Here is a 41,333-nt window from a genome sequence, read left to right as displayed (position 1 = left end):
CTATTTATTTAGCGGATGAGTCTAATGACAATCAAATTACTAATAATGTTTTTAAGGTATTCTCCGGTTCGCCGATCAGGGTGCGAAATGCATCTCACAACACAGTGGTAGAGAATAATTCTTTTTCAACGCCTGCGAATTATAATGTGAATCAAGGTGCCGTTTCACAATGGTTTTGTGATCCATTGGCTAAAATACCTTGCAAAAACAAAGCCGAATCCCCGTCAGATAATATTATTATGAGAAATAATAAAATCGATAATAAACTGGAGCTATATAGAAATTTACCGGAAAGGTAAAAGTTAAATGGTATGCTGCATGGGGTTCTTGCCTAGCAAGCTACTGCCCAATAACCGAAGGACGGCGACTGTTGTATTATCGCTCTGATCGATTGGATGAACTTCGGATCAACGTTGCCGCTTTTTTCTCGCTTGTAACGCACTGTCTGGATACGCTTAAGCGGTGGTATAGTTCGCTCGTCGAGACATCGAATCGGTCTTCTTCCGATCCTTGGCGAATCGACTCGATCATTTGTTATTCTCGTCCAGCAGGGGCTATTGTTTGGTCAGTAATTGTTTTCTGCAACTTCGTCGGTTCGTTCGAGTCCAGGAACTGATATTTCGAATTTCTCGCCTTTCGTGTCATTTCGTAATGTAATAGAAATTGGCCAGCATTATGCGTGAGCTATATTTTATCGAAGTGACAGCTTAACCCGCTCGCTTTTGTGCTTCAGGCATACGCTTCCAATTCGCTCGTTTTAGCAGCTTCGCACGGATCGCCTCAACAACAGGACCCTTACGTACCACAGTAATGCCCAACACCTCAGGACGGCCTTCTGCCGGCCCAAAGTCAGGGTTCATTGCCACCTCATGCGCATTCTGGAACATGTTGCGGTTACCAGTATCAACGTAGGACTCGGCCGGCGCACCTTCGGCCAGGAGAATATCGAATTGCTCGAGCTCCACATGGAAATACTTGAAAGATTGCATTTCGAATTGCTGCACAATTGTCTTGCCATTAACCAGAGCCATTGCTGGCACAAGATTCCCATCGAAGAAAACGTGGTGGCCTGGGGACATGATCAAATCACGATGAGGGACGTTGTCGGCAATGCAGCCCTTTTTGAACAGAATCGGGAAGGCGCGCTTGGCGTCTTTTTCTGGAATGCGCTTTTTGAAGAGGGTTCGATATCCCAGCCATTTAACGGTCGCTATGCCGCCACTAGCAGTCAATACTTTATCACCAGCTTTCAGATCTTCGACTTTAACTTCGCCTTCGGGCGTCGCGATGTGTGTGCCTTTGAGGTAGCATGCGTAACTTATATTACCGCTATCATCCACGCGTATACTCGACATATCGGTCTCAGGGTCAAAAACGATTTTCGACGAACTAGAGGGACCGCTTCCATATTGGAGTTCGTGATCGTTGCCAGTCCTCCACCACATCTTGTCTCGGGAAGTACTGTTCATATGAATCGTATCACCTGCTTTCATACCAGATATTGTTACGATTCGTGAATGGCCTGAGTCTTGTAAACGATCAGCCTGAAGAATAAGATGATGTGGTCCATCTCCTTCCATGGTGATATCCACGGTCCCCGCGTTCCCGTCGCTGTAAGAATCACCAACAAGCTCCCTCGAATACTCAAATGTCGAATTCGGTTTTAGCGTTACAGAAAGGTTAACGGCATCATGATTATAGTAGTAGTAATCTCCAAGTTCAGGGTCGCGTTCCCCAGCATAATCCGGATGAAGTTGTGCGTTCACACCCTCAGAAATTACTAAATCCACATTTGTTATATTTATATAACCCTCCGATTTACCTACTATCCGAAAGTCAAATACGTCGTCAGTTTGGAACTCATTGGTTATTGTTATATGACTTGGCTTATCCTTATAACCACTATTATCGATGACTAATTGGTCGTCCCCTTTATGTTCAGATTGGTCGATAATTAAATTGCCGTCTTCGTCGGGTTTTACAATGCTATCCAAAGGAGACGGGTTGTATGTGTCATCGTCATAACTAACGGTGCCGCGATCATCGACGGTGAATTTTGACATGTCTGTGTCCTGATCAAAGTGCACAGTCATCACACGACCACCATCGGGCTCAATAAAGGTCATTGCATGAGATTCATAACCGATAATCGTACCAAACGCGCCGTATACCTTTAACGTATCCCCATCACCCATTCCCGCCACATTAACTTCTCTGACCAGGTCGCCACCTTGCAATATTAAGTGATGTGGCCCGTCACCCTCCATGATTACGTTGAGCGTATCAACATTTGCCTGGCTAGTGTTATCGTAAGTGTTCCAGGAATAATTAAAGGTTGAACCGGTCTTTAGCGTTGCGTTAACATCGATCACTTGCGGAGTCGAATAGTAAGGCTGTACATTTTCGTCATCCCATCCAAATCCCTGCTCGCCACCTGTTGGAATTAATCGGGCACTGGCTCCTTCTAATATTGTGATATCTATATTAGATTTCAGCTCACCCATACCCTTTGCCACAACGTACATATCTAAGACGTCCGAGCTTTGCGACTCGTTGCCTACCGTGAGATGACTAAAGCTGTTGGTATAGTCAGTATTGTCGATTAGTAACCGCTGGTCACCCGTAAAATCACTTTGATCAACGGTAAGCATCCGGGCAACACACATTGACAAGGCCGCGTTAGCGGCCCTTATCTTTTAGTTCGTTGCCTGGGCAGTCCAGTTTTGTGGCAGCAGTTCTTCAATTCTGCTGTTCGGATGTGTGGGCAGGCGCGTCAGCACATCCTTCAGATACGCATACGGATCATGCCCATTCATTTTGGCAGACTGTATCAGGCTCATCACAGCCGCAGCTCTGCGGCCCGCTCGCTGCGAGCCAGCGAATAGCCAGTTCTTTCTCCCCAGAGCAATGGGGCGGATCTGATTTTCAATCCAATTATTATCAATCGGCAATCTCCCATCACTTAGGTATCGAGTCAGCGCGACCCAACGCTTCAGGCTGTAGTCCAGCGCTTTAGTGATGCCCATGCCTTCTGGCACTTTAAGTCGATTGGTCTGCAGCCACGCATGCAGCGTTTGAGCAATGGGTCTAGCCTGTTGTGCCCGCAACTGTTGACGCGCTTCTGGTGTCATATTCTGACCCTTAGCCTCGATATCGTACAACTGGCCGATCATCTCAAGCGCCTGCTGGGCAATCAGGCTTTTACCCGATTTGTGCAGTTCGAAGAACTTGCGCCGAGCATGCGCCATACAGCCTACCTCGGCAATCCCTTGCTCGAAGCACGCTTTGTAACCACCGTAGCCATCACAGACCAGTTCGCCTTGCCAGTTTCCAAGGAAGGCGCGCGCATAAACACCGGCGCGGCCTTCAGTAAAATCATAGACCACGGCACGCAGATCCTGGAAGGCACCTGGCGCATACGCCCACAGATAGGCACGATGTGTCGTTTTACTACCCGGTTGCAGTACCTGTACGGGTGTCTCATCTGCGTGGATCACGGGCTGGGCCAGGATCGTCTCGCGCAGCGCATCAACCAGCGGCTGCAAACGTACGCCACAGACGCCGACCCAATCGGCCAGTGTTGAACTGGCCAACTTGACGCCAGCGCGCTCAAATATCTGCTGTTGACGATACAACGGAAGGTGGTCCGCATACTTGGCTACCAACACCTGAGCGAGCAACCCTGAGGTGGCCTGACCCTTGTCAATGACTTGCGCCGGCACCGGTGCCTGGATCAAGGTGTCGCATTGGCGGCATATCCACTTGCCGCGGATATGGCGTTCAACGCGGAACACGCCGGGTATAAAGTCCAGCTTCTCGGACTTATCCTCACCGATGCGCTGCATCTGGCAGCCGCATCCACAGGTCGTCGATTCGGGCTCATGGTGCACGTCAATACGAGGCAGTTCAGGCGCCAGGATCTGACGTCTTGGAGCCGCAGTGCCAGCGGCACTTGGCTTGCCGCCCAGATTAATCAGCTCCTGCTCGATAGCTGCAATGTCGGCATCGACCGCATCCTCCAGCAACAATCCCTGCACACCAGCCAATTGTTCGCTCTTCTTGCCGAAGCGATAGCGACGCAAGAGCGCAATCTCATGGTTCAGTTGCTGGATATGGGTTTGTTTAAAGTGGATCTCATGCGCTTGCTGGGCAATCTGCTGATCCTTGGCATGCAGTACCTGATCCTGTTGATTCAGCTTCCCCATCAATTGGCGCGCCAGTACCCGCAGGGCATTGGCATCGAGCTCATCAATATTGGTAACGGGGGATCGTGACATGGTTGATATCATGCCATACAAATGCGCGGCTGCACCATGCGTACACGCCCCGATTGCCGAACTGTGTTTTATGGGTTTGGATGATTATTACAGAAGATCAATCGTATCCATCTGGCTCAGACGCTGCCATGGCAGGCCGATGACCAGGGCGCGAGCCTGCTCTGAGGTCAGTTGTGCATGTTGGTCGCCTGCATCGGGCCAATGCAAGCTGCCCTGGTGTAGCCGGCGCACGGCCAGCCATACACCGAAGCTGTCGCACACCAGCACCTTTAATCGCGTCCCCCGACGATTGGCGAACAGATAGGCATGATAAGGGTGAGAAGCACCGAACACCTCAATCACCCGGGCCATCAGCCGGTCCATGCCGCAGCGCATGTCTACCGGCTCGACTGCTAACCAGATCTGATCAATTCGAATCATCGCAGTATAGATTGCAACAGATTCACGCATCGATCCAGTGCATCCACTGGCAGCGTCAATGTGGCCGAGACCGTCTTGCCCTGTAATTGCAATTGACATGTCTGTGCTGGTGTATCGTTCATCGGCACGGGCACAAACGATGGTCCGCACGATATCGTCGGTCTATCACTGGAGGAGTTCGCGCCATCAACATGCTCTCGGATCCAGCGCCGCAACATGTTGGCATTCAGTCCGTTGGCCAGCGCCAGGCCTGCCACCGAAACGCCCGGCTGCTGGCTTGCAGCAACCATCTCAGCCTTGAAGGCTGCTGAGTAGGCGCGCCGAGTGCGCTTAATAAGGATTAATTCGTTTGTCATCGCGTCCACTTATATTTAGTGGACGCTATCCTGGCATTCTTAATAAGGCCGTGCAAGGTGGTTTTACCGGATGCTTACGATCAACGTTTAAAATTCCCTCTCCATCGGGAGCTAATACTATATCGTTCTCGTCCACGACCCTCTCCAAATACAAATTCTTTATTATTTATGCTCATAAATTGGATAACAGTCGATCATTACCCGACTGTTAAGTCGGATAGTATCAGAAATTTTACACAAAGATAAATTTATTACAAATATTGTGAACTCATTGAGAGTCCTTACGCTTCTTTCTCAGCCCAGTATTTCGCCTTCTCGGCCCAGTATTTCTCACTAGGCACTGAGCTTCAAGTTATCAATTTAGGGGCTGGAATATGACTATTACCGGCACATCTGGCGTGACATAGGGTGCACCGAATGGAATTACGTTGCCGCAATATGGGAGAGCCACGATTATCAAGGTAGATGCATCAACTTGGGTATTGAGTCAATAATCTGTGGAAAATTACCTGCGTTTATCGATACGCTTCAGAAGCCGCTTGCTGTTAGCTCCTCATGTGGCTTTTTTTATAAGGGAAAAATGGTAATTAAATCAATACATCCACGGCTGGTAGTCGACCTCTGCCCCCCTTAAAGCACGTTTGACGGGGGCTGCTATCTGGGCTGGTGAACGAAGTGGCCGATGCGACATGGATTAAATTATGGATTCTTCGGCCGGTGTAGACGCGACCACGTCACCAATAAAAAGAGAATCCTTGATCTCGGATTTCTTGGTCGTCAGATTGAGTGATTGGCGATTTATATCCGTGGTGTGTGCACCACTATCTCATGTGAATGCCCATTCACCGTACCGACCTGTCCTACTCTTCAATATGGCCAGCGCATCGGTATTTACCAGCAAACCGTCTTGCCTGGCCGGGCTTTGCTTTATCCGCCCCGAAGCCGCGCAATGTTTCTGGATAGAATCCACGTTGCGCCATTCATGATTGAGGAGGATGTCTTTCATCCGAGGCTACTTTAAACATCCATTTGATAATTTGGCAAATTTGTGTTTAATCAGCACATTCATTTGAAACAATATACATTATTTGTCATATTTTTATGGATAAATGTTAAATTATTGATACGTTTATCGAGAGTACTATTTCAAACTGACAGCTTCAGCCATGGCTGGCACCAGTTGTGAATGCATGATGATAATCAACTTATATATGGATAGACGGAATGCCTTCGCATTGTGCCAACGCTGGCAAGCAGACAGTTGTATTAGATAAGAGTGGGCTGACTAAAAAAGTCTATATAGTTAAAGATGCAGATCTACCGCTATCCTCTGGATCGTATCTGGAAACCAACCCAGCCCAAGTCGGATTGACTTCTGTTATTCATACGTCTAAATATAGCGATCGAAAAGGTATCTGGAACTACGAGGGCTATAAATGGAACTATCAAGCCAGCACTAAAACTGCCATATTAGTCTACCGAAGCGGCAACGAACTACGACGGATTGACATCGGCCCAAAAGGTGTAAATGGTATTCCTGATCTGAAAGCTGTTTTCCGGGCACCTCTAGGAGATCCAGAAAACGCAGATTGGATCGCTATCATAGACGCTTCAACTGGGGGCGATATAGCAACGCCTCCCATATGCAACTTTGCGTTGGCTAATGAAAATGGGTCTACCGCGTTAACCTACACGGGCGGCAACCATGCAGACTCAGGTGGTGCTTGGGGCAACCCCACAGCCCGAAATATTTCATTTTCTTTTCTTCCCGACGGAAAACAGGTTACCTCTGATGGATCGGGAGTAGCAACCAAAGTCTACTTTTCTTTCTTCAATAGAGTTCAGGCGGCTAATACCACAACTCTTAATAGAGAAACTATGGAACAGCGTGGCCTGTATCAGTTCGAGTCTGGCGTTTTCCTAACACATATCATATGGATCGCCCTTGAGCTCGTGAGAGTGGTAACCGACAACGGTCCTCAGGTTATTACAACGGGTTTTCGTCATGGCACATTCAAGTATTTGGGCAAGAAGAATACGCGTTCGGCGTTTACCAGCGAGACAAATTCAGGGGCGAAGATTTTATTTCCTGATGTATGGGGTATGTCTTTTAAGGACGCCACAAATGGAGAATTAATCGTCTGGATGGACAGAGACTATGAAGCCGGGGACGGTAGATATGTCGGCACGATGCGCCCGATGATCAAAGGTGGCGGAGCATTTAATACGAAATTTTACAATGCTGCTGTATCAATCCCTGATGCCGAGTTAATCCTTCATGCTGGAGACTCCTACGAGTGGCGAGGTGGATATATATATCGATCTGAGCAGCAAGAAGTTACAGGGTTCGATAACGTAGTGCCAAACAGTTGCCTACAATCGGCTCTTCGTTTTTTAAAGTTTGAAGGGGCTGACAACCTCCTAGTAAGGAAGAAAAGTTTAGTTAGCCAAATAGATGACCCGCCTGCGCCTGATCTTTTCCAGCACATATCATCCATTCAATTTTTTAAAAATATTTCAATGAAGTGGACCAATTTACTACATTTCATTGGTTTTGACCCTTCGGTACGGAAAGCAAGCAACTTAAAAGATGCGAAGTTGTTAGAACCAACATATCTAAGCGGCAAAGAAATTGTCCGTGAATGTGCCGACCCATTATTGGTTTCAGGTTGGGGATCCTCATCTATGTGGTTGGCACGACAAAAATTTGCCGACATGTTCGCTGAAATGATTCCAGGGTCAATTTTTTTTAAAGGTGGGAGTTCGGGTGCTTTCACGGACGAAATTGCGGGAAGACTTGGCTCTATTCCATTACTAGTAAAGGTGGAGCGCAGTAAAATTGTCAAATCAGGGGCAACCCGTATATTTGTTTCAAATTGCCAGCCGCGAGCTAGCTTCAAGCCTTTTACTGGCACGTTGAATGGCATACAAGGGACCATTTCTTGCACCACTTCGGGCTTTATATTTACTCGTGAAACGTCAGGAAATACTGTGTTCTCACCTGATGAATACCCCTTTATCTCGGAATTAGGTAATTTCTTCAAAAACGGCATTATGTTGTTATGGATGGGGAAAAATGATATCACTCAGGGATGGCCAGTTGAAGAAATTATTGCCCGAACAGACGCCTCTTTTGACTTTCATAACCTCCGCCATGCACGGTGCTTGGTAATGGGACATTTTATTGACAGTAATACTCCAGATATTGATCGCCGTCGCGACGCTATATATCAAGTCAACGCCGCTCATGAATCGAGATACGCGCAATTGTTCGTTGATATTCAGAGGTTTCTTACTTCCCCAGAATGGTGGGCATACACGGGATTAACGCCGACACAAGAGGATTTAGAGCTCCAGGCAAGGGGGAATAAGCCGTATAGTGGTTCTCAAGATGCAGGACATTTAAATGATATTGGAAGTGCCGCGGTTACTTCCTTCCTAAAAGACCACATCCAGTCACTGGGCTGGTTTGATGATGTACAAACGCGCAGAAAAGATCATTGATGGAGCGGTAGGCCACCCGGGCTCTCTTCACACTAAAAGCTTCGTACCCCTTCAAATTAGCGCTTTGGGCTCGAGGCGGTTAATTTAATAATAGTCAATACAATAAAACGTCTCGCGAATACTGACAGCGGTGCACTGGCAAGAAACAGGGATGGCGCACAAATTAATAATAAACAAAATCGCCTCGCAGGAGCTCGGCTCCACGGGGTGCCAATTGGTTGTATACCATCTGAACTCTATGCAAGCAATTGCGGCTTAATTATATACACAAGCAATGGCTTCGGCTGGGGGGTTCCTTTTGGCCCGCGAGTGGATAACCTGATAAAAATTTGGCCAATCTGAGTGCCGGTGGCATCACTGCCACGGTCGTTTACTTTGAATGCAAATTCGTTTTACCAGATCTATGAGAAGTATCGGAGAAGTTACTTAATGCGATTAACATTAGGACGAGTAACGGGCACATGACAACAAATCTATGTTCCGTAATTTTTTTGCTAAAATCTAGGATTTGGCGGTATGAAACGATCAATTCGTTCAATCGGGCTATATTAGTTCTTTTAAACTCATAAATTCCGCATGAAAGATACAACCGACACAATAAATTTGTACGATGCTTTCCAATGGAATGTCAAAGTGATCGACCATCATGTCGACGAAGTAACGCCAAGCTCTTCCTGGGATCAGGATGGCGTTCATCGAATATTAGTTTCGGATGGAAATTCTATTGATCTGCGCCTGCAGAATCACAGTTTACTCCGTGAGCGTAGCTCTCTAAGGGAGCGTGTGTTGCTGGTTGAGTTTATCGGAAATCTAGAGCGTCGAGATGAACAAAAAGATCCTTTTTCCTTTGGGCTTGATGTTGCGGAACGATTGCAATTACCCGTTTTGGCAGTTGCCGAACCGACAATTTCAAAATCAAAAGGGCTTTGTGTTGGGTGGTACACGGGGAACGAGAATATGCCAAAGACGATCGAAATTATTGGCACTTGGCTCAACAAGCTTGCTCGACACTATAGCGCACGGTTAGTATTATTTGGCGGATCTGCTGGAGGTTTCGGCGCATTATCTGTTTTACCGTATATGACTGAGCACACGAGCTGCTTGGTCTGGAATCCCCAAACTTGTATAGCCAAGTGTGAAAAGAAATTTGTCATTAGCTATTTGAAAAATGCATTTCCTACACGTAATTCGGAATTAAATATAAACCAAGAAATTTCACAAGAGGAGTTAGCCACCCGCCTCGTGTGCGAGGGCATTTATTACGACTTACAACGCAATTTTCAGATTCCGAGTTTTGTAAAGCTTCTCTTTCTTCAAAATGACACAGACCGGCAATTCGCGTCACATGCTAAACCATTCTTGGAGAATCTAGGGTTTACAATACACGCCGATAATCTCGTCAATGACAGAGTTGATGATTTGTTCGTTAAATTTGGGACGTTTGGCGACAAGCATAATGCGCCGGACAAGGAAATTATCGAGGCCTCCTTGACGTGGTTGATAGACGATCTCGGAACATCGACCGACTTGGCCTTTTCGGAAAAACAACGCAACACATCAGTTGACTTAACCTTTGCTGAAAAACAAAGTACCAATGTTACACAAGAAGAAACATTCGAAGTAACCGCAACACTGGAAAATTCGACATTACTCGCGTCTATCCATGCAGCTCCTGCGGTTTTTATAAACCCCGTTTTCGCGTTCTATTTGTTTATAGATGGCAAACGAACATCTATCAAACAGTATTCCTCTGAAAACAGCACTTTGTTTGAAGTCAATGGGCATCCTAAGAAAATCGAAATCGTTGGCTACGTACTTGATAATGGGAAGCGTAAAAGCAAGAAGATTAACGTTGATATTTCTGCTGAATAGTTATGCCATATGGCGACGACTTTAGAACTGTGATGTGGTCGTCCAGGTTATGAATTCGTCGTGATGTATGACTTCGTGATCAAACAGTGATAAAAATCTGATCACTTCGATCAACGTTTAAAATCTCATCCCCATTGGCAGCTAATACGATATCGTTCTCATCCATGACTCTCTCCACATGCAAACATCATTAGTATTCAAGATTTAATTATTTGGTGTAGATTAATTGTGGCCTACGCCTTAGTTGATAAGATCAGGAATCCAAGAGATTCCGACATCGTAGCAAAATACAAAGCGCAACTCATAATTTCCTAAGCCGATAATTTCATTTGATGCCTAGAGTGGACAGAGCACGCCACTTTTGACCTTTTATAACGGGATGTTTCCGTAAGTGTTGCGTTTTGGGCCGCTCGTAGTAGCCAACATGACTTTCACCGTCATAGACACCGGTACAGAATAGCCGTCTAAACGCAAGGTTGGCTGCATCGTTTAGCCAAATTTTTACACAATTGTAGTTTTTATTGCCAATATAGCAAATGCTATTTGTCTATGCTAGTCGCAGGCGTGACGCCCATCCAATCCAGAAACCTCGGCGGGGGATTAACGAAATCGATTACCTTCGTCACTTGCACATTGGCACCGTAGCAGCAAACTATACCAGTGAGTGATTCGATGTCGCGGCGTGGCCGCACAAACTCGGCTTACCGTTCTTAGAAAATTTTTATAACTCAAATTCCTGCTGCTCATGGCCGACGAGGTCTAGCTCGTGCTCAACCAGTCCGCAAAATTCCAGGTCGCGGCATTGGGTTCCGCAACCGGCTGTGAGGACTACGACGAAATCCAGGACGTACCCCAACCATCCACGCTGCTGCTCCTGCCTGGCCTATTGCAAGTCGGCGACGTGGATTATGACTGGTTCAGCTTGTCCGATCACAATACGGTCTTGCTTGGCAAAAGCGTTAATGTCCGGAGATAGCTGGTATGCACCTACTAAAGGTCAGGATGGCACGAATTGTGAATCGCGCTATCGTTGGCCAAGATACAGCGATTGTACTTCATCGGCCGCATCGTTGGCGGCGCCAGATAGTGAAAACCCCCATCGAGTACGCTTTAAGGGGGTAAAGGATGGCCGCCGAATGCGGCAGTTGCCTGTCTTTTTGGGCTGTCATTTAGCTTTCCTATTTGGTGGCTTTTGTCAGAGCTTCAGACAAAATATTTTCAGTTTTGAGTTCGTATCCATTGGGACCTGAATTGAACCAAATCACCCGTGCGAGCGTATTTCCTGAATCATAAGTTTTGACCTCAACAACAGTCATGTCCGGACCACCACTTTTCAATCGTACGGTATCACCGGTCTTGAACGTTTGCGCAACGTCACCTAATCGTGCTGCCATAAATGCCTCCAGTTTGAATAATTTCTTGTACAGCAGGAGGTATTATGCATCAATTTCGTGAAGGAAAGGGGAGCTAATTCGTTTCAGTACCAACGCGGTTTCGTGTTTGGTTGCCCAAGGTTTGACCTGGTTTTCCATGATCATACTCATTTGTACGTTTTTCCTCTTTTAACGTGGCCTAGTTTTTCACTGGGTCATTACATCTTGTATTTACTGCTGCGTTCGACATATTCTTTATTGTCGATTGCTGTATAGCGACATTCCGTTCTCGGATCTTGTAGTTTGCGGACGGAGCTTCAGTATAGCGGTGATTTCGTTTGCATTTGGTAACGCTGAGCGTGTTTTCTTCTTTTACTATTCTATGTATTGTGTGAGTTTTTTCGTATTACTTTTGTTTCGGCAATTTTTCATAATGCGGTCGTAGCTATTCTGAGGAATAGTGCGCCTCTTATGAGCGATTAAGCGTGCAAGTTTCATCATCCTTGAGTGGTGGAGTTTTCACAAAAAATTGATTAATTATTGAATGAGTGAGAATGCAATGAGCGTTGATGCAGAAACTACAATCCTTTCAAACCATGGTGTGAACACTTGGCTGGAGCAGCTTCAGGTCGCTTTAGATTGTGCCGTTCCTTCTGCTTACGACATTTGGTGTTGTGCCCAGGTATATCTGAAGGCTGGAGATAAAAAAAATGCTATGCGATGTCAAAAATTAAATTATGTGCTACATAATTCTTCAATTCCCAATTCAGTAAAGATGGGCGACGACGTTCATTTTGGTTCGGGGGGGATGGGTGTGACCCTCCATGCGTTGAGCGAAATTGGAAATGGCGTTGTGATCGGCACTCAAGTTACCGTGGGCGGGAGGGGGAGGGGTAAACGTGTAGGCGCAACGGGAAAATCGGCTTCTGTCCCGCTTATTGGGGACCATGTTGTAATTTCTACCGGTAGTAAGGTGTTGGGAGGTATTGAGATTGGTACTTTTAGCGTTATCGGAGCTAATAGTCTCGTTACTACTAATATTCCACCTCTATCTGTTGTTGTTGGCACTCCAGGGCGTGTAGTCAAGGAGATTACGCTGGAGAATTGCATGGCATACAAAAATATGTATTTGGCCCTGCGAGGGCTTGACAAGCAGGATTACGCAAAGTTGATTAAGGCCGCAATTTTGAAAAAAAAGGCTTTGGCTAACAAATCTTCCCTACGGTAGAACGAGTTATGTTTTACAAATAGTAATTTCCGCTCGTAGCAGTGTTAGTAAGAAAGGACTGAACGACAAAAATAATGTACATTTGACCGCAATTAACTGCCGTAGTCTTGGTAGCAATTTGGAAGGTGATTTCCAATTTTATCTTTGACTGCTCAGTTAGATTAATACGGTGTCCGCTTAAAATGCATCCCTATCTCTAGGACCAATCAGTATTGATTTTATCTTTCGGGGAAAATGGTCTCCTGGCAGCTTAGTCGCGCATGTAAACAGCAAAGCTATAGTATTTTTATAATAAACCTCAGTCATCTAACATACGCTGACCAAGTATGTGATTTTATGGCACTGTACATTCAAAAAGTGCGAAATTCACGTAAGTAACAGACTTAATATGTAATTACTACTGCCTTAGTTTTGGACGAAGTAGAAATTGAGATAAACAATAAATAGTCTATCTTGGCTTTATCGTTACTTTCTAGATACGTAGCAGCCTATTTTGGGGATGTTTGAGCATCCTTAGACCGCGCCGAATAAAACCGGGTAAAATCCGTTTTGGTATTAAGTTGCTGTAATTTCGGTAAAAAATAAAATAGGGGGCATTTTCGATGACAACGAATCAGAATCAGTTATGCGACGATAGAGTTCAAATTCTATTCGAACTCACTGACGACAAATTGACTATTAAAATTGATGATTCGTTGTCGACAGAAGCAAAAGTATTCGCATGCTATCTGATGTTTAACCAAACGACAATAGACAAACAAGGTTACCGCAAGGAAAGGGAATTTTATTTCCAGATTAGAAAACCTGGATTGTATCGTGTAAAAGTATTCACGCTCGACCGCAGTACATCGAAAAAAACGAGCCAAATAATTGATCTTGGATTTCTATTTGTCTTATCTCAATACTATAAGTCTAACCGGCCTCGTTTCATAAATGAGAGCTTTACGCAGAGAGGTAGGGAATTTATTAATGAGTCCAAGATCAGGCTTGGTGATTTTTCAGAGTACAAGTTTGACATACATGAATTTTGGGCTGCTGACCCATTTTCAAATCGAACGTGGAGATGGCATCTGCATCAGTTGACGCTATTGAGCCAGCTTGTTAGTGCTCATAGCGCCGATTCGAAGGACGTTTTTCTCGAGGAGGCCTATCGGCTGCTAGTCGATTGGCATGAGTACGCAAGCATAGCTGTATCTGACAAAATGCTGTGGCACGACCAAGGTAGTGCATTGCGTTTAAAGCATATCTGTATGTTTCTTATGTATACGCTTAGTGTAGGGTTTGTCGTGTACGGAGATACCAGATTTGTGTTTATTTTAAACTTAATCAAGATTCATTTGGCTAAACTGAAGGATGACAGTTTTTACAGTCAGTTTACAAACCACGGTTTTGATCAATCGCTTGTTTTGTTCCAAGTTGCTCTTGAATTGGAGTATATATTGGATTTGAAAGAAGAAATCACGCTAGCTGCTGAACGTATACAAGAAGAAGTGAATTTTGTCTTCTGTTCAGATGGTGGACACAAAGAAAATAGTCCCGGATACTTATCGCATGGGATTAAACAGTGCATCACTGCTCTCAATATTGAGAGAAGTTACAACGAGAGGATATCACTCTTTAAGTCGTTGGAAACAGTAATTGCTAAAGCAACTCAAGCGCTATGCCATACTATGAAGCCGGATGGATATTTGCCCTTAATAGGGGATACCACATATATTAAGCAAAAGAATATATTTCACAGCTATAAGCCGATTAATTTTCCCCAATTTCAATACGCTTTAACTGGAGGAAAAAGTGGGATTAGCCCGAGAGAAAGGTTTTTTGTTTTGCCAGATACCGGATACGCATTCTTTCGAAGCCATTGGAATAAGGCAAACTATATAGATGCAGTCCATTTGAGTTTAAAGGCGGGCTGTTTGAGTCGTGGTCACAGACAAGATGATGATCTGACATTTACGCTGTATGGTTACGGAGAAGATTGGTTGGTAGATGGCGGGACTTATAAATACGATGATACTGACCCACATCGGAAATACATTCAATCCCACTTGTCGCATAATCTAACAGCTCCTCTTGACAATCCAATTGCGAAAAAAATGGGAAGTAAACCTAAATTTGTCAAATATACAAAAATAGAGGAAGCGGGAGGCACCATTTTTTATCTTCATGCGACTACGGAGATGTTTAGGCGCCATTCTTATTCAAGAAAGATCGAGTTTCGAGTGCCGTCTGAAAAAATATCAATAGAGGACGAAATTAGCCATAACGAATCAGCTGAGGTGCGCTATGTTTCGAGGCTTTTTTTTGCCAAGGAGAAGGAGGTTCAGTGTGGAACAGATTTTATTCTTGTTAAAGGTAAGCGCAAATCTCTAATGGTTCGAGTTGCTTCGAGTGAAAAATTTTCGATAGAGCTGGTCAAAGTGCCTCAGGAAGAAATCATTGGTTGGCTCTCTGATACCAAATTTTTACTATATCAGAGTAATTTAGTCCAAATTCTGTTTGATCACACGGCTAAACCAATGAATGTAAAGTTCTCGTTGGAGTTTATTTAGCAATATCGTTCAGATCTGCCGTAAAAATGGCTATCTGATTGTCTTCCCGGTATTGAATGCTTGCGTTGTGAATATGTTGGTGTCGAAGCGCTTTCTGTTTGGTCGCAAGGTAATATCAGATTACCTTTGCTGACTACGGCATTTCACGACCCAGTATCTGCAGCCAAGTGTACCTTCTCACAAATAGCTTGGCTGTTCCACTTTTTAGGTGCTCTTATGTCCGCGCTTATCTTTCTTGTGAGCCAGCAAATTTTTTTTCAGATTCCTGCCCATTGGAATATAGTACGGTAACCCAGTACCAGCAAGGCTTCTTGTGTCTGTTGTGAGTGTATAAACCTTCAGATTCGCTATTTGAAGTTATATTAGCGATAACGATCGCCGTTTCTGGGTCGTTGGTTACGCGGGCGTAAATTTTGACCGAATCAATTCCTTCGGCAACTGGGCATTTCCATTTTATGAGGGTTTTTCCATCATCGTCAAAAGTGCGTGCTTGCAGTACTGGTAACGGATCTATATCGGATTCTACTCGCAGCGGCTCATCGGCAGAGTCATTTGGAAGATACGGGGAGTTCGTGTTTAACTGTTCATACGTGTTTTTTTGTAGTTTCATGCTAATTTTAACGATTAGTATGACATACAGTACAAAAATTACACTTAGCGCAAGCAAAAAATTGTTCATTATTTCCCTTCAATTGAAACAAGATCTTCAATATTTCTATTTAAAAAAAGTTCCGGCCAGTCGTAAGGTGATTGGGTTAGAGATTTCAATAGTGTTACTAGATACCCAAAAGGGGGCGCTATATGGCCACGACCATTGTCCAGAATTTTTAGAAATTGAGTGTCACCGAAAAAACCTCCATTTGCAATTAATTTCTTCGAGTCGCGGATGTTAAGGTTGGCTAGAAATGGCTTTAAATGGGACTCAATGTGATGGTAGTCAGATGCATTTTGCAAATAAAGTAGATAATTTGCAACTCCAGACGCTTGGTATCTTTTAAATAAATCGGTATCAACAGTTCCTTTTAATAACGTTCTTGCGTCTTCCATCGTACCTTCGAACCCCCAAGCGCTATATAGGTAAGCAGAGACTGACTCGGGGATAAAGTTGAATATATCAGTTTGAGGATTCCATGGAAGGGCAAGTGAACCTGGAAAAAAAGAAGCGTAATACATTGCTGCAAAACCACCTCCCGATCCTCCCACAAAAATGACGCGGCTGGGGTTTTCCTGGCTTATTATTTTCTGCAGCGTTCGAACAATAATTGACTGAACAGGCAGCTCCTTGGAGCCCAAATACCATGCGAGATTCAGAGATTCTGATAAATATAAGGTTGGGTCATTGACGCAAATGTAAGATGCGTCAATTTGCTCCACCAAATTATAGCCACTAAAAGAGGGCAACCTCGAATCCAATGACCTCCCGGGTTGGGAATCTGATGTTTCTAGTTGTAAGGGGATGATTTTCCGGTAAGCGGTGTTAAAAAAAGAAACTAGGGGCTTGACATGTTTAAGCTTTAAAAAAAAATTAAGCCTCTTTCGTTGGTTAGATTCGATTTTTTGCGGTTTTGAATATGCGGCGTTAAAAAAAATTATTAACGGTTTTTGTGGCTTTATTTTTAAGAGAAAATCAAATCTTACGTCATTGTGCGGAAAGCTAATGAGTGCTGAATGTAAAGATGATCTCTCAAACTCTTCAATTGAACTATATTCGGAAAGGCTTGTTTGCCATTTCTCAGCTAGCCGTTGATATGGAGCCTTAATTTTTTGCATTTAGGATAGGACGAAAATAGGATTCATAAAAGGCATATATTATGCTATTTTAGCAATTTTTGGCCTTCTAATATAAGCTCGAAATTGAGCGTAACCCTTAAATAGTGGCCATTCTTATTCATGGGTGACCTCTTGCTGGTGGGGTAGGTCGCTAAAGCCTTGAGCAGTAGTTAACTCATTAAACTGCTTTGGACGGGTATGCTACTGTAATTATATTAAACTCACCCACTCCACAATATTTTATTCGAATAGAGCTTTTATGGAAATTAACATTGAATATACTCGGGGTATATCTAAGATAACAGCTACCGTGAATGATCCAGCCGGTCAGGATCTGGATGAGTATGCTTTTTATCTTATGCGTAAGTCTGGGGAGTTGCAACCTGTTAAGGTAGCTGTTGGGTGGTACAGCACACAGCGGTCATATTGTTTTAAGCTTCCTATTATTAAAGGCCATTACTACACAATTTGTTTCAAAAAAGCAAGTGCTAATAGCGAACAGAGTCGGGTTATTTCTGATCATATCTACGTAGACGATTTTCCAGATTATAAGATACCTTCAAAAGTTTATGTGTATGCAAATGAAAGGGAATTTTTTAATACCCGTGAATTTCATGATGGAACGCATTATGTAACTTTGGACTCGGCGACATTGTCTTTTAAAATCGTAAATAAAAAAACTGAAACCTGTTTCGTCTCGCTTGCAGCTGCAGCGAAGCGAGACGGGACTTCCGACCCGATATTTACTGGAGTGGGACTATCAAAACAAATAGAGTCAAGTTCGATTTTAGTTAGTGATCCGTCTGTTCACGCAGACCCTGCATTAACTCTGGGCTGGTATGCAGGCAATAAGAATTGTGAGTTGCAATTAGATCTACCTAGGTATATTAACCATATTCTGTGTGCCCTCAATGCGGTACGAACTATTTTGTTTGGATCATCCGGCGGCGGATTTGCAACTCTTTTTTACTCCACCAGAATAACAAACGCTATTGCGTTGGCTGTTAATCCGCAAACAAGTATTGCTCGATTTCATGCCCATTTAGTGTGGGATTATATGAAATCATGCTTTAACGTTAACAAATCTAAAGAGCCTTTAGACTCTGTGTTAAGCAAATATCGAGTGCAATATTCTCTGGTGCCGGTTTTTGAACGGCTGGGCTTCATGCCCAAGGTTGTTTATCTTCAAAATAGAAGTGATTGGCACTATGAAGAACACCTTATGTACTTCCTAAAGTCTATTGGTGTAAATATTCAAAGCGAACCTCAAAATGTTGAGCTGTATTCCGATAGCTTATATACAATCGTAGGGAGGACTTGGGGTGATGGTCATGTCCCACCTCCTAAAGAGTTAATTGTTGATCTGATTCGTGAACTGGAGGGAGATCCTACCTATTGGGCGGGGCAAGGATTCGTACAGAACAAAGAGCAAATAATCAAGGTGGTTTCTGGTTGTAAGATAGAAGTTGAAAATGACCGATAGGAAGTGTCTACGATCGCGTGATGATAGGAGTTTGCATTGTATTGATAGCTGTCGCTGGCATTACAATTACTAGAGAATGCGAATCATTTGGCAATATTAAATGAGCAGGGGAAACTGGCAGAAATGGAAGTTAAATTAATAAATAATAATTTGGTTTTGGATGTAATAGTCGATAATCCATCAGAGGTTAATGATGATGAGTATGCTTTCTATCTAATGCACTACAAAGAAAAGGTGGATGAGCAATGGTATTCAAAAAACAAGCATATTCAGTTTCCTTTGCCAGACAAAAAGGGGGAGTACTATGTAATATGCTTTCAGCGGAATTTGAAAAAAAATACGAAGTCGAAGTCAAATTCGAATCGGCTATTACTCTCTCCTGCTATTCGTCTGAATTTATCGACAGGGTCGTCTAAAGGGCACTATAAGCAGTTAAAGTATTTTAGGAGAGTAATTCACGGCGATTATGTGTCATTGAAAAGAACAGGATATATTCCCAGAGTTGGGGCGACACCGATCCCTTTGCGCATACCTGTAAATTATGGCCCACGCAACGATAGAAACATTGAGTTTGCATTAAATTCATGGAAATTCCTTGCCCCTGTATGGAAACGTTATTTTGAAACTAAAAAACTCAGATTTCTAAAGGAAATTTATGCTTTCATGCTTGATTGGAGCCAATCATTATCCATAAAAAGCGGAGAAAATACGTTCGCTTGGTATGATATGGCTGTCGGAACACGAGCGATCCATTTGGGACTATTTTTGTATGTCTTGAGCGAGGAAGCAATTGAGTTTTCGCCTCGTGACAGTAGGATTTTAAATAGCATAGTTGAAAATCATATTGTTTATTTAGAGAATGAGAAAAATCTGAAATTCAATAATCACGGAGTATGGCAAATTTTAGGATTAAGATTGCTATATTGGTCAAAAAATGAATCAGATAAAAGCAAAATTAAATTTTGCGAACAACAACTTGATAAGTTGATTGAGTTGAACTTCACCGAGGAAAATGTCAGCTCGGAAAACTCGCCTTTTTATCACAAATATACAGCGGACCTAATATGCCAACTACCAACCCAATTATTTAAAAAAACCCAAGCTCGGATAACTGCCATCCAAGATCAAAAAGACGAAGTATCGGGTTGGCTGACTAGCCCAAGTGGGTTCTTTTTTCTAATAGGGGATTCCGATGACAAAGGTATGGAGCTCAAGACGAAACTTGAGTGCGATTTTGTAAAAGATGGTAAGTGTTTTGTCTCAAAGTATTATCCAGGCTCCGGGTATGCAATTGTTAGAACTCATCCGAATGTTGATATTCAAGACAGCTCTGCTTTAATCTTTCACGCAACTTCGTCTTCCTACTCGCATGCTCACGCCGATAAATTAAGTTTTATACTTTTTCAGAAAGGACTCGAACTAATTACCGATTCCGGAAAATACAGCTATGAGAACGACCAGTGGAGGCGATACTTTGTCAGTGACCGGGCTCATAATACAGTCGGATTTTCGCAGAGAGTGGTTATGCCAAACGAGATCGAGTTGGGAGACTCAAGCATTTCCGAATGCACGGAATTGAATGGGGAGTATATTTTATCCGGATTGACGCAAGTCAGGTCTCTGGGTTTTAAACATAATCGGAAAATAATTTATCGGCCTAACACCTATATGCAGATTGTGGATACCGTTAGTCATAGCGCCGGTAAGGGCGGTGGATTGGAGGTTAGGCTTCATTTCGGTCTCAATATTTCATTGCAAGAAATTAATAATAGAATAGTGGCACTCCATGAAAATAAAATTATTGCATCCATTGAAATGGATGCAAGGCTGCAGAAGTATGAGGTGTATTGCGGATCAGAGAAGCCTATTTTGGGTTGGACCAGTCGAGTTTATAAAAAGAAAAAACCTATCAATACACTTATAATGACGTTCGCGGCAAATACCAAGGAAATTACGACTAAAGTGTATTTGTGTAACTACCCCGTAAAATAATACAGATTACTCGTAGAATTTCTTTTAAGCTAAACGAAAGGAGTTTGACGATGAGCAAACGAAAGACTGAAAGCCAAATTGTGGCGATTTTGAAAGAAGCTGAAGTTGGTATGCCGATCAAAGACTGCGCCATAGATGGCGTCGATCACGCCGCTGCCATTGGGTATTCGCTGTGCAATGATCAAATCAACCAGCGCAGTCAGGATCGCAGCCGCAGTCAAATCGCCTGCCTGCTCACGGGCCGCTCTTTCTACTTTCTGCGCCTGTACATGATCCTGGTATAGACGGAACAGAAAATCATCTTTCTCACGCAAGGCCAAATCTCGCAGCTCGCGGGTGCGCACATATCCGAGTCTTCGCTGATAAGGCCGGATGTCTGGCCCGAACAGCCGGGGCAGTCGTGTCGCCAACAGATACCAAATGTGCGCACCAATCTGACGCAGCACAGGCAGAACGACCGGAATCACGATGGCAACGGAGAAGCTGAAGGCTACGACAACGAGTGAAAGTCAGCCCACATCGCCCAGCAGTTCCATATCGCCAGCGGACCACTGCCAGAGCCCGCGTCCGACACGGAGCATCATGGCCATATCCAAGAACAGTACGGCGCAGGCTAGCCGTAATGCCCATTGAGAAGCCCATGCCCGATCCAGCAGCCCGACGCCTTTCTGAGCCAAGCTAGTGCCAACCGCTTTATCTGCGTCTTCTTTTGGCATCTGTGTTTCCTCGGACTGAGTGATCCGGATATCACCCGCTCGCAGCGGTTTCACCGGTTTGGTGGTTAATCAAGACCTAAAGACGTGGGCGAACAGCTGTTCGCCCAAACCACCGCCTCCGCGTTGGATTAGACATGACGAGAAAAACTGCAGCTATGCCCTACTGCCAACAGCCTTAGCAGGTCTATGCGGCTAGTTCTGAAGGTCGACTTGAGCATAGCCTGCCTATCCCCGAATACGGTGGGGAAGCACGCTCGCGCAGTGATGTTCACCGTTTAACCGTCAGTAGCGCTTCAATAGTAGCACCCATGGCCCGAGCATTAAGCACCAGGCCTAGCGGCTCGTAGACATGTTCCTTCAGCCAACCTAACGCGCCGGCCACATCGGCGAAAGTGGCGGCTGGCACACCAAATAACTTTTCGGCGTTCATTTTGCGCAGACGCTCATAGCCGCTGGGCGGCACCACGGTGGCCATGCCCATCACTAGCTGGCGGATTGCCTCGCCCTGTTGGTTTAACCATTGCTTAGCTAGCGGGGCCGACCCGGGCGGGTGCACCAGCGCCTCGGCATCGGCGAACACGCGCAGTGTGACGAACGATTCCCCACGCGCGAGCCAGCGCCTCCATTCCTCGATATACGCTTGCATATCGGTCAGCGAGGCAGGCCCCTGCTCCACGGTGATGACCAGCGGCCAACGGGACAAATCATGACGAATCATGTGGCAACTCCTTGAAAGCACGATATCTGAACGCTCAGGTTGCCTGAGCACGTTCGGCTTCCCAGTTCAATGGTGTGGGTCGGCAGCCAGATCGCAGGGTCGCGATGGGTGACGAAAATGACGGTAGCGGGCAGCGCACGCACCACGGCGGCAATTTTGTTTTCAGTGTCCTGGTCTAGGGCAGCCGTGGCCTCGTCCAGCACTAGGATAGGTGCCTCCTTGAGCAAGGCGCGAGCCAGAGCCACGCGCTGGCGCTCGCCGCCCGACAGCGCCGCGCCCTGGTGACCCACGGGCTGATGGATACCCAGCGGCGAACGGTCAAGAAGTGATCCCAGCTCCGCTTGCCGCGCCATAAGCTCCACCGCGTCGTCCGACGCCTGCGGTTTGCCCAGGCGGATGTTCTCGGCCAGTGTGCCTGTGAATACCACAGCATCCTGCGGCACATATGCAATACGCGCAGACAAATCGGCATAGCGCATGCGCGTCAGTGGCACGCCTCCCAGCAGGATGGAGCCTTGCTGCGGGTCGTCGAAGCGCATCAACAACCCCAACAGTGTGCTCTTACCACTGCCGCTAGGGCCGCGCACGCACACCTTGGCGCCAACAGGAATATCAGCGTCGATGACGTCCAGTGCAGGGGCATGCCCAACCTGGCGCAGCGCCACGGCGTGGCCCTCGGGCTGGGTCGCTTCCCCTTGCGCAGGCTCGGGCAGTGCGGGTGCATCGGACACTTGACGGTAATCACGCAAGGTGTTGCGCAGGTCGTTCAGCCCTAGGCCAGCCAAAGCTAGCTCGCCCAACGGCGCCGCAGCACGCGCTACCAGCACCAGCAACGCAAGCACCGTGGCAGGCGCATCCTGTCCGACCAGCGCCGCCCAGGCCGCCATGCCCGCCAGTGGCAGCACGCTGGCCAGGGTGGAGACGAAGGTGGCGCCAGCCGCGGCGCGATTGGTGACTGCCAGCGCGCTTTCCTGGGTTCGCCAACGATGCTCGATGCGTTGCAGGGCGCGCTCCGGCCCCGCAGTCGTCCGCATCAACTCCAGGTGATCGACCAGTTCCAGCGTGGCTTGCGCCGCGCCTTGTTCGGCAGCGTGCCGGTCGGCATCGGCGTGAGCTAGCGCTCGCTGGGCCAGGTATTGCATCAGCAGCGACAGCGACAGCAGGCCCGCCGCTACACCGGCCGCAGCGGGGCCGACCAGCCAGGCTATGCCCGCCAGCAGGAACAAGGGCATCAACGGCGCGTGCAGTAAGGTTTGCAACTGGTGGGCGGGAATGCTCATGAAACCGGGAATGCCGCGACCTGCTATCAACGCGACCTGCGCGCGATGCTCGTCGGTGAACCAAGACAACCGAGCGCGCGCCAGCGCCTGGCCTAGGGCGGCATAGAGATCGCCGGCTAGCCGCGCCCCCGAGAAAAATCCGGCTCGCGTCACCAGTACGGTGACCAACACGGCCACGGCGGCAGCCAATAGGACCGGACCTGCGGCATGATGCCCAGCAATAGCCTGTGCCAGAATCGTGTAGGCAGCGGACTCCAATGCCGCGACGATGACCCAGCCGAATCCGATGAGCCACAGGCGGCAGCGTGCGGTGCGGGGTAGTACTTGTATGGTAGATGGTGATGTCTTATTCATTGCTGGACCTCCGGTTGCGTGACGGTCTTCAGTTCGAGCCGCGCATCGGCACGGGCGGCCAATGCCAGATCGTGCGTAACCATCACCAGGGTCAGGTTGCGATCCTGGGCCAGCTCAAGCAGCGCCAACATGAGGCGCATAGCGCTGGAGTCATCTAACGCACTGGTAGGTTCATCCAACAGGATCACCGGTGCTGGCGCCAGGAAGGCGCGCGCCAGCCCTACACGCTGGCGTTCGCCGCCGGAAAGCCGCGCGGCATCCACTTCGAGGGGCACATCGATCTGTGCCCGCGTCAGCGCCTCAGCCATTTGCGCATCGGAGGCATTGGGTACGGACAGCGCTAGGTTCTCGCGCACCGTGGCCGGCAACACGTCGCCGCCCTGGGGGATTAGTAGCGCGGCAAGTTGGCGCGCCTGTATATCCAGCGTAGCGATGTTGACCCCTGCCAGGAAAATGGAACCACCGTCCAATGGCTCCAGCCCAGCCAGTGCGCGCAGCAGTGTGGTCTTGCCTGCGCCGCTGGGTCCGGTGATGGCCGTCAACGTACCTGGCGCGAAGCGGTGGTTCAGGCCATCGAGCACGTGCCGACCGTCTACAGCGAGGACCGCGTTCTGCACATCGAGCACGGGTGCGCCGTCCGGCAAGAGCGCATCGCCGGACGGCAGTGCCGGTTCGTGCAACAACGCCGCCAGTCGGCCTGCCGCGGCCCGGCCTGCCGCCACGTAGTCCAGCCCATGTCCGAGCCGCAGCGCGGGCGTGACAATGGCCAGGCTGAAGAGCAGCGCCGCTGCCAACGAGGGAGCGTCTTGGCGCCCGGCTACGGCATAGGCGATGGCGAAGGTGGTCGCCGCCTGCAGTAGCGCTACCGCCACCGCTGCCGGCGTGGCCACCTTCGCCACCCAGGCCACCATGCCTCTGGTGAAACGGTCGGCAGCATCATGGTAGGCCGCCAATGCGCCCGACTGGGCACCATAGATGCGGTTGATGCGGATGCCGCGCGCGTAGTCATCCACGGCCGTCGTGATCTCGCCCATCACCCGCATGCGCTCCGCGCCGTGGCGCGCCGATACGCGTGGCATCCACACCAAATAGTACAGCGCGGCCAATACACCCGGCAGCAACGCCAGCAGTGCGGCCGGCCCCGCCAGCGCCACCAGCAGCGCGATCGATGCCAACGGCACTGCGGCGAAGGTGGCAATCTCCGATGGCAGGTGCGCGATCATATGGTGCAGTGCGGCAATGTCATCCGATACCAAACGTCGAAGGGCGTCGCTTCCTTGTCGGGCCAGAGTGCTCGTGGGCAATCGAGTCAGATGGCTGGCGACCTCCCGGCGTAACCGTGCCGAAAAGTCTGCTTCGGCGTGGTGCGAAAGCCAGGAGGCCGCGGACGCCATCAACGCGCCAGCGATCCACAGTGCCAACGCCGAGACCACCCAGCCGATTGTCAAGTCGGCAACGAACAGGACAACGCACCACAGCGCGCCCAACATCGCCAGCCCAGACAGAACAGCGGCCAAGGTGCCTGCTGCAAGCCTCCGTAATACCGGGCGAAGTGCAGGCGCCAGGCCTGTCTCGGTGAAACGCTTGAACATTAAAAATCCTCTCATATAAAATCCTCTCATATCAATCGCTGCTCTCATGAGGCTTTTAAGCGATTGCGATGTGGTCAGCGAAAAAGCGCTTCCAATTTTCGGTCGGTTGCACCAGAAACATTAAAAAGCGCGAATATCCTATTGATCTCAGCAAAAATTGCACGTACCAGAGGTCTCGAATAACGATCCAAGCGGTATGTCACAACCAAACGAAGATCACGCTTCCCATCAAACACGTCTTCCATGATCTCGAAATGCAATCCGAACAAGGATTCATCCTTGTCAGGTAAGATTTGCCGATAGCGAATGCTGGTACCATCCGGATCGATCAATATTCCGTTCAGTGCGTTGTTGGCGTGAATCTGGACATAGACGTCGAACAACAGGTCGTCCTCGGCAGTCATGCCGAGCTTGCTTTGAATAAGATCAATCGGAATATCCGCATAAGACATCGACTCATTGATCGTTCGAGTAACTTCCCTGATCAAGTCGCCGACCGATTGATGGGGGAAAAACTGCACACGGTGTGCCACCATCGTGGTGAAGTAACCCACCGTATCGAAGAACTCTGGGTCTGTCCGTCCCGAAGCCGACGTGCCTATCACCAAATCCTTCAGGTTGCCCAAGTTATGCAAAGCGAGGGCTATAGCCGTATACACGACACCGAACAGCGACGACCTCTGGTCTTTGGCGACAGATGAAAGCTGTTCGTAAGTGCCCGGATCAGGCACCAGCTCCATCCACTGTGCCTTGAAGGACTGTTCGTCGAGGGATACGGCAGATTGATCGATATGATCGCTCAAATCAAGCCCTCGCGTTGCATCTCTCAACATACGCGTCCAGTAGTCGAGATGCTGTTGGTTGATGCCTTGTTTCTTTTGCCGAAGTGCGAAGTCTACTATCGATTGCGCCTGTGTTTCCCAGCTCGGAGCCTTGCCAGAAGCACGAGCACAATAAGCTTGTGCCAGCTCCCTCATCATGGTGTTAAGCGACCATTCGTCAATAACCATGTGGTGAACCAGGAACGATAGAACTTGACGGCCATTTCCGACGTCTGGAATAAAGCGAATTCTTATCGGAAGCTCCTGGGAAAGATCGAACACATACGACGCTTCGTCAGCGAGTGTTACACCCTCACTCTCATCGGACTTCCAGCACCATTTGTAGCGACCAAGTTCCGAGTCGAGAACGATCCGCTGATGGGCTTCGCCATCTTGCACATGAAAAGTCGTTCGTAGCCCCGCATGGCGCACTAGGAGATCGTTAAACGCATCGAAGAACAGATTCTCATCCACACGGTCGAGAAAGCTCAGGGCAAAAGGCAAATTGAAGATGGAACTGAATCCACATCCCGCGTAAGCACGCCAGAGAAAAGTCTGGGCCAGAGTCAAGGGAGCCAGATCTACGTTGCCCGATGCTCCTGACGACGCCTCCTGGGCGTCATCACGTATGTTGACGATCGCGCAAGTTGCCAGGGCCGCGGCCGAAGGAGATCGGAAGAAATCGTTGAAGCTGACTTCAATACCGTAGCTGTTTGCCAGTTTGCCAATGATGCGAGTCGCTACCAGTGAATGGCCACCACGATCAAAGAAATCGTCGTTCGGTGTGATATCAGGGTCTGCAAGGGCAGAGCGGAACTCGTTAAGGATGATGCTGCCAATCTGCGCAACACTAATGCTGTGCTCGCCATCTCCATGAGCCGTCTGGTTTCCAGGCTCAGAAACTTGTACCTGTACCTCCGTCAAGACCAAGCTGTGCAGATGCTTCACAAGTTCATGGTAGCAGTCTTGTAATGCGGAAAGAATTTCTTCTTGGCGGCACGTTTGATCAAGAATCGGATGATGGACGAAGGCCAATAGATTGTTTTCTTCAGTAATGACGATCCACGCTGTGAATGGCGGTTGGGTGGCAGCGTCCCAAGATACTTCGCCCAAGGCGTGTAGCTTGGACATCAGGTTATTCGGCTGGGTTTCGAGAGTCTGCAGGCAATGGGCGGGATCTGCCATTCTGAACTTCTGCAAGTCCCCCTCATCGCTGAAAAGATAGCGGGCATTCAGATCCGGCATTCTCTCTACAACCTCAGTGATTGCCTGTGCGAGCAAAGATGTGTCGACGGCTTTATCTAACGTCCAGACCGAGCGGCGCTGGCCAATGCGCTCCGGGTTTTGCTGTTGCAATAGCCAAACCTGTTCTTCATGCTCGCATGCCACCAGTGGCGATTGAGCTTCCAAATTGTGTGTGGACATGGATTACTTCCTCATTTATCAATAGCCCGTCTCATGTATCCCGGGTCGGAATAGGTCAAGGGCGAAACAAGTTTGCCTATGTGCGCTTGGGCGTTGACCACGATACCCAGGCTAACGGCCAATGCGACAAGACGGATCTTTGTTTTCATGGGACCACCTACGATTATTGATTAGGAGAAACGTGTGCGTCATAACTGCAGTCGCGCCACGCTTTCGTTGTTGCCTTTGGAGTCGTCCGGGCCATTTTTGATGGTGACGTACACGGCGCCGGTCTGTGAATTCAAAGCCAGACTGTTTGGGTGGGTGGGCAGTTCTACCGTTTGCAGCGGCGTATAGCTGTTGCTGTCGTATACCGTCACCGTGCCGGACTCGCGGTTAGTGACGTACACACGGTCTCTTGACTCATCCAGCAACAGGGCAACCGGACCCTTTCCTGTGGATATGCTGTGCAGTACGCTGCCATCAGCCGGATCAATGGCCACCACACGGTTCCCTTCACCTCGGTTCTGGTAATCCAGCTCTCCCAGCTTCCCACGCATACCATCAATTTGCGTCATACCCTGATCGGTAGCCAGCACACGATTGAGCCTGCCGTCCAGCGTCAAATTCAGCAACTGATCAGCTTGAACCTCGGCCTTTTCCTGAATCTCCAGGGTGCGCGTGTTCACCGTGTACAACTGCCCCTGGAGATTGGAGACATACAGCGCGTCGCGCGATGCATCCAACGCGATGCCAGTGGCCAGAAACCCAAATCCGGGAATCACGGTTTCCAGTGTCAGATTCTGGGTATCCACGACATACAAGGCACTGTCCTTGAACCACAGGCCAGGCGCGTAAAGGCGGTTGTTGGCCTTATCCAACACCATTTCACGGAAGTTATGCGGATAGCGCTCTTGCACTTTGCCATCGGGGCCGGTGTCGCTGATTTTCTGTGCCAGTTGCATCACTGTCAGTACCCGGTTTGCACGTGTGTCGATCACGGTGATGGAAGCATCGTTGGTATTGCCTACGTAAAGCCGATTGGCCTCATCGTCCAGCACCACCCCAAAACCGCCGTTCGCCAAGGCAATCTCCGCTTGGACTTGAAGCGTTTCAGGATTCAGGCGCAGTATCCTGGGTGCGTCGGCCCCCTCGCCCCGACCACCGGACGACGAGACGAACACCGCATCCTGCCGCGCGGAATACACCAATTCATACAGCCCGTTAGCTACCGCTTTTCGGCTCACCTGGGGAGGTACGGTCTGTTGCGCGGCGGACGCCGTAACGGCAGGCGCGTCTGAGGTTGCCACACCGGACTGAGAACCAGATGGCGTGCAGCCAGCGGCAACCAGAGCCATGGCCAGCAACATTGAAAGGGACAAACGTTTCATCATCATTCCTAGTAAGAACACAACATCACAATCATCAGCGGCCACGCCTGCAATTCAAAACCACAAGCATGATGAAAACCAGACCAGCCGCAACGCTGGTATGGCCGCTGTAGGCCGTCAACCCGAAGCTCCACCCCAGACCAGAAACAGCCAACCCTAAAGCCAGCAGCAACAGCAGCCAGCCAGCGACGCGTAAACACCGGGTCACATGCGGGCGCAATGCCGCGCCGTACAGGTCTTCCTGATGCCGGATCATAGCCAGTGCCAGGCAGGCAAACCCTAGCAGCGAAAACAGCAGCACCGCGCCATGCGTCAACCAGGAAAGCGCCAGCCCACTCATGTACGTTCTCCTGGTGTTAGACGATCCAGTGAAACAGCGTCCTGTCTAGTCGCGACACCTTTTCGCCGCGCCGATTTAGCCCTTGGCCGGTGACGCGCCGTGCGCACCGCAAGGTAGGCATGCAAAGCGGCGAAAACCAGCATCATCAGGTCAAAGCCCACAAACAGCCAATCGCTCTGACGCAGGCTATGCAGTAGATGCCGATCTGTCGTAAAAACGTTCAACACTGGCAGCAACGCCAGCAGAACGGCAGCCAGCCAGAACAGTTCCATCCAGGCGCGCTTGGCGGGGCGCACCATCGCCCAGATCAGCGTGCCCGCCCAGACGATGAAAAAGCCATGGATTTCCCAGGCGGCGCGCTGCACCATATCCAGCGGCAGCAGGCGGTTGAACCAGAAAAATGATGTCATCGACACCGACAAGCCCGCAATGGTGGCAATGTTCAGGCGCTCGACCACTCGAAAGCCAAAGTAAGGTTTTTCAGAATCGGGCAGCCTGGCCCGGCGTTTAACCGTCCATAGCACCAGACCGGTACCCACCATGACCGTGCCAGCCATACTCACCAGAAAATACAGCCAGCGCGTGACGATATCGGCAAAACGCCCCAGATGCAGCCCGTAGAGCACGCCCTGAGTGGTGGCCGCTGGTCCAGAGCTGTCCTTGGACTGCAGCATCTCGCCCGAAACGCCATCGAACATCGCGTACTGCGGCGTGGTCGATACGCGTTGGTTCTGCTGGCGGGCAATGATCACCCTGGCTGCGGCATCACCAGGGTGATTGACCTGCACAGCACCAACGCTGTCCACGCCCCAGCGCTGTTCAACCTGCTGTATCAAGGACGCCAGAGGCACCAAAATAGCCGCCTCGCCCGTCGGCTGGCCTGCAGGTATGAAAAACCGCATTTCGCTGGTAACGGCGGCGCGATCATCTGGCGAAGGCAACACCTGCAGGCCGAACGGCATGTACATCACCATCAGGGTGATCAGCCCGCTCCAGGTAATCATGAAGTGAAAGGGCAGCCCTAGTACTGACAGCCCCGCATGCGCATCCAGCCAAGAGCGCTGCCCCTTGCCCCAACGGAAGGTAAAGAAATCCGTAAAGATCTTCTTGTGTGTGATGACCCCACTGATGATGGCCACCAGCATGAACATGGCACAAAAGCCCGCAATCCAGCGCCCCCAAATGGCGGACATGTAGTGAAAGTTGAAATGAAAAGCGTAGAAAAAATCCCCGCCTTGCGTGGCGCGCACCTGCAAGGCTTGGCCGGTCTGGGCATCGAATACGCCATTGTGAAAGCCGCGTCCCGGTGCTTGCGGATCACGCCAAAAGGCGCTGGCGAAGGGCTTGCGTTCTGTCGGCAAGGTGATGCTAACTTGCGTGGTGACCGGGGATTGCGTTCGTATGCTTTCCAGTACCCTTGGCACAACCTGAGCCGCCGGTGGCGGCACGGCCGCCACCAGTTCGGGCCGCATATAGCGCGTGATTTCCTCGCGAAAATAGGCCGTCGTGCCGGTCAGGAACATGGAGTACAAAATCCACCCTACCAGCAGGCCAGCCCAAATATGCAAATCAGACATGCTCTGGCGAATCCCGCGTGACTTAGCTTGTTCTTTAGAGGACATGACTAGCAGTGCGTCGACACGCGCCCTGAACGTTTTTTTCACGTCCATCACAGTACGCCTCCCGCTCGCCATACACACAAAGCAAATGGCAGCAAAGCCACTACCACCAGAAGTATCCCCGCCCAGGCACGCCATGCGCTGTGCACGGCAAACACCCAAACCACCGTACCGGCATAGGCGAGAAAACTTAATTGCATGCCCCACAGCACGGCCTCAGACCGTGCGACGGGTAGCGCCAGCGCTGCCAGAGAAAACAGCGCCGCCAACACATAACCGCCAAGTACAGCGGCGACGATGCGCGAGGCCAGGCCTTGCCAGCGCTGGCCCCATGCACGAAACCCCAGCAAACGTTCTATCATCAACGTTCTAGAGCTTGTAAAAAAACACCCACCAAACATGCCAATCAGAAATCCATTGAGGCCGAAAGCATGAAGGTGCGCGGCGCACCCAGAGCCAGGCTCGTGAAGTGCGGCTTTGCCCAATAGGCCTTGTTGGTCACATTGGTGACTGCAGCTCGCAAGGTCACTGGATTACCTGCAACCTTGGTGGCATAGCGCGCACCCACATCGAACACAGTACGGCCGGGCACCGAGAGCGAGTTGTCCGCACTGAGGTACTGCTTGGATGCCGTCGTTGCATTCGCGGTAAGCGTCAGGCCTTGCAGTGCCGGGGTATCCCACTCCACGCCCATCTTGGCCTGCCATTTGGGCAAGCCGGTGGCCTGCTTACCTTGGTTAGCGGGGCTGGCCGCTTTCGTCACTTGCGGATCCGAATAGGCGATACCACCCATCAGACGGACACCCTGTAGCGGCGAGCCGAAAAAGCCCCATTCCACGCCTCGGTTACGCTGTTCGCCTCCAAACGAAAAGACGTTGGTGAAGGGGTCGGTATAGCTGCTCGGACGCTTGATTTCATATAGGCTAACGGTGTGCGCGAACTCTCCAAGGTCAAATTTGAGGCCGACTTCTTTTTGCTTGGTCTTGTAGGGCGCGAAGACTTCGCCCGCATTGGCCGCCGTATTGGGTGCGATGGAACCTTGGCTCAGACCCTCAATGTAGTTGGCATACACGGAAATTTGGTCGGTGACCTTAACCAGCAAGGCCACTGCTGGCGTCGTGGCGCTTTCCTTGTAGCGTTCGCCCATGCGCGCACCGGTCATACCGTTGAAACTTTCGTTGATGACTTGCTGACGGCGCACACCAAGCGTCAGTTGCACTCTGTCCTCGGCAAATGACAGCGTGTCCGCTAGGCCGAAGCTCGTCAGGCGGGTTTCTGTCTTGCTAATCGCTGGAATGTCGCTGGGCAGAGCAGGCTCAGGGCCCCACACCGGGTTATAGATATTGGAAATCCAGTCCTCCGATAGCAGACCTCTGAACCCACGGAGGTGATAGTCCTCGCTATAGTGTGTAGCGTTGATTGCGAACTGGTGGCCCACCGAGCCCGTGCGAACTTTGCCCATCAGGCCCACTTCAGCCGACTTGCGCTTCATCTCGTCGGACACGCCACTGAAGTTGGTCCGGAAGTCTCCCGCCTGATTAAACACCTGCGGCGCGCCCATATTGGAATCAAACTCGGTCTTGCTGATGCCCGCTGCGGCATAGGCGGTCAATTGGTCGGTCAGGTCAAACTCACCTCGCAGCATCGCCCCTTTATCCGTGGTGTCATAAAAAGCCCACGGTGGGTTCCACGAGACATCTGGTTTCTTTGGAGGTTTAGGTAAGGGCAAACCAGGGGCAAGCGTTAGGCCTCGGGTCATGCCCTCCGTGCGATCCTTGCTCTGGTACAAGTCTGCGGATACACGCATACGCTCACCGCGCCAGTCCAGCCCAAGAGACGCCAGCGAGATCCTCTTATCCTGCTTCTTCACAGAGGTCTCGCCGTCGCGATAGACACCGTTAAAGCGGATACCAAACTGCTTGTTCTCGCCAAAACGACGCCCCATGTCGATATGACCGCCGAAATGCGAGTCGGACATGTAGCTAGTCGTCAAGCGCGTCAAAGGCTCCTCGCCCGCACGCTTGCTCACCAAGTTGATTGCGCCTCCCGCCGATCCTTTGGGCGGCATGCCATTGAGCAACGCGGAAGGCCCCTTGAGCACTTCAACACGCTCAAACATCTCGGGTAAATTACGGTAGTAACCCGCCATGCCGGCCAAGCCATTGAGAGTCACATCGCCCACGTCTGATCTAAATCCACGGATTGAATAGCTCTCGTTACTCTCTCCTGAGATGCCGCTCATGAATACAGTCGGATCGGTCTTAGCGATCACTTCCTGAATGTCGCTGGCTTGTTGATCCGCCATGAACTTCTCTGTGTAGCTGATGGTGTTGAAGGGTGTTTCCATGAAATCCTTGTCACCCAATAGCCCGACGCGGCCCCCGGTGGTCACCTGTCCACCGGCATAAGGAGTGCTTGCCGATTCCGTGCTTCCCTCCACCTTCACCGCTTGCAATGTTGTAACGTTTTCTGTGACATCGGCGGAGGCGTGAGCTCCATTTGCTCCACTGGGCGTTTGAGCCAGTGTTGAGGGAGTGACCCCGACTAAGGCGCCGAATGCCAGTCCGAGCAGCAACGCCATCCGCACAGCGGCAGCAGTGCGATTCAGAGTAAATGTGGGAAGTTGGTCGGTTGTCCGCCGTAAAGGATTTTCTATGTGGTAGTGATCGTGCGGTGTGTACATGCCGGTTTCCTTTCAATATAGAGGTTGATTACTGCTAGATAAGTAAACGAAACAACAATGAGATCGAGAATGATTAACTTCCATATCTAAACGCTGAGATCAGCGTTATGAACTGAATCAGTCCCGATAACCCTTGAGCACGTCGTCGATGACAAGCTTGATGGAGGTCGGACTGGCGGCAGTGATGTACCAGGCTTCCGCATCGGCGAAAATCACTCGGCCGTTCTTCCAGGCATTGGTTTGCCGCAGCAGCGGATTGCCCAGGCTCTCGGCATCCATGGCGGGACGGCTCTCCATCACGGCGGTGCGATCCACTATGTAGATGATGTCGGGGTTGGCTTGTTGGATGAACTCGCTAGAAATGGGCTGACCATGCAGGCCGGTCTCGACCGCCGGACTAGCAGGCTTGACTCCCAGAGCGTTGAAGACGAAGCCGTAGCGGGACTGCAGTCCAAAAGAGCTGAAGGCGCCGTTGTTGTGCAGGACGATCAGCGCTTTCTCCGGGCGATCCTGGGTGATGCGCCGGGCTTCATCGACCTTGGCGTCCAGTTCGGCAACTTTCTGGCGAGCAAGATCTTCCTTGCCGAAGATCCGTCCCAGGGTCATGAAATGCTGCTTGACGACCTCAATATGGGCGACCTGGCTGTCGCGGTAGTCCACATCAAAGTGAATTGTCGGGGCAATCTCGCTCAGTTCCTTGTAGTGGTTCGCCTGCAATGAAGTAATCAGGATCAGATCGGGCCTGGCGGCGTGAACCTGCTCCACGTTGGGCTGAACGATTGCGCCTGTGTCCTGAATGTCCGGCGCGTTTTTGTACCCCCCAAGGAAGTGCGGAACGAAATCCTTGGGCATGCCTGCCACCGGAATACCCAGTTGGTCGAGAAAATCGACCTCGTTCATGTCGAGTGCCACCACACGCTGCGGCAGCTTCTTGATCACGGTCGTGCCCAGCTTGTGCAGCACCGTGATGGGCTCGTAGGCTGGATGCGAGGGCTGGCTGGCGGCGGCGGTTGGTGTTGACGCCTGTGGAGAGTCGGCCGCATTCCGGTCGCAGCCTTGTAACGCAATGATGACGGTTAGCAGCAGGGCCAGCACCCCATGCCTGTGTCTGTGGTTGAAGGTCATTCCAGTTCTCCTAATGGGTTGAAGTAGTTGCACAGGCATCCGCGCTCGCCGCGTGTGATCTCGAAGTCCAGTCCGTACAGCTCCCGCATCCGTTCCTCGGTCACAACTTCCGACACCGAGCCGGCGCAATGAATCGAGCCGCCTTTCATCGCAACGATGTGATCGGAGTAGTTGGCGGCGAAATTGATGTCGTGAACCACCAGGATCACGGTGCGACCTTGCTCGTCGCACAGGCGGCGCAGTGCACGCATGATGTGGACGGCGTGCTTGATGTCGAGGTTGTTCAGTGGTTCGTCGAGCAGCAGGCAGTCAGTTCGCTGTGCGATGGTCATGGCCAGGAAAGCCATCTGGCGCTGCCCGCCGCTGAGTTCGTCAAGGTACGCTTCGCGTAGCGACTGCAGAGACAGGAAGGCGATGGCCTCGTCGATCACCCTGTGGTCCTCGGCTGTCAGCGATCCGCGGCTGTAAGGGAAGCGCCCGAAGGCGACGAGTTCCTCCACCGTCAGCCGCAGGCTGAAATCGGGAGACTGTCGCAGGGTGGCCACCTGTCTAGCGTAGTCGCCGATGCGGATATCCGTGATCTTGCGGCCTTCGATGAGGATGTCGCCCTGGCTCGGCGCCAGCAACCGAGCGATCATCATCAACAGCGTCGTCTTGCCCGCGCCGTTTGGGCCGATTAGCGAACTCAACTTCCGTGCCGGGAAGCGCGCGCTGACATTGGAGACGACGGCCTTGGCGCCGTACGCTTTGGAGAGCTTGTTGACAGTGATCATGCGGTTCCTCGTGTACGCAACATCAGCGCAAGGAACCAGACGCCACACACCAGGTTAACCAGAATGCCGACAGTGGTCCGGTAGTTGAAGACGTGCTCCACCGCGAGCTGAGCCAAGATGAACATGCCGACCGCAATGGCGCATCCTATTGGCAGGGTGATCCGGTGCCTGAAGGTACGGGCCAGCGCATACGCCATATTCGCGACAAAGATGCCCATAAAGGCCGTAGGTCCAAGCAGACTGGTCGAAACAGCCACCAGCACGGCGATCAGTGCCAGGTACAGCCGCACGGTGCGTTGGTAGTCCACGCCCAACGAAATGGCTTGGTCGCGGCCCAGCGAAAGTACATCAAGCGTCGGCAGCGTCTTGACACCGGCAACGCACACTGCCGCAACGACGATGGCTGAAGTGAGCAATTGCCCGGGCTCCGCTCTGCCAAAGGACGCCTGGCTGAAGCCAAGAAGAATGGAAAATTCGCCGGGGCTGACTTTAAGCTGAACGAATTGCGTAAAAGTGCCGATCACCATGGTCAGCACCAGACCCAGCAGGAGCAGGAGATAGACATTGTTCCGGCCATCACGGAACAGCCACCGATGGATGACCCATGAGTAGCCGAGCATCAGCAGAACAGACAGAAAGAAGTTGCCGTTCGCCCCGAGCACGACCAGACTCTGCGTACCCATGAACAGGATCAGCAGAGATTGCAGCAACAGATAGATCGCCTCATAGCCCATGATGGCTGGCGTCAATATCCGATTGCCGGTGATGGTCTGGAAAGCGATTGAAGACCAGGCGATGCAGACCCCACCGATTAGCATCGCAGCCAGTCGAGCCATCCGCTTGGGGATGACATAGCCGAAGTCGAAGCCGGAGCGCACGAACAGGAATGCTGTTGCCAACGCAAGAACAAGCACCCAGACAGCATGTCGAGGAACTCGTGCTGTAAGAGCGCTCATCATCGGTTCCTCCAGAAGATAAGCATGAGAAACAGCACGCCGCCTACGCCGCCCGCAGTAAGCCCGATAGGCACCTCGAATGGATGAATGAGCAAACGCCCAAGGATGTCGCATGCCAGCAGTAGCGATGCACCGCCCAGCGCCACGACAGGCAAGGTACGCCCCAGGTTGTCGCCGTAGTACATCGCAACCAGATTGGGAATGACCAGCCCGACGAAGGGAATGGCTCCGACGGTGATCACCGTGGCGGCCACGGTGACGGCCACCAGCATCAGGCCCAGCGCCACCGTAGCCGGATAGTTCAGTCCCAGACTCGTGGCCATGCCTTCACCCATGCCCAGCACGGTGAAACGGTGCGCATACAGGTAAGTGACTACCACGATCGGCAGAATCAGATAAATGATTTCGTAGTTGCCCTGGACGATCTTGGAGAAGTCGCCCAACAGCCAACCCTGCATGCTTTGCAGGATGTTGTTGCGATAGGCATAGAACTCGGCAATGGCACTGAGAACGCCGCCATACATCAGGCCTATCACTGGGACAAGCACCGTATTCTTGAACTGGATGCGACGCACGATCGCCACGAAGATCAGGCTGGCGGCGAAGCAGAAGGCCAGCGCGAACAACATCCGGCCTAGATTGCCTGTCGTCGGTACCGTGGTCAAAGCGACGAGGATGCCAAGCTTGGCGGCGTCCAGCCCACCCGAAGTAGCCGGCTCGACAAATTTATTGCGAACAATGTGCTGAAGGATCACGCCGCAGACAGACAGACCCACCCCTGTTAGTACCAACGCGATGAGACGCGGCAGGCGGCTAGCTGTTAGGGTCAGTAAAATATCATCTGATGATTGTAACTGTGCCCAAGATAAGTGATTTGCTCCGATTAGCACAGAAGTAAAACAAAGAGTGACAAAAAAAAGAAGTAAACCTCTAATAGAAGGCAACATTTTGTTTTGCTTTAATGTGAGGGTATCTGTTTGAGAAGCAGTTATGTGGTTACTTCGAAATCTGTCATTGCGTGGAGGAGGATTGGAGTCTTGACTCATTGGCTACGTTACTTCATTACAAGTAAAATAAGATTAGTTGCATCATAGTAAACTAAATGATTGTAAATGACAACCATTCTCAATATTGGCGTTAGCCTTATTTTCATGAGGAACAAATATGGCAGTTGAAAAGCAGGTGCCTACACGCGGTCGTCGGGGTCGTCCACGTATCATTACGCCGGAACGTATAGCGGAAGCAGGTATAAAGATAGGCCTAGCAGATATCACTTTTGTCGGCGTTGCGGCTGAACTCGGTGTTAGCCACATGGCGCTCTACAAACATGTGCCTAACTTGCAAGAACTCAAACGGATCGTGGCTGCAGAGATCTTTAATCGCTGGCAGATTCCCGAGGTCGGTGATGGCGAGTACGACGGCTTAGAGAGTTACCTGGCCGCTTTTACAGCCTCATTGCGAACATTAGTCAAGACTTACCCAGGATTAGCACCGTACCTGATTCGGCGTGCAGCTGCCACACCATCAATGATGGCCAAGATCCACGCTCACCACTGTCGTGTCGGACAAGTCTTCGGCATTTCCAAAGCTGATGCCCAATGGGTGCTGGCCATGGTGGCGTTCCACTGTATAGCCGTAGCCGACACGGTCTACTCGACGGCAAAGATCTCGAGTGCGAGTCTTTCAGAAGACAGCGCAGATAACGCTGAGATTGAAGCAGACTTTGAGTTGGGCATGCGCACGCTCATCGCCGGCGCACTTCTCCGCCTCAACGATGCCAGTGCCAGGCTGCGCTGAGCAGAGACGGACGAGGGGACTGGCTCCCCTCAGCGCAGCCTCGCTGCGCATATTTACCAAGTTTCGTAATGATTTCTCGCGTGCGTGTCGGGTAAGACGTGTTTGATTATTCAGATGGGGTGACTGATCTATGAGAGAGCTAACTGCGATGCAGGCAGCAAACTGGTTTGGGCGTGGTGCCGACGTTGCTCTGGGCGGCGTCTCCGCTCATCTTTATGCCGAGTTCGATGGACATGCCCTTGATCTGCAACGCTTGAGCGCTGCTCTTGAGCAAGTGTGCCTTACACATTCGATGCTACGACTGCAGGTGACTGCGGACGGCATGCAAGTCATAGCACCTTCGGACAGAACCCCACGCTTAGAAGTGGACGACTTCACAGCGATGCACGCACCAGATCTAGAGCGGGCGCTACTAAATAAACGCATACACTGGACTCATCAAAAGCTCGATCTAACCATAGGCCAAGCTTCGCGCTTTTCCGTCACCCTGCTGCCGAACGATGCTTTCCGCTTGCACATTGATACAGATATGGTCGCGGTCGATCCTTCCAGCTTCCAAAGGCTGATGGAAGACCTGGCCCTGGTTTATGAGAACAAGGACGCTACCATTGCACCCCTCCCATCGTTTTTCGATTGGTACGACAAGATGCAGGCTGACGCGCAGCTTAAGGCGCGTCGCGACAAAGATCGCTCTTGGTGGCGAGAGCGTCTCTCGCAGATAGCGCCAGCCCCGTCCTTGCCCTTGCAGATGTCCGCGTCGGAAGGCGCCTGCAGCCATCGTTTGAGCACTTGGCTGCAACCAGATGAGCATCAAACCCTGCGTCGGCTTGCCCGTGAACAACGCATTACCTTTTCCAGCATGATGCTGGGATTGTTTGCGATGGTTCTTGGTAACGCCACGGGAGACCGCATGTTCCGGCTGAATGTCCCATTATTCTGGCGGCAACCGCTCGTAAATGATGTGGAGAGAATCGTCGGCGATTTCGTCAATCTGGTGATCCTCGACGTGGACCTCACCATTGCGGACGACCTTGGTGCGTTGTGTCAGGACTTGGCATCACAAATGATCGAGTTACTTGGCCACAGTGCATATTCTGGAGTGAATCTGATGCGCGATCTTTCACGCCATCATGGTTCGCCACAGCTATCACCTGTAGTTTTTACTGCCGCCCTGGACTTACCGGACGGTGATCTGTTCTCGCCTTGCGTACAACGTGCTTTTGGCACGATGAGCTGGGCAATCTCTCAAGGGCCTCAAGTTGCACTAGACGCGCAAATCGCAAGCTTTGAAGGTGGAATTCTCATAAATTGGGACGTTCGCCTTGACGCGCTGCCCGGGGAGTGGGTAACGAAATTGTTCGACAGTTTTGTTGCTCTCCTGAAGGACGCCGTTGATGATCAAGGAGTCATGGCTCGTCCGGTGAAGCCTGCCCGGGCACTATCGAGCAGCAGCGAGGTTGAGCAGCCACTGACTCCCATGCAGCGAGCATATCTGTTTGGACGCACCGCCCAACTACCTCTCGGCGGCGTAGCCATGCAGGAGTTTCGAGAGTATCGCGGCGTTATGGATCCTGCGTTGCTGCGAAGTCGACTTGCTGAGATGGTGCGGCGCCATAAAAGTCTACGTACCTTAATTGATGCAGAAAAATTGGTGAAGGTTGTCAATGATCTGGCGTTACCCAATCTGCAGGAGATTGATCTCACCGAACTATCATCGCAAGATGCCCTGAAACAAGTTCAGGAATACCGCGATATCTACAGCCACTCGATTTTTGACCTCAGCCGATCCCCATGGAATATCACGATATATCGGTTGAAAAATGATCTATTGATTGTGTTTGTGCGCTTTGATGCACTGATTCTGGATGGGCAATCAATCTCAGCATTGCTAGTCGAGCTTTTCGAGGGTCGGTCGCCCATCCTGGAATCCATTCAGAAGGATTCGTCAAACCCCGAAGATCTCGCCACCTTACACAAGGTCGATGCTGCCTACTGGAAAGCCAAGCTCCTAGGAATAAGTGATACTGCTCAACTGCCATGGAGTATGCCCTTGGCTCAATTGAGCACATCACGTTACGAGCGACAAAGCATAACGATCAATCGAGAGGTATTTAAGCAGCTATGCAGAACCGGGGCAAAACAAGGCTTGTTCAAAAACTCAACAGTAATGGCTCTTATTCTGGAGGTACTGGGCCATTGGAATGCAAGAAAGAAATTATGCGTAGCAATACCCGTGATGCCATTGTACGCAGAGACGTTCTCCAGCAGTTCCACCTTTATCGCTATTGGTTGGGATATCGGTCACGATAGCTTTGCTAACCGCGCAGCCAGACTACAGGCAGATGTCCTTGAAGGCCTAAATCATTTGTCATTTTCTGGCGTGGATCTGACCCGACTATTGTTCGAGAATTGCGGTCGCAGCCCAGTTCTTCCGGTTGTCATTACCAATGGGTTGTCATGGCCGAGCCTTTCCGAAGCCGGTCCCATGAAGCTATGTAATGGCTTGACACAGACGCCACAAGTCGCAATTGACATCCGATTCGTCGCCGCCCCAGACGGATCTCTGGTTTTTGATATTGACTATGCTCGTGACGCAATAGCGTCCGCAGTGATAAATGGTCTGCTTAGAGACATCCAAAAAGCGATAAAACAACTCGACGAACCCACAAACTTTTCTATCGACACTTCCGAGTTTACGCGAATTTCAAATGACTCCAAATCAAACTGTAAATACCCCATCTTTAATACACCACACACATAGAATTTATAATGTTAATTTATAGTCAATGGGTGTCATGTCATTGAGTGAATCGTGCGGTCTTTCGGTGTTGTAAATCGTTGTCCAGTGTTCCGTGATGTGTTGAACTTGCTTCAACGACGTAAAAAGATATAAATCTAATACCTCTTGGCGGTACGTACGATTGAAGCGCTCAATAT

General features: G+C 50.1%; 34 protein-coding genes. 11 read left to right on the top strand and 23 right to left on the bottom strand.

Annotation, left to right across the window (positions count from 1 at the left end; genetic code table 11):
* A partial coding sequence (locus CAP48_RS20375; protein WP_206781027.1) for a hypothetical protein occupies positions 1-299 on the top strand: 299 nt, incomplete at its 5' end.
* Positions 300-707: 408 nt separating this feature from the next.
* Here CAP48_RS20375 and CAP48_RS20460 read toward each other — a convergent pair.
* The 4 genes from CAP48_RS20460 to CAP48_RS11605 form a co-directional block, all read right to left on the bottom strand.
* Positions 708-2,651 (bottom strand): Hint domain-containing protein, encoded by a 1,944-nt coding sequence (locus CAP48_RS20460; protein ID WP_242444466.1) that lies wholly within the window; start codon positions 2,649-2,651, stop codon positions 708-710.
* Between the two features lie 45 nt (positions 2,652-2,696).
* Positions 2,697-4,277 carry an IS66 family transposase gene (locus CAP48_RS11615; protein WP_100696883.1) on the bottom strand — a complete coding sequence of 527 codons (1,581 nt, stop codon included), beginning with the start codon at positions 4,275-4,277 and terminating at the stop codon, positions 2,697-2,699.
* Positions 4,278-4,364: 87 nt separating this feature from the next.
* The gene (gene tnpB, locus CAP48_RS11610) at positions 4,365-4,697 is read right to left on the bottom strand and encodes an IS66 family insertion sequence element accessory protein TnpB (RefSeq protein WP_100696881.1); all 333 of its coding nucleotides are present in this window, start codon (positions 4,695-4,697) and stop codon (positions 4,365-4,367) included.
* Complete coding sequence (locus tag CAP48_RS11605) at positions 4,694-5,053, bottom strand: transposase (protein WP_100696879.1); 360 nt, start codon at positions 5,051-5,053, stop codon at positions 4,694-4,696. Before CAP48_RS11605 ends, tnpB begins: the two co-directional genes overlap by 4 nt.
* 1,224 nt (positions 5,054-6,277) lie before the next feature.
* Here CAP48_RS11605 and CAP48_RS11595 point away from each other — a divergent pair.
* The 3 genes from CAP48_RS11595 to CAP48_RS11585 all read left to right on the top strand — a co-directional run bounded on the left by CAP48_RS11595 (position 6,278) and on the right by CAP48_RS11585 (position 11,405).
* Positions 6,278-8,557: a hypothetical protein gene (locus CAP48_RS11595; RefSeq protein WP_100696875.1), complete on the top strand. Its 2,280-nt coding sequence runs from the start codon at positions 6,278-6,280 to the stop codon at positions 8,555-8,557.
* A gap of 576 nt (positions 8,558-9,133) precedes the next feature.
* A complete protein-coding gene (locus tag CAP48_RS11590) occupies positions 9,134-10,429 on the top strand; it encodes a hypothetical protein (RefSeq protein WP_100696873.1) in 1,296 nt (431 codons plus the stop codon).
* A 766-nt stretch (positions 10,430-11,195) separates the two neighbouring features.
* A complete protein-coding gene (locus CAP48_RS11585) occupies positions 11,196-11,405 on the top strand; it encodes a hypothetical protein (RefSeq protein ID WP_100696871.1) in 210 nt (69 codons plus the stop codon).
* Positions 11,406-11,607: 202 nt separating this feature from the next.
* Here CAP48_RS11585 and CAP48_RS11580 read toward each other — a convergent pair whose 3' ends face one another.
* Complete coding sequence (locus CAP48_RS11580) at positions 11,608-11,823, bottom strand: YodC family protein (protein WP_100696869.1); 216 nt, start codon at positions 11,821-11,823, stop codon at positions 11,608-11,610.
* A 538-nt stretch (positions 11,824-12,361) separates the two neighbouring features.
* On the opposite strand from CAP48_RS11580, the gene CAP48_RS11575 reads away from it, so the two are divergent.
* Together CAP48_RS11575 and CAP48_RS11570 are read left to right on the top strand one after the other, a co-directional pair.
* A complete protein-coding gene (locus CAP48_RS11575; RefSeq protein ID WP_161495242.1) occupies positions 12,362-13,030 on the top strand; it encodes a serine O-acetyltransferase in 669 nt (222 codons plus the stop codon).
* Between the two features lie 602 nt (positions 13,031-13,632).
* Positions 13,633-15,582 carry a heparinase II/III family protein gene (locus CAP48_RS11570; RefSeq protein WP_100696865.1) on the top strand — a complete coding sequence of 650 codons (1,950 nt, stop codon included), beginning with the start codon at positions 13,633-13,635 and terminating at the stop codon, positions 15,580-15,582.
* Positions 15,583-15,808: 226 nt separating this feature from the next.
* Here the strand turns inward: CAP48_RS11570 and CAP48_RS11565 are convergent, their stop codons facing one another.
* Both CAP48_RS11565 and CAP48_RS11560 read right to left on the bottom strand, forming a co-directional pair.
* Positions 15,809-16,192 carry a hypothetical protein gene (locus tag CAP48_RS11565; RefSeq protein WP_153045686.1) on the bottom strand — a complete coding sequence of 128 codons (384 nt, stop codon included), beginning with the start codon at positions 16,190-16,192 and terminating at the stop codon, positions 15,809-15,811.
* 68 nt (positions 16,193-16,260) lie between these two features.
* Complete coding sequence (locus CAP48_RS11560) at positions 16,261-17,352, bottom strand: hypothetical protein (RefSeq protein WP_100696861.1); 1,092 nt, start codon at positions 17,350-17,352, stop codon at positions 16,261-16,263.
* 259 nt (positions 17,353-17,611) lie between these two features.
* Here CAP48_RS11560 and CAP48_RS11555 point away from each other — a divergent pair, with 259 nt between their 5' ends.
* The 3 genes from CAP48_RS11555 (at position 17,612) to CAP48_RS20055 (ending at position 21,111) form a co-directional block, all read left to right on the top strand.
* Entirely contained in the window at positions 17,612-18,835 is a 1,224-nt protein-coding gene (locus CAP48_RS11555; RefSeq protein ID WP_100696859.1) for a hypothetical protein, read from the top strand.
* 87 nt (positions 18,836-18,922) lie between these two features.
* Positions 18,923-20,827: a heparinase II/III-family protein gene (locus CAP48_RS11550; RefSeq protein ID WP_100696857.1), complete on the top strand. Its 1,905-nt coding sequence runs from the start codon at positions 18,923-18,925 to the stop codon at positions 20,825-20,827.
* A 50-nt stretch (positions 20,828-20,877) separates the two neighbouring features.
* Positions 20,878-21,111, top strand: a complete 234-nt coding sequence (locus CAP48_RS20055) for a hypothetical protein (protein WP_153045685.1) — start codon at positions 20,878-20,880, stop codon at positions 21,109-21,111.
* Positions 21,112-21,336: 225 nt separating this feature from the next.
* Here CAP48_RS20055 and CAP48_RS11540 read toward each other — a convergent pair whose 3' ends face one another.
* The 15 genes from CAP48_RS11540 to CAP48_RS11475 form a co-directional block, all read right to left on the bottom strand.
* Positions 21,337-21,543: a hypothetical protein gene (locus CAP48_RS11540; protein ID WP_100696853.1), complete on the bottom strand. Its 207-nt coding sequence runs from the start codon at positions 21,541-21,543 to the stop codon at positions 21,337-21,339.
* A gap of 268 nt (positions 21,544-21,811) precedes the next feature.
* A complete protein-coding gene (locus CAP48_RS11535) occupies positions 21,812-22,261 on the bottom strand; it encodes a hypothetical protein (protein ID WP_100696851.1) in 450 nt (149 codons plus the stop codon).
* Positions 22,258-23,895: an ABC transporter ATP-binding protein gene (locus tag CAP48_RS11530; RefSeq protein ID WP_100696849.1), complete on the bottom strand. Its 1,638-nt coding sequence runs from the start codon at positions 23,893-23,895 to the stop codon at positions 22,258-22,260. The genes CAP48_RS11535 and CAP48_RS11530 overlap by 4 nt, the downstream gene beginning before the upstream one ends.
* Positions 23,892-25,487: an ABC transporter ATP-binding protein gene (locus CAP48_RS11525; protein ID WP_242444465.1), complete on the bottom strand. Its 1,596-nt coding sequence runs from the start codon at positions 25,485-25,487 to the stop codon at positions 23,892-23,894. Before CAP48_RS11525 ends, CAP48_RS11530 begins: the two co-directional genes overlap by 4 nt.
* A 74-nt stretch (positions 25,488-25,561) precedes the next feature.
* Entirely contained in the window at positions 25,562-27,733 is a 2,172-nt protein-coding gene (locus CAP48_RS11520) for a condensation domain-containing protein (RefSeq protein ID WP_100696845.1), read from the bottom strand.
* A gap of 11 nt (positions 27,734-27,744) precedes the next feature.
* Positions 27,745-27,882: a hypothetical protein gene (locus tag CAP48_RS20220; protein WP_161495241.1), complete on the bottom strand. Its 138-nt coding sequence runs from the start codon at positions 27,880-27,882 to the stop codon at positions 27,745-27,747.
* Between the two features lie 39 nt (positions 27,883-27,921).
* On the bottom strand, positions 27,922-29,103 hold the full coding sequence (locus CAP48_RS11515; RefSeq protein ID WP_100696843.1) for a YncE family protein: 1,182 nt from the start codon (positions 29,101-29,103) through the stop codon (positions 27,922-27,924).
* Between the two features lie 34 nt (positions 29,104-29,137).
* Positions 29,138-29,443, bottom strand: coding sequence for a DUF3325 domain-containing protein (locus CAP48_RS11510; RefSeq protein ID WP_100696841.1), 306 nt, complete (start codon positions 29,441-29,443; stop codon positions 29,138-29,140).
* Positions 29,440-31,113: a PepSY domain-containing protein gene (locus tag CAP48_RS11505; RefSeq protein WP_197707269.1), complete on the bottom strand. Its 1,674-nt coding sequence runs from the start codon at positions 31,111-31,113 to the stop codon at positions 29,440-29,442. Before CAP48_RS11505 ends, CAP48_RS11510 begins: the two co-directional genes overlap by 4 nt.
* Positions 31,113-31,424 (bottom strand): DUF3649 domain-containing protein, encoded by a 312-nt coding sequence (locus tag CAP48_RS11500; protein ID WP_100696839.1) that lies wholly within the window; start codon positions 31,422-31,424, stop codon positions 31,113-31,115. Before CAP48_RS11500 ends, CAP48_RS11505 begins: the two co-directional genes overlap by 1 nt.
* A gap of 44 nt (positions 31,425-31,468) precedes the next feature.
* Complete coding sequence (locus tag CAP48_RS11495) at positions 31,469-33,745, bottom strand: TonB-dependent siderophore receptor (protein WP_100696837.1); 2,277 nt, start codon at positions 33,743-33,745, stop codon at positions 31,469-31,471.
* A gap of 117 nt (positions 33,746-33,862) precedes the next feature.
* Positions 33,863-34,870 carry a siderophore ABC transporter substrate-binding protein gene (locus CAP48_RS11490; protein ID WP_100696835.1) on the bottom strand — a complete coding sequence of 336 codons (1,008 nt, stop codon included), beginning with the start codon at positions 34,868-34,870 and terminating at the stop codon, positions 33,863-33,865.
* Positions 34,867-35,643: an ABC transporter ATP-binding protein gene (locus CAP48_RS11485; protein WP_100696833.1), complete on the bottom strand. Its 777-nt coding sequence runs from the start codon at positions 35,641-35,643 to the stop codon at positions 34,867-34,869. Before CAP48_RS11485 ends, CAP48_RS11490 begins: the two co-directional genes overlap by 4 nt.
* Positions 35,640-36,602 (bottom strand): iron chelate uptake ABC transporter family permease subunit, encoded by a 963-nt coding sequence (locus CAP48_RS11480; RefSeq protein WP_100696831.1) that lies wholly within the window; start codon positions 36,600-36,602, stop codon positions 35,640-35,642. Before CAP48_RS11480 ends, CAP48_RS11485 begins: the two co-directional genes overlap by 4 nt.
* Positions 36,599-37,546, bottom strand: coding sequence for an ABC transporter permease (locus tag CAP48_RS11475; protein ID WP_304529020.1), 948 nt, complete (start codon positions 37,544-37,546; stop codon positions 36,599-36,601). Before CAP48_RS11475 ends, CAP48_RS11480 begins: the two co-directional genes overlap by 4 nt.
* A gap of 217 nt (positions 37,547-37,763) precedes the next feature.
* Here CAP48_RS11475 and CAP48_RS11470 point away from each other — a divergent pair, with 217 nt between their 5' ends.
* Together CAP48_RS11470 and CAP48_RS11465 are read left to right on the top strand one after the other, a co-directional pair.
* A complete protein-coding gene (locus tag CAP48_RS11470) occupies positions 37,764-38,396 on the top strand; it encodes a TetR/AcrR family transcriptional regulator (RefSeq protein WP_100696829.1) in 633 nt (210 codons plus the stop codon).
* Between the two features lie 130 nt (positions 38,397-38,526).
* The gene (locus tag CAP48_RS11465) at positions 38,527-41,157 is read left to right on the top strand and encodes a condensation domain-containing protein (protein WP_100696827.1); all 2,631 of its coding nucleotides are present in this window, start codon (positions 38,527-38,529) and stop codon (positions 41,155-41,157) included.
* Between the two features lie 3 nt (positions 41,158-41,160).
* On the opposite strand, the gene CAP48_RS11460 is transcribed toward CAP48_RS11465, so the two are convergent.
* A partial coding sequence (locus CAP48_RS11460; protein ID WP_153045684.1) for an integrase core domain-containing protein occupies positions 41,161-41,333 on the bottom strand: 173 nt, incomplete at its 5' end.

The sequence above is a fragment of the Advenella sp. S44 genome, assembly GCF_002810445.1.
GTDB lineage: Bacteria > Pseudomonadota > Gammaproteobacteria > Burkholderiales > Burkholderiaceae_B > Advenella.
The sequence above is the reverse complement of the archived record's forward strand: the minus strand, read 5'-3'. Positions and strand labels throughout refer to the sequence as shown.

Coding starts and splice junctions, on each gene's coding strand:
- CAP48_RS11495 (WP_100696837.1), bottom strand. CDS start 33,745: ATGTACACACCGCACGATCACTACCACATAGAAAATCCTTTACGGCGG.
- CAP48_RS20460 (WP_242444466.1), bottom strand. CDS start 2,651: ATGCTTACCGTTGATCAAAGTGATTTTACGGGTGACCAGCGGTTACTA.
- CAP48_RS11475 (WP_304529020.1), bottom strand. CDS start 37,546: ATGTTGCCTTCTATTAGAGGTTTACTTCTTTTTTTTGTCACTCTTTGT.
- CAP48_RS11530 (WP_100696849.1), bottom strand. CDS start 23,895: ATGAATAAGACATCACCATCTACCATACAAGTACTACCCCGCACCGCA.
- CAP48_RS11520 (WP_100696845.1), bottom strand. CDS start 27,733: ATGTCCACACACAATTTGGAAGCTCAATCGCCACTGGTGGCATGCGAG.
- CAP48_RS11615 (WP_100696883.1), bottom strand. CDS start 4,277: ATGTCACGATCCCCCGTTACCAATATTGATGAGCTCGATGCCAATGCC.
- CAP48_RS11575 (WP_161495242.1), top strand. CDS start 12,362: ATGAGCGTTGATGCAGAAACTACAATCCTTTCAAACCATGGTGTGAAC.
- tnpB (WP_100696881.1), bottom strand. CDS start 4,697: ATGATTCGAATTGATCAGATCTGGTTAGCAGTCGAGCCGGTAGACATG.
- CAP48_RS11560 (WP_100696861.1), bottom strand. CDS start 17,352: ATGCAAAAAATTAAGGCTCCATATCAACGGCTAGCTGAGAAATGGCAA.
- CAP48_RS11470 (WP_100696829.1), top strand. CDS start 37,764: ATGGCAGTTGAAAAGCAGGTGCCTACACGCGGTCGTCGGGGTCGTCCA.
- CAP48_RS11570 (WP_100696865.1), top strand. CDS start 13,633: ATGACAACGAATCAGAATCAGTTATGCGACGATAGAGTTCAAATTCTA.
- CAP48_RS20055 (WP_153045685.1), top strand. CDS start 20,878: ATGAGCAAACGAAAGACTGAAAGCCAAATTGTGGCGATTTTGAAAGAA.
- CAP48_RS11595 (WP_100696875.1), top strand. CDS start 6,278: ATGCCTTCGCATTGTGCCAACGCTGGCAAGCAGACAGTTGTATTAGAT.
- CAP48_RS11485 (WP_100696833.1), bottom strand. CDS start 35,643: ATGATCACTGTCAACAAGCTCTCCAAAGCGTACGGCGCCAAGGCCGTC.
- CAP48_RS11500 (WP_100696839.1), bottom strand. CDS start 31,424: ATGATAGAACGTTTGCTGGGGTTTCGTGCATGGGGCCAGCGCTGGCAA.
- CAP48_RS11540 (WP_100696853.1), bottom strand. CDS start 21,543: ATGCCAAAAGAAGACGCAGATAAAGCGGTTGGCACTAGCTTGGCTCAG.
- CAP48_RS20220 (WP_161495241.1), bottom strand. CDS start 27,882: ATGAAAACAAAGATCCGTCTTGTCGCATTGGCCGTTAGCCTGGGTATC.
- CAP48_RS11465 (WP_100696827.1), top strand. CDS start 38,527: ATGAGAGAGCTAACTGCGATGCAGGCAGCAAACTGGTTTGGGCGTGGT.
- CAP48_RS11555 (WP_100696859.1), top strand. CDS start 17,612: ATGGAAATTAACATTGAATATACTCGGGGTATATCTAAGATAACAGCT.
- CAP48_RS11590 (WP_100696873.1), top strand. CDS start 9,134: ATGAAAGATACAACCGACACAATAAATTTGTACGATGCTTTCCAATGG.
- CAP48_RS11580 (WP_100696869.1), bottom strand. CDS start 11,823: ATGGCAGCACGATTAGGTGACGTTGCGCAAACGTTCAAGACCGGTGAT.
- CAP48_RS11490 (WP_100696835.1), bottom strand. CDS start 34,870: ATGACCTTCAACCACAGACACAGGCATGGGGTGCTGGCCCTGCTGCTA.
- CAP48_RS11565 (WP_153045686.1), bottom strand. CDS start 16,192: ATGAAACTACAAAAAAACACGTATGAACAGTTAAACACGAACTCCCCG.
- CAP48_RS11525 (WP_242444465.1), bottom strand. CDS start 25,487: ATGTTCAAGCGTTTCACCGAGACAGGCCTGGCGCCTGCACTTCGCCCG.
- CAP48_RS11515 (WP_100696843.1), bottom strand. CDS start 29,103: ATGAAACGTTTGTCCCTTTCAATGTTGCTGGCCATGGCTCTGGTTGCC.
- CAP48_RS11535 (WP_100696851.1), bottom strand. CDS start 22,261: ATGATTCGTCATGATTTGTCCCGTTGGCCGCTGGTCATCACCGTGGAG.
- CAP48_RS11480 (WP_100696831.1), bottom strand. CDS start 36,602: ATGATGAGCGCTCTTACAGCACGAGTTCCTCGACATGCTGTCTGGGTG.
- CAP48_RS11510 (WP_100696841.1), bottom strand. CDS start 29,443: ATGAGTGGGCTGGCGCTTTCCTGGTTGACGCATGGCGCGGTGCTGCTG.
- CAP48_RS11605 (WP_100696879.1), bottom strand. CDS start 5,053: ATGACAAACGAATTAATCCTTATTAAGCGCACTCGGCGCGCCTACTCA.
- CAP48_RS11505 (WP_197707269.1), bottom strand. CDS start 31,113: ATGGACGTGAAAAAAACGTTCAGGGCGCGTGTCGACGCACTGCTAGTC.